The following is a 57080-nucleotide window of genomic DNA, read 5'->3' as shown; positions in this document are numbered from 1 at the left end:
GGCGCCGAACCCCGCCACCCAGGTGATCGTCAATTGCGCCGGGCGCACCCGCAGCATCATCGGCACCCAGTCGCTGGTGAATGCCGGCATTCCCAATAAGGTGGCGGCGCTGCGCAACGGCACCATCGGCTGGACCCTGGCCGGGCAAACCCTGGAGCACGGGCAGAACCGTCGCTTCGAACTGACCCCGCCCAGCCACCTCGGCGCCGCCCGTGAAGCGGCGCAGCAGGTGGCGGAAAAAGCCGGCGTCGGCGTGGTCAGCCTGGAAACCTTGCAGCAATGGCAGGCCGATAGCAGCCGCAGCACCTACCTGTTCGATGTACGCACCGCTGCCGAATATGAGGCTGGGCACCTGCCCGGCGCACGTTGGGTGGAAGGCGGCCAGTTGGTGCAGGAAACCGACCACGTCGCCAGCGTGCGCGGGGCGCGTCTGGTGCTGGTGGACAGTGAAGGCGTACGCGCACAGATGAGCGCTTCCTGGCTGGCCCAAATGGGCTGGGAAACCTGGGTGCTGGCGCCGCAACCGGCGGAGCGGTTCAGCGCCACCGGGGCCTGGCAAGCGCCATTGCCCGAGCAAGCGCAGGTTCCCGGGATCAGCGTGCACACCCTGCTCGACTGGCAACAGACGCCCGGCACCCTGGTGCTGGATTTCACCACCAGCGCCAACTACGTCAAACGCCATATCCCCGGTGCCCATTGGCTGCTACGGGCCAACCTGCGCGAAGCACTGGAGCAACTGCCAGTGGCAAAGCGTTATGTCCTCACCTGCGGCAGCAGCCTGCTCGCGCGTTTTGCCGTGACCGATTTACAGGCCTTGACCCAGGTGCCGGTGTATCTGCTGGAAGGTGGCACCGCCGCCTGGATTGCCGCCGGCCTGCCTTTGGAACAGGGTGAAACGCACCTCGCTTCGCCGCGCATCGACCGCTACCGCCGCCCCTATGAAGGCACCGACAACCCGGTGGCCGCCATGCAGGGTTACCTCGATTGGGAATATGGCCTGGTGGCGCAATTGGGCCGCGACGGCACCCATGGTTTTTACGTGATCTGAGCGCCCTTTGAGCGGCGCTGACCGGCGCCGCTCAGGGCTGTTTTCTCGCGTCGGCGCTTATTCGATAAACAGCTAACAATCTAATTTTTAGGTCTTTTAGGAAATTAAAAGGCGCTTCTATAGTGCCGGTCCCTTTTTGCTATTTTCAGGACACTGCCATGTTGCCTCGCCTGTTGTTGCCCGCCCTGGTTCTGGCCCTTGTTGGTTGCACGGCGCAACCTGCCGCGTCGGTGCACACCACCAACCCGGCCAGCTCCACCCTGCAAGGCGACGCCAGCCGCCCGGCGCAAGCCAAGTGGGTGCGCACCGAGCTGTACTTCTCCGTGGGCTTGATCGATGGCGGCCCTGGCAGCGTAAGCCCGGCCCGCTGGCGCGAGTTTCTCGACCAGGAAGTGACCGCGCGTTTCCCCGACGGCTTTACCGCCTTTGACGCCTACGGCCAGTGGCGCGACCACGGCGCCACGCAGCCGGAACGCCTGGCCACCAAAGTGATCGTGGTGCTGCATGAAGACAGCGCGCAGAACAACGCCAACATCGAAGCCATTCGCCTGGCCTACAAACGCATCACTGGCGACCTTTCCGTACTGCGCCTGTCGCAACCGGCAGATGTGTCGTTCTGATGAGCGACTATCAGGAAACCCTGTACGCCGGTTACGGCCAGCGTGTGCAGATAGACGAATTGCTCTATGAAGGGCACACCGATCAGCAGCACCTGGTGATTTTTCGCAACGCCCTGCTCGGCCGCGTGATGGCCCTGGATGGCGTGGTGCAGACCACCGAAGCGGATGAATTTATCTACCACGAGATGCTCGCCCATGTGCCGATTCTGGCCCATGGGGCGGTGCGTCGGGTGTTGGTGATTGGCGTCGGCGATGGCGGCATTCTGCGCGAGATCGTGCGCCATGCCGGTATCGAGGAGATTGTTGCGGTGGAGATCGACGCCTCGGTGATCGAGCTGTGCCGCACCCATTTGCCGCTGCATTCGGCCGGCGCCCTGGACGATCCAAGGGTGCGCCTGGTGATCGCCGATGGCCTGGATTTCGTCGCTAACAGTGCCGAGCGTTTCGACCTGATCATCAGCGACTCCACCGACCCTATCGGCCCGGCTGCCAGCTTGTTCAGCCGCGAGTTCTACCGCAACTGCCAGCGCTGTCTGAACGCCGATGGTGTGCTCGCCACCCAGAATGGCGTGCCGTTTCTGCAACCCTTAGAGCTGACCGACACCGCGCAACGCCTGGCGGCGACCTTCAGCGACTGGGGGTTTTTCCATGCAGCGGTGCCGACCTATATCGGTGGCAGCATGAGTTTTGGTTGGGCCAGCAACAGCGCCAAAGCCCGGCAGACGGAACTGGCCACGCTGCAACAGCGCTTCAAGGACAGTGGCTTGCGTACCCGCTACTACAACGCCGAAATTCACCAGGCAGCGTTTGCGTTGCCGCAGTACATGCTGGAATTGATCAACCCCTAACTCCGCCCACCCACGATCCTACGGGATTGAGGTTTGCCTTCTAGGGCGTCGGGGTCAGTTGCTGATTCCCCTCAACCCGCTCCTCGGTCCAATCCGGATCGCTGGCCTGTACCACGCTGCTTACCTGCAACACGGCCAAGCCAAACCGCTGCTTGAACAACCGACCGATATCCGCCAACGCCTGGCGGTTGCCGGGGTTGTCGGCGTGAATCAGCAGCACAATCCGCGACGGCAGTTTTTCCGGCTGGCCACTGGGCCCACGCCATTGGCCGTTGACGTCGTACCAGCTCAAACCATCGGGAAACCGTGGCGTCACTTGCTCGGCTAAAAACTGCTGCCACTGCGCCGTGTCGATGGCGCCGAAGTACAGCTCGGTGCGCTGCAGGGTGTGCTCATGCACAACCTGGTGGGTGGGACTGCTGGCATAGCTGTGCAGCACACCCGCAGCACCGCCCAAAATCACCACCAGGGCGGCGGCCGCCAGTTTGTCGGAACGCCTCATGGGCTTACCTCCACGGCAACGGCGCTGCTACTGCGCCAACTCAACAGCAGCTGCAGCACCGCGCCCAAGGCCAGCACCGCCACGCCAAGCAACGCGCCATAGCCGACATAGGCCAGGCTCGACCACAGCATGTACAGGCACAGGGCGAAAAACAGCAGCGGCAACCAGGGGTACAGCGGCACGCGCACCGGCCGTGGCACGTCCGGGTGCAGGCGGCGCAAGCGAATCAACGCCAGGCTGCTCAGGGCCAGAAAGAACCAATAGACCGGGGTCATGTACTCGACCATGGCGTTAAAACCGCTGTTGGCCAGGCTGCCGAACAGCACCAACAGCAAGGCCACGCCACCCTCGGCCAGCAGTGCCCGGCGCGGTACGCCGCGGCTGTCGTCCCACTGCCCGAGGCGGTGCAACAGCGGTACATCGCGGGCCGCGGCATAGGTGGTGCGCGCGCCGACCATCAGGGTTGAATTGATCGTCGCCACGGCCGATACCGCCACCACCAGCAGAATGATCAGCACCCCGAACGAGCCAAACGCCCGCGACAGCAATTCCACCGCCGGCGCCGCGCTGGCCGCCAGACCGTCGAAGCCCAAGCCGCGGATAAACGCCCAGTTCAGCGCCAGATAAATGGCCAGCAACAAGCCCAGGGCGCCGAGCATGGCGATAAACATGCCACGCCGCCCATCGCGCACTTCCGCCGACAGCGTGGCCGCATCGCTCCAGCCGCCAAAGGCCAGAAAGACAAAAATCATCGCCGCGGAAAAACCCGCCAGGCCGGTCTGCTCAGGTTCCGCCGGGAATACCGGCGGCGGCGCGTCGAAGCCTTGCCAGGCCAGCCAGACACCAGCGGCAACAATCGAGAAAAAGCCCAGGGTGAGCAAACTGACCAGCACCGTCTGGGTGGCAAAACCCACGCGCACCCCGAGCAAATTGACCAGCACCAGTGCCGCGATCAAACCGCCGGCATACAGGGCTGAACCGTGGCTGCCTAGGGGCAGCACGGCGTTGAAATAGTCACCAAAAAGGAACGCCGACAACGCGATCCAACCGGTGTGCAGCACGGCAAAACGCGACCAGGCGAACAGAAACCCCACCCGCTCGCCGTAGCTGCGTTGCAGAAAGTGGTAGTCGCCACCGGGGTGCGGAAAGGCCGTGGCCATCTCGGCAAAACACAGCGCGCCGACCATCGACAACAGCCCGCCGAGCACCCACACCCAATAGAAATGTTCAGGGCCGACATTCAACGCCACGGTGGGCGCGGTTTTCAGAATGTCGGTGGTGATCACCATGCCCAGGGTGACCAGCAGGGCCTGGAACACCCCGATATGGCGCTTGGGACCGGCGTGATTGTGCGCGTCCATAAATTCCTCGGTTTAGCCGCAACCGCGTATCGGCGAATATCCGCGTAGCGGATATCCGCCGTTTCCCCCAATCAGAACCCGTAAGTCGCGCGGGCGTAGTAGTAGGCGCCGTTGCTGCCAACCGGCGAGAGCACGTCATACGGCAGGTTGCCGCCGTAGTTGATCTCGTCGCTGGATTTCTCCGGGTACTTGTCGAAGATGTTGTTGCCACCCAGGGCCACGGAGAATTGCGGGGTGAATTTGTAGGCCACCTCGGTATCCACTTGCCACACGGCGTTGTAGGTCTGCTCCGGGTGGTCGCCATCACCGAAGTCGAACACGCGGGTGGTCGAGCCTTGGCGAGTAAGACGGGCCAGCAGGTTCCAGCTGTCGTTGCTCCAGGTGGTGGAGAACACGAAGCGGTCCTTGGGTGCGGCGTCGGTGAGGGTGTTGCGCTCCTCCACGCCCACCAGCGCATCGTCGCCAACGCCCAGGGCGGCCAACTGCTCCGGCGTGCCTTTGGTGCTGGTGACTTTGGTGTGGTTGTAGGTGTACGCGGTGCTCAGGCCCAGCTCGCCCGAGGCGAACGGCTGGTGGTAGTTGAGCACCAGCTCCGCGCCGTCGGTTTTGGTGTCGGCGGCGTTGGTGAAGAAGTTCACGTCGTGCACGCCGGCCTGGCCGAAGTTGTCGAGGATGTACTGCTCCATGGCGTCGCTGCCGATGCGCTGGGACAGGGTGATGCGGTCTTTGACGTCGATGCGGAATACGTCGAGCGAGGCGTCGAAGTTGTCGGTGAACTTGGCGGTCAGGCCAATGCTGAAGTTCTTCGAGGTTTCCGGGTCGAGGTCTTCGGCGCCCAGGGCTTTGGCAATCGGGTCGTTCACCGACAGCACACGGATATCGGTCAGCGTGCCGCCGGTGCCGAAGTTGCTGGTGGTGTGCTGGAAGCCCACCTGGGCCAGCGACGGCGCACGGAAGTTGTTCGATACCGCACCGCGCACGGCGAAGATTTCGGTCAGCTTGTAACGCCCGCTGAGCTTGCCGGTAAGCTTGCTGCCGGCGTCGTCATAACGTTCCCAGCGGGTGGCCAGGTCGACGAACAGACGGTCGGTGACATCCCCCGACAGCTCGGCATAAGTGCCGAACACATTGCGGTCGATATCCGACTCTTCACTCGGGCGCAGACCACTGGCGCCATCGGCACCGGTGCCGACATAGGAGGCTTCGTCGCCCGCCGTGGTGATGTAATTTTCGTAGCGGTATTCACCGCCCACCGCCAGCACGAACGAGCGCCCCGCCAGTTCCAGTTCACGGTTGAAATCGAGGTTGCCCACCGACTGGCGCAGCTCGTAGTCGCCGGTGTCAAAACGGGTTGGCGAATCAGCACCCAGCGAGGCGTTGAGGGTGCGGCGGGTGGCCGATTCGAAAATGTTGCGGCCGTGGGTCAGGCTGGCGTCGTAGTCCCACTGCTCGCCGATCATGCCTTTGAAGCCGCCGTTGAGGGAGATGTCCTGATTGTCGCCAATCGACTGCGGCAGGAAGCCATTGGGGTAGAACGCCGGCTGCTCGTAGCCGTAGCGGTAGAACTCGGCACCGGTGGTGTGGCGCTTGTTGTAGGTACCAAAGGCATAGGCCTTGGCATCGCCAATCGGCAGCTCGCTGTTGAACCAGGTATTGATGTCCTGCAGGGCGCCGTCGCCCATGACGTAGTTGCGCTGCTCCGGTGCGTCGTCAAAACCGTCATAGCCGGCGCGGTTGGTCGGGTTACGGTCTTTGTATTCGGCACCGCCACGCACAAAGCCACCGTCCTCACCGAGCTTGGTGCCAGCCTTGGCGCTGGTGAAGGTGTTCTGTCCGTCGTAGGTACGTTCGCCGATGGCGTCCTGGTGGGTGTAGTAACCGCCATAGGTGGTGGACACTTCGCCGCCTTGCGGGGCGTCGTCGAGGATGATGTTGATCACCCCGGCAATGGCGTCGGAACCGTATTGCGCACCGGCGCCGTCACGCAGCACTTCGATGCGTTTGATCGCGCTGATGGGGATCGAGTTGAAGTCGACCGGCGCAGTGCCGCGGCCGATTTTCGACGAGTCATTGACCAGCGCCGAGGTGTGCCGGCGTTTGCCGTTGACCAATACCAGCACCTGGTCCGGGCTCATGCCACGCAGTTGCGCGGCGCGCACATGGTCGGCGCCGCCGGAGTTGGATTGGCGCGGGAAGTTGAACGACGGCAACAGGGTAGCCAGGGCCTGCCCCAGTTCGCCGTTGCTGGCGCCGGTGGCTTTGATGTCGTCGGCGGTGAGCACGTCAACCGGCACGGGCGAGTCGAGCACGGTGCGATTTTTTGCGCGGGTACCGGTGACCAGCACGGTGCCCAGGCGGGTGTCCTCGGCGCTGGTGGTGGTGTCGTCGGCATACACCGGCACATGGGCAAATGCCGCAACTACAGCGACGCTAATCAATGAACGGCGAAACATGCGAACTACTCCCTAACGCACTTATGAACCAGCCGCTTGGTGACGGCTTACTTGTTCTGGCTATTGTGTTAACTGGTTTATTCGGGCCGATAAAAACCGCGACCCGTTAAACGGGCCTGATCAATAAAACGGTGAATATCGTGCAACCCTGGCAGAACGTTTCGAGTCCGGCGGGTATAGCGCTGCGGCTCGAACTCTTAGCTGATTAGACGGGCATCCATGCCCCGATAGGGTTCCTGAGTGCGATCCTAGACGAGGCCGACGAACGGGCAAAATACCAAATAACGCTTAGGTTATATCGCGATAAGAATTCGTAGAATTCGCTACAAAGTTGCTGTTGGTGCAGCAACACATGTTGCTGGAGCAACAGTTTAAAGTTGCCAAAAGTTGAATAATCGATCCTGCAAAAACAATAAAAAGCATCGCGGCTAAAGCCCCTCCCACAGAATTACTCAATTAATGTGGGAGGGGCTTTAGCCGCGAGCTTTTAAACTGGCTAACTCTATATCTTCAATCGAACGCCTTCCGCTCCCACTCATCTTCGGGAATATCCAACGCCTCGCCGGAAAACCGTTGTTCGGAAAACGGATCGGCATGCAGGTGAAAGCCATTGCGCTCCCAGAACCCTGGCGTTTCGACGTCGGTAAATTCCAGCCGCCGCAACCATTTCGCGCTCTTCCAGAAATAGCGCCCCGCCACCAACAAACGCAGTGGCCAACCATGTTGCGGGGTCAGCGGCTGCTCGTTGTATCCGAGGGCCAGCAGACTGTCGGCATGCAGCAGGTCCTGCAGGCTGATATTGGCCTGGTAGTCGTGGTCGGCATGGGCCATGACAAACCGCCCGCTCGGCTCCACCTGTAGCGCCGCCAGCACGTCGCGCAGGTGCACGCCGTACCAGTGGGTGTCGAACTTCGACCAGCGGGTGACGCAGTGAATGTCGCACTGCACCCGGGTCTGCGGCAGGCGCAGCAAGTCGTCGTAGCTCAGGCTCAGCACCTGCGGGCCCAGACCTTCGAGGCTCAGCGACCAGTTGCCCAGGTCATAAGCGGGCACCTCGCCTTCATGCAGAATCGGAAAGCGCTCGGTCAGCACCTGCCCCGGTGGCAACCGTCGGCCATGGGCCGGGTCGCTGACCACCGCCCTGCCCTTGCGCAGCCGCGCCGCCTTGTTATGCAGTTGGCTCATTTCAGTTGGCCACTGGAATCCACGGCGCCTGCGCCACGCCCGCAGCATCGCCAAAGGCCGGGACTTTCTGCGCCAGGTCACGGACGTTTTTCACATCCAGTTCCAGCAGTTGCTTGCGGGTAATCAGGGTCGGTGGCACCAGTACGTGCTCACCTGGGCTCTGCCCGGCAATCTGCAGGGCCAGGCTGCGCACGCTGATGGCGCCGGCCACTTCCGGGTTCACGGCGGCGGTGGCGACCCAGGCGCTGTCCGGCTCTTTCATGATCTGGATATCGGCGGTGGAAATGTCGGCGCTGTAGATCTTCACCTGCTTGTTCAAGCCGGCCTCGTCGACAGCGATCTTGGCGCCTTTGGCGAACTCGTCGAACGGCGCAAAAATCACTTTCAGCTCAGGGTTGGCGCGCAGCACGGCGCTGGCCTGGTCGGCCACCGAGTTGGCAATCGGCGGGTTAAGGGTGCCGAAGCGGGCCTTTTCAACGATGCCAGGGTTGGCCGCTTTCACTTCCCGCCAGATTTCGTCACGACGCTCCATGGGCGTGAAGCCGCCGATAAACACATACCCGGCCTCAAACGCGGTGCCGTTGTCTTGCAGCGCCTGGTCCAGCGCCAGGCGCGCCAGCTGGTGGTGGTCCTGCTCGATCTGGGTGACCTTGGGGTTGCCCAGGTCGATGTCGAACGCCACCACTTTGATGCCCTTGGCCACCGCTTTATCGACGGTGTCTTTCAGGGTTTCGGCCAGGCCCAGCTGCACGATGATGCCGTCGACGCCAAGGTCGATGGCCTGCTCGAGCATTTCGCGCTGGGTAGCGGCTTGCTGACGGGCATCGAACAGGCGCAGGTCGACGTCCAGGGCTTTGGCTTGCTTCTCGACGCCGCGCAGATAAGCCTCGGGGAAATCGCCGGCAAACAGGAAACCAACCAGGGCGATTTTCACCCCACCCTTATCGAACGGCGCCGGCGCACCGGTGATGCCGGCGGCCTGAACGGCGCCGGCCAGGGACAACGCCAGGGTGGCGCTCAACACGGTGCGGATTACAGCTCGCATGGACACATCCTTCTTGGAAAATACGGCCTAGCGCGCACGCGGCGCCAAACCAAAAGTGAACATCAGCGCCAGAACCAACACTGCGCCTTTGACGAAATCCTGGGCGTAATACGGCGCGTTGAGCATGGTCAGGCCGTTGAGTAAGGTGGCCACCAGCAGCGCGCCGACCAGGGTGCCGAAGGCGTTGGGCTTGCGCGCACCGAGCACGGCAAAGCCAATCAACGCGGCGCCCAGGGCGTCCAGCACCAAGCCATTGCCGGAGCTGACATCGCCACGCCCCAAACGCGCCGCCAACAGCAAACCGCCCAAGGCCGCCAGCACCGCCGACAACACATAGGCGAGAAATTTGTAGCGCTGCACCGGCGCCCCGGCCAGACGCGCAGCGCGCTCGTTGCCACCGATGGCGTACAGCACCCGGCCAAAACGGGTGCGCTCAAGAAACGCCCAGACCAGCACGGCGATCACCGCCATCACCAGCACCGGAACCGGCACCGTGTCCCACAGCCGCGCGCGGCCGAGGGCGAGAAAGGCGCTGCTGAAACTGCCGATGGCTTCGTCGCCATTGGGCAGGGTCATGCCCACCGCAATCGAGCGGCCGCCGGTGGGAATCAGCTGCACGCCGATCACCAGAAACATGCTGCCGAGGGTGGCGAGAATGTCCGGCACGCCCATACGCACAATCAGAAAGCCATTGAGCACGCCGACCAAGGCACCGGCGCCGAGGCTGATCAGCACCGCCGGTAGCGGCCCCCAACCGAGAACCACCATCACGTAGCTGGCGCACATCAGGCTCATCGCCGCCACCGCGCCAATCGACAGGTCGAGGCCGCCAACCGCCATGGTCAGCGTCACCCCCAGGGCCAGCAGCGCAACGATGGACACCGACTGCAGAATGATGAACAGGTTGCCAACCCGTAAAAACGCCGGCTCCAGTACCGCGAACAGCACCACCACCAAGGCCAGCACCAACAGCAGGCCGTAGTGAATCGCCAGGCGCAGCAGGGTCTGGCCCAGTGGCGTGTGAGCAGGGGTTGAAGCAATTGAATCAGGCACACGCAGCTCCTTGGCGTTGCGGGGTGGGCGAAGTGACGCTGAGGCCGGCGATTTGCGCCACCAGCTCGGCGCGTTGCAGGCCGGCGCGCGGGTAGTCGGCGACCACGCTGAAATCGCGCACCACCAGAATGCGGTCGGCAATTTCCAGGGCTTCGTCCGGGTCGGCGCAGATCACCAGGGTGGCGCGCTGGGCGGCACTCGCCCGCAGGCGCGCGCCGATGTCGCGGCGGGCGCGGATATCCACGCCCTGGAAGGGTTCATCGAGAATCAGCAGACGGCCTTCGCCGAGCAACCAGCGGCCGAGCACCACCTTCTGCTGGTTGCCGCCAGACAGGGTGTCCATGGCCACATCGAGGCCGGCGCATTTGATGCCCAGCTGCTCGACCTGTGTCGCGACCGCCGCCCGTTCGACACCGGCACGGATAAAGCCGCCACGGCTGAAGCGCGACAGGAACGGCAACGTCAGGGTCTGCGCCAGGGAAAAACCGGGCACCAGGGAATCGCGCCCACGGTCTTCGGCGGCCATAAATACCCCGCCGGTTATTGCCTGGCGTGGCGAGTTCGGCGCCCACGGCTGGCCATCCAATTCGAGCTGCCCGGCGTGGGGCTGACGCAGGCCAAACAACAGTTCGGCAATCTCGCTTTTGCCGGCGCCGAGCAAGCCGGTGAGCGCCACCACTTCGCCCTGGTGCAGGCGTAAATCGAATGATTTGCTGTGCGCCGACACCTGTACGTCACGGCCTTGCAGCACCACCGGGCCCTGCTCTGCGCGGCCTTCGACCACCGGCGCCAGGGCGCTGCCAAGCATGGCCAGCACGGCTGCCGGCACGTCTAAGGGCGCCGGAAATTCACCGGCCAGGCGGCCGTCGCGCAGCACGATGGCGCGGTCGGCAATACGCTGCAGGTCGGACAACCGATGGGAGATATAGACGATCGCCACGCCGCGCTGGCGCAGGCCATCGATCAGGCTGAACAGACGTTCGGCTTCGCTGACCGACAGCGCCGCAGTAGGCTCGTCCAGCACCAGCAATTTCGGCTGCAAGGCCAAGGCGCGCGCCAATACCACCAACTGCCGTTCGGCGCTGCCGAGGCTGTCGATGCTGGTGTTCAAGGGCAACTGCAGGTCCAGGCCGGCGGCAATCTGCGCGGCCCGTTGCTGCACGCGCTTACGGTCACTCCACAGCGCACCGCCGGGTTGGCACAGCTCATCCAGCACCAGGTTTTCCGCCACGCTGAAGCCGGGCACCAAGGCCTCGTCGGCATGTTGGTGAACGGCGACGATGCCCGCACGGCGCGCCGCATGGGGCGAGGCAAAGTGCACCGCCCTGCCCTCTACCCGCAACTCGCCGGCATCATGGCCGTGGCTGCCGGCGAGAATCTTCACCAGGGTGGATTTACCCGCGCCATTGGCCCCCAGCAAGGCCACCACTTCACCGGGATAGAGGTCTAGGTCGATGCCCTGCAATACCGGGCTCGCGCCAAAGGCTTTAGCCAATGAGCGGGCGCTGATCAGGGCGGTGGTGGGCAACGTCATGGAGCTCTCAGGCAGGCAAACGACACGCAGCAGGCTGCAGAAGCGATATAGCCTAAGGACCTGAAAGAATAAAAATAAATAACCGATTCGAATAACAATAGAAGCGAGCGCGTTGGGCGCCACTGCGAAGACAGTGCGCACCACGGTCGCTACCGGGTGCGCACAGGGGGATGGTTACACGCCTTTGGTCGACGGCAACAGCACGGTGAGAATGCCCAGCAGCGGCAAGTACGCGCAGAGGTGGAACACGTATTCAATGCCGTGGATGTCCGCCAGGTAACCCAGCAGCGCACCGCCGATGCCACCGAAACCGAACATCAAACCGAAGAAGATCCCGGCGATCATGCCGACGTTACCCGGCACCAGTTCCTGGGCGAACACCACAATCGCCGAGAACGCTGAGGACAGAATGAAGCCGATGATCATCGCCAGCACAGCGGTCCAGAACAGGTCGACATAGGGCAGCGCCAGGGTGAACGGTGCGGCGCCGAGGATCGAAAACCAGATCACCTTTTTGCGCCCGATGCGGTCGCCAATCGGCCCACCGAAGAAGGTCCCCGCCGCCACCGAACCCAAGAACAGGAAGAGGTACAGCTGCGAGCTGGTCACCGACAGGTCGAACTTCTCGATCAGGAAAAACGTGTAATAGCTGGTCAGGCTGGACATGTAGAAGTACTTGGAAAACACCAGCAGCGCCAACACCACCAACGCGCCGATCACCCGCTGCTTCGACAGGCCATGAGTAGCCACGCCGCCGCTTTTCAGCTTGAACAGGGTGAGGTGGTTGCGGTACCAGCGGCTCAAGCCATACAGCACCCCGATGGAAATCGTCGCAAACACCCCGAACCAGGCCACATGCCCCTGGCCATAGGGAATGACGATGGCCGCCGCCAGCAGCGGGCCGAACGCGGTGCCGGCATTACCGCCCACCTGGAAGGTCGACTGCGCCAGACCATAACGGCCACCGGAGGCCAGCCGGGCGATCCGTGAAGCCTCCGGGTGGAAGGTCGACGAGCCAATGCCCACCAGCCCCGAGGCCAGCAGAATCGCCGGGAAACTACCGACAAACGCCAGCAGCAAAATACCCACCAGGGTGCACAGCGAGCCCACCGGCAACAGCCAGGGTTTCGGGTGGCGGTCGGTGTGGTAACCGACCCAGGGTTGTAGCAAGGAAGCGGTCAGCTGGAAGGTCAGGGTAATCAGGCCGACCTGGGCGAAGGTCAGGCCGTAGTTGGCCTTGAGCATCGGGTAGATCGACGGCAGCACCGCCTGGATCAGGTCGTTGATCAGGTGCGCCAGGGCGCAGGCGCCGATCACACGCATCACCAGGGGGCTGGTCTGCTGGGCAACAGTGGCAGTAACTGACGGCGCGGCGGCCGCGGGTGGAGCGGTGGCAGAGATAGACATAGGGCAGCTTCCAGGCGAACGAAACAGTCTTCAGGCCCTGACGCAGCAACAGGCGCTGGCAATTTCAGGGCTCGGCGCTATCCTACGGGGCCATAAAAGCGCCTGTCTCGCGAAATGCAGACAACAACTATCGCAAAACAGACAACATGTTCAGACCCATCGACGAGCACGTACGGGAAATCGATGCCGCCGCCTGGCGCGTCAGCAGCAGCGCCAACGACTACCCGGCTGACTGGCATATCCCGCCCCACAGCCACAACAAACATCAGCTGATCTACGCCATTGCCGGGGTGATGGTGGTGCACGCGGCCATGCACCAATGGACGGTGCCGCCGAGTCGCGGCATCTGGATGCCCAGCGGCCAGGAGCATGCGATTCGCTGCATCGGCACGGTGAAAATGCGCAGCGTGTTCGTGCAGCCCGACGAGTCCCTCGACCTACCCGAAGAAACCCGCGCGGTGAGTATTTCGCCACTGCTCAGCGAACTGATCCAGACCTCCATCGGCATCGCCGAGCCCTACCCCGGCAACTCCCGTGAGGCACGGGTGATGAACCTCATCCTCGATGAGCTGAAGATTCTCCCCACCCTGCCCCTGCACCTGCCGCAACCGGCCGACCCGCGCCTGGCCACCATCTGCGCCACCCTGCAAGCCCGGCCTGGCGACAACTCGACCCTGGCTGACTGGAGCGCACGCCTGCACCTGGACGAAAAAACCATCCAGCGCCTGTTCCACAAAGGCACCGGCATGACCTTCGGCCAGTGGCGCCAGCAAGCCCGGCTGCTGCAGGCCCTGGAGCGGATTGCGGTGGGTGAGAAGATCATCGACGTCGCCGGCGCCCTCGGCTACGAAAGCCCGAGCGCGTTTGCCACCATGTTCAAAAAACAGTTCGGCCTTACCCCGAGCCAGTTTTTCAAATAAATCTGCCACCGCCCTGGCTGCCTGAATGAGCAATTTTGGGCACACTAGTCGGGTGGCACAGTAGCGTCATGGAGAGGCCGCTACTATGGATAAAAACAAAACCGATTTCGCACTTTCCAGCGACGTACAAGCAAGGAGCACATTGATGTTGGAGACCATTCAGGTATTCGTAGGCTGCGACCCTAACGACTGCGACCTGGAGCAGATGATGGTGCTGGACTACAGCATCCGCAGCCGCTGCTCGCAGCCGGTGAATATCCATTGGATGCAACTTTCCCGCGACCCGCAGAGCTTCTGGTACTCCAACCCACAGCAGCAACAAGGCTGGCGCACCGAAGCCTGGACCACACCGTTTTCCGGCTTTCGCTGGGGCATCCCGGCGTTCTGCGGCTACCAGGGCAAAGCCATCTACATGGACACCGACGTCATCGTCCTGTGTGACCTGGCGGAACTCTGGAACGCCACGTTCGAACCCGGCAAAGTGGTGATGGCCAAAGGCGGCGAACAGTCCTGGCGTTTCTGTGTATCGATGTGGGACTGCGCCGCAGCGCGCCACCACCTGCCCGCCATCGACGATCTGCGCGGCAAACCGGAAATCCACCAGCTGCTGAAGAAGTACTACAAGAAAAACCCCCAGGTGATTCAGCCGTTCGACACCCAGTACAACAACATCGACGGCGAGAACTCACCCGTCGAGCAGATCAAGATCCTGCATTACTCCGACATGGGCACCCAGTTCTCCCACGCCCTGTCCTTCGCCCGCCTGCAACGCGAAGGCGGCTCCCACTGGTTCGACGGCACCGTCCTGCCGCACCCGCGCCAAGACCTCCAAGCGCTGTTCGAACAGCACTACCAACAGGCCCTGAACGCCGGATACAGCCTGGACAACTACCGCATGCAGAAGGTGTTCGGACCCTTCCCGAAATACTCGCAAAAAACCTACACCGGCAATGACGTGACCCGGCCCAAGCACTGGTGGACGCGCTTGGGGTTGTTCAAGGCATTGTCCAAGCACGGTTGAGCGCCGAGCGTACTAGCGCTGTCTGCTGATCCACAGCGACATGAATTCCGCCCGGCCGTGCACGCCAAAATCGCGGTAAAGCGTTTTGACGTACTGATGAGCGCTGGCGGGCGTGATGCGCAGGCGCTCGGCAATGGATTTCTCCGGCGCGCCGGACAGCAGCTCGCTGAGCACACGCCGCCCCGCCGGTGACAGCGGGCCGCTCTCGCGGCCCAAGCCATGGCTGAGAAGCAACTGGCGGTGCCACCATTTGATGCCCCGCAGGGCCAGACCGACCAGCTGGATGTCCTGCTCATTGAAGTAACGCGCAGGGTCCAGTGAGTCGAGGTAAACCGCCGACTCGCAGGTCATGCTGACCGGAAACACCGCCCACACACGATCGACAATGCCGTGCTGTTTGTTGATGCGGTCGAGACGCGTCGCCCGTTGAAAGGTCTCTTCCCCCTCAAGCTGCAGACGCAGCGACGAAGACCGGTAGCGGCCGCTTTGCCCCACCAGGGGTTTGAGCGTCAGCACCGGGTCCAATGTGCATTGGGCTTCGAGCATGTTGCGCTGTTTGCGCCGTGTCTCGGTGCGCGGATGCAGGTGTTCAAGTGCACCGATGCGCCAGCCCAATAGCGGGTCGTTCGCCGCTCGACGGCTGCCAAGCGGGCGGGTCAGCCCTACCCAACTGGCATCCTGCGCCCCTACCCAGGCACAGATCTGCCCCAGGCAATAGCGCAACGCCGCATCGGTCTGTTGCGCGCCAAAATCATCGAGGGTGTCCCAGAGGTCCAGTAACCGCTCATCAACGGTCGCCGCCGGCGAACACCAGGCGGCGTAAGGGAAGTGATTGGTGGCTTGCAGTTGTCCAGCGCTGGCAAAAGTTCGAGTTCCGTTGTCCATGCGTTGCCCCATTCCTTGTGGCCGGTTCACAGCCACCTGGGACTGCTCCCACAACCTTGATATCCAAACTGCTGACGGTGTCAGTCCGTTGCACACGCATTGCCTTGCCCACACCTGTGTGTGTGTGCGCGGCGCCAAGTGTTCTTATTCAAACCGGTGAAAGTCAGGTGAGGCCAGGCGCAGGGCCTGGCTCACCGTGGAGGGTGTTACGAAGGTTCTGAAGTGAGGTCTAGGCTATTTGCGCTGGCCAGGTCGTAGAGTTCTTTGACCCAGTAGGCAAATTCGGGACTGTAGCCAACATTGTCAGTGCCCGTACTCAGCAAACCGCCGACGTTGGCAATCGCACCGTCAGCGAACCAGGGGGAGCCGCTGGCCCCGGCAGTGAACACATTGTGCATAGTCACGGTTCCGGCCTCGGGAGAAACCGTTCTATCGCCGAAGCAGGCCCACATCTCCCGACCATTAAACGGATGACCATGAATATTGGCTTCCCCCGGATAACCAATGTCTGCCCAGAACGCAGGTTGCTGGTTACCCGCCATGCCTTTATTACCCACGACATCGCCAATCCGCGCCACAGGCTTGGCATCGATAGGGCCAGGATGGACCACGCAAATCGCCAGATCGTAGGGATAATCATAATTTCTGACCCATGGCTCGGCCATGAAGCAGTCTTTGATTTTCCACTTGCCGAAGGGTTGCGGATTAGCCTTGTCAGCGGCATAGGCGGGTACAAAGTAGATGTTGTCGGCCTGCCCCTTGCCGCTATAGATGCAGTGACCTGCGGTCAAAATAAGTGAGCGCCCAACCACCACTGCGGAGGCCACCATGTTCGCCCCGTTCTTGGTGTAAAACAGCTTGCCAATCGATCGGTGCGCAGCGTCTGAGGCGTCGTTGACCTTTTCCAATGCCCAGACCGAGGGGTCTTTCAAACCACTGGCGTCATTGAGTAGAAACTCGCTGCCAATGCCCCCGGACACGATCCATTCGCCCTCTGGAAGCACATAGGGCGGCACATCGTAGAACGGCTCGGGAGTCGCCGAGATCATCCGTTCCGGTGTCCAGTAATCATCACCGTCGCTGGCCGCATTGGTGAACACCTGGAACTCGTCACCATGAATACCATTCGCGGCCCATGGCCCTGTCGGGTAATCGGCTGCGTCGACGGTATGCCAGCGAACGGTCCAGCTGAACCCCCGCCACCAGTCGCTCTTGACGAACACATCGCCACTGGCGCGGCCGAGGATCTGCTGCGAGACCTTTTTCCAATCGCCCCCGGTGCCATCGGTCCAGTTACAGATCACATCCCAGCCGACAATGATTCGGGACGAGTTCTGATAGCGGAACACGAACTTCTGCCACCCCGACCCCGAGGACTCGGAGCGATCCACGGTTTCGCTGGTGATGTTGACCCCCGGCAGGGTCGACTGGTTGAAGCCATAACCCCAACGCACCACGCCCTTGTCAGCATCGATCAACTCATCGGCCTTGGGTTCGCTGCTGATCGCCATCAGCACCTGACTGTAAAACGCCTGGCGATTGTTGATCTGCTCAAACACCGCCAGCACCTGCTGGGTTTTCGCGGTCAATGTGCCAATCAGTTGCGGGTCGCTTGGCAAGGCGCGCTGGGCGCTTTCCATCTCGCCCATCAGCATGATCATTTGGTCTTTGACCTGGCGCAGCCCGAACGACGGGCAATTGGTAAAGAGCACCAGCGCCTCGCGGTATTTCACCTGCAGGAACTTGAGCAGGGTGAACACCTCGGGCACCACATTGATTTCCGCGGAGAGTGCCGGGTCGATCATCCGGTAGTGGTAGAGCAGCGCCTCTATGGGTTTCATCTCGGTGTTGTCTTTGAACCACTTGAACAGCTCCGGGATGGTCTCCGGCGTCCACCCGCCTACTGGCGGCTCGGGTTGGTTCTTAGCGCCTTCGGCTGAGTACTTGACGCTGACCTTGCCATTGAACTCACTGAGGGTCTTTTTGAACTCAGTCGCCCCTTCCACGGAAAATACCAAGGGCACCCCAGCACCGAGTTTGGCGGAAAACTCCTCGCGCTCGCTGCGGCTGCTGAAGCGGCATTGGTAGACCACCGAAAGGTACGAACCCGAGCGAACCCCGGCAATAAAGTAGTCCCCATAGCTCTCACGAAAGGCACCCGCTTGGGGCGGCACCGGTACGGCGAGCTTGTAGCTGTCGGCCGTGGAGAACTCACTTTCCTCCACCGACATCTGCGCCAGCAGCGTCATGCTCAGGTCGGAAACCGTCACATCCTTCATGTACGAAGAGCTGGCCGAAAAATCCACGCCGTCGAGGTTGTAGTTGCCGCCCACCGAGGTATTGATTTCATCTTCCAGATCCTGCTTGGACGTGATCAGCGTGTAACTGAACTCCGGCGCCAGTGCCTTGCTTGGCTTCAACGTCGGCGGCTCGATGGCCTGCTTGGCCAGCTCCCCGGTCAGCGCGTTGACCCCCAGGCCGATCTTGTACTTCTTCAGCCAGGCGTTTTCGACCGTGGAATTGAGGATGGTCTTGCTTGGGTTGTTGTCCGCATCTGTTTGTATTCTGATCATGGTCATGCTCCCTGTAGGTTGGCAAATCACAGGCAAAACGCCGCCGCACGCCGCAAAAACGGGGTGTGACCAGACGCCTGATCAGGTGCCGGATGATCGTTATCCGAAGCGTGTGTTGCTGATAAACGTTGGATGCCGGGCGATCTTTTTACGCACCAGCGAGGACGATGGTATTGGCAGGGAGACGACGCAGAACAGTTCCTGAATAGGAGGGTAAAACCAAACATCAGCCCTCTACCTAGAGCGCTGACGTAGTGCTGAAACGGCGCAGACGGCACGCGTTGCCAAAGCCCCCAGCCCAACAAAAAGCCCGGCAATCGCCGGGCTCTTTGTTGGGCGTGTTCAACTCAGATCTGCGCGCGCCCAGCGACCCACAGCTCGATGCCATTCCACACGCTGCTGCCGTCCGCGGCCAGAAACAGCGCGGCCCTGGCGACCTCACGGGGCAACGTTGGTCCAAGCCGGCTGGCGGGTTGCACGGGTTTACTGGACCGGATCGGTATCCCTGATCTCATACACCGCATCCTCAGCACGCATCGGCGTGAGGTAGATCAGGTAGCTGGCCTTGGGCTGGCCGAGGTTCATTTCGTTGAGGTTGTAGCGCACATCCAGCTTCAGGTACTTCACCTCGCCGGGCTTTACCGTCACGCTTTGCTCGATGTCCCGCGGCTCCCAATCGGCCGCCTTGCTCAAGCCGGTGATACGCACACTGTGCTTGCCGGGGTTGAGGCTCACCGGAAAGTGGCTATTGAACTTCAACTGGCCGACGCTGTGGCCATCGACCTGCACATCCGGATAGGACAAACGCAGCGGCTGCATGCCGGGGTTGTCGGCCTTGGGCCGGTACAGATACAGCACACTTTGCCCCTGCTCGGGCTGCTGCGGTTCGAAGTGGCCGGGGCTGCTACAGCCCGCGATCACAAGAAAAGTGCTGAGAAACATCAACGCTGGGGTACGGGCTGGCTGCATGGTGCGGGACGTCCTTATGAGAGCTGCAGATGGGGTTCAGCTAAGCGCAGATTTGCGTTTGTACAACTGTGCTACTTTTCCAGCCGTGCCCACTTACCGCCAAGGAAGGTTCAGATGACACAACGACAAGCGCCATCAGCCCCGAAGGTCCGTAGCCAGAAGACGGCATGCCTTGTTATAGCGGCGTGCCTATTGACCGGATGCGCCGTCACCACCAAACGCTTCGCCCCGGAATACTCACGCAACTACGTGCTCGCGGCCGACACCCCGGTATGGAACAACTGCTATCTGTGGACCGGCTGGTACTCACTCAATATTGGTGGCTACGACGAGGTCAACTGCCTGGTGAGCGAGTACTACGGCAAAAGCGGCGACATACCGGAAGAGGTAAAAACACGTCACGCGCAGCACACCGTTGTCTTCAAAAAAGGCAGTCAGGTTCGCATCAAACGCATCTTCACCATCGTTCACCAAGGCAACTCCACGGCTGAACTATTGATCACCGACCCCGATACCGGTCAGAGCACAGCGGTGTATGGAGAGTACTGGCCAGCTAACAATCCAAATCTGTTACAGAGTCAGTAGCCGGCAACGAGCGAGAACACCAACGGAACACCTGCAGTTCCATCGACCAGAGGATAAAAATTGGACTCAATGTTTGACGAGCACCTCACGTTGGCCGAGGCGTGCTTTGCCCAAAACCTGCCTTATTGGTGTTCTGACTTCTCGCGCCCTACCGACAGGGAATTTGCAGCACTCCTAAAAGGCCGCGGCCACTCGCTCCAGTATTTAGTCCTTGAGATGTGGGACCAGGTCTACATCCCGGCCAGCTGCGATCTGAATGCCGTGAAGGCAACGGCCAAAGTGAGGGCGACGCTCAGGTCGGAAGGCATTGCCGAAGAACTGCTGCCCTTGTTGGTCTGACTGGAATATTGGCGTTACACGCCAACCCATAGCCGCATCAACCGAATACGGTTGCAGCCCCCTTTGTTTTCCTTCGTTTGATCAATCTCGCCGAGCATGGCCAGTCGACTGTGCAAGGCTCGCGAGAAAAGCTCGGGTCTCCCGATTAGAGCGCAGACAGACTACGCGACAGGCCAAGGGCGCCATCTCTACGAGTTGCTGCATCTTTGCTCGCGCTGATTTTTTCGTCCGCCACATGAATCTGAAAAACTCCGGCAGATTCGCCAGCAGTTCGGGGCAGTTCTCCGGCAAGTCAGGCCGAGAGCGACCGTGCTGCAACAGCGTTCTGAGCAGTACGCGCCAGAATCGAAGCGGCGCCGAACGATCAATCCATATCAACAGATCGGCGCGGGCCAGCCGATTATCCCAAGTGGCTGAATGGCCACCTTCGAATATCCAGCGCTCACCGGCCTCGACCTCGCGACAAAGCTGGGTCTTCTCGTCCCAGCTGCGTTCGACCCACCCTGGCTGCCAGTGGATGGTGTCGATATGAACCACCGGCAAACCCGTGCGCTGGCCCAGTTGACGCGCCAACGTGCTTTTGCCAGATCCAGGCTGCCCAACAATCATCACCCGTTGCATCGAAGCTCCTTCTCGCTACGCAAGCTGATTTTTTTGGGGCGGCGATTTTACGTCAACGCCCTTCCTCGTCAACAACAGGCGCTCAGCGCGACCGACTGCTAGTGGACAGGCGTGTGGAAAGTGGGCCTTTAATTCCCCGGGAGCAGCAAACGTGGGAACCGGCATCCAGCATGGACAACGCGGCGCCTTACTTCTCCACCACCGTCACCGACACCCTTGCAAACGGGCCTTGCTGGGACAACGCGGTTACCTGATGTGCGCCAACCAGCGGCAACGTGATGTTGACCGGCTCGCTACCTTGGCTGCTGGCTTGCAGGCGACCGTCCAGTAGCCATTGCACGCTGGCAGTGGTGCCCAGGGCCTGCAGGGTGATGCGCAAGGGGTTCTGGCTGTTGGGCGGTTTGCGTAGAGTGCTGCCGTCGGTAAGGCCGGCGATGCGGATGGGGTTGCTGCTGTCGAGCGAGTCGGCGGGGCAGCCGGGCTTCAGCGGCGGCACGCTGGCAGCTTGTATGTCGGTGTCGCTCAGCCACTGACTGGCCAAGGCCGGCCAACGGGCGATCGGTACCAGGCGTTCGTGGGCATCGCTACAGCCGGCGCTCAGACGTTGACCCGTGTCGTTGACGCGAAGTTTGAGCAGGCCGCTGGACCAGAGGTCGACGCCGCGTTCAGCAAAGGTCGGCGGCAGCGAGTGGTTGAGTGTCCAGGCGCTGCGGCGTTGGCGGCACAGTTCGGTGGGCGTGGCGTGGGCGGCAATGCCTAGCGGCCAGCAGATGTCGATGGCTTGTACGCTGGCCGGCTGGGTGAAGCGTGGGGTGCTGCCGGTGGTAGGCAGCATGGTGTTGACGGCAAACATTAGAGGCAGCGCAGTGAGGCTGCCGTACTGGCCTGGCGAGGGAGTGCCGTCGGGGCGGCCGACCCATACACCCATGGTCCAGCGGTCGGTGACGCCAATCGCCCAGGCATCTCGATAGCCGTAGCTGGTGCCCGTTTTCCACGCCAGTGGGGCACGTGCAGTGGCGCTGTTGTGCAACGGCATGCCAGGTACTTCGGCCGGGTTGCTGGCGAGTATCTCGCGCACGATCCACGCCGCGCCCGGTGAGAGCAGGCGGCGCTGCTGCACACTCTGCTCCGGGGTATAGCGTGGCACACCGGCCACGCCTTCATTGGCCAGAGCGCTATAGACGCCGACCAGCGCCTCCAGTTTGGCCGCCGTGCCGCCGAGGATCATCGCCAGATTCGGTTGCGCCCCCGGCGGCAGGCGCAACTGCAAACCACCGGCAGCCATCTGTGCGGCAAAACGCTCGGGGCCGATGCGGTCCAGCACGTCGACGGCCGGCACATTCAATGAGCGCTGCAAGGCCTCGGTAACGCTCACCGGACCGGCAAAGGCTTCATCGAAATTGCCCGGGCGGTAGCTGCCGAAATCCTGCGGGGCATCCACGAGCAGGCTCTGCGAATGCACCAGGCCATCGTCCAGGGCCATGCCGTAGAGGAAGGGTTTCAGGGTGGAACCGGGCGAGCGCCAGGCGCGCACCATGTCGACATGGCCCAGGCGCTGGGGGTCGGCAAAGTTGGCGGTGCCTACGTATACGCGGGCTTCTAGGCTGAGGTTGTCCATCACCAGCACGGCCGCCGAGGTGCGCGATGGCAAGCGCGCCACATAGTCAGCTACGCGCTGCTCCACCGCCCGTTGCAGCGAGGCGTCGATGGTGCTTTTAATCCGTCGCGCCTCGGGTTGCTGCTGGCGCAGGCGCTCGGCCAGCAACGCGGCGCTGAGGGGCGAACGCAGCGAGCGGGTAATGACCGGTTCCCGCGTGGCGTCCTGCACCTGGGCGGCGCTCCAGATACCCTGCTCGGCCATGCGTGCAAGCACCTTGTCACGTGCTGTCTGGGCACGGGCGGCGTGACGATCGGGGCGCAACAGGCTGGGGGCCTGCGGCAATACGGTGAGCAGCGCCGCCTCGGCGTGGGAAAGCTGACTAGCGGGCTTGCCCAGGTAAGCCCAGGACGCCGCTTCAACGCCTTCGATGGTGCCACCGAACGGCGCGTGGTTGAGGTAGAGGTCGAGGATCTCGGCCTTGGACAGATGCGCTTCCAGTTGCACGGCGCGAAACAACTGCACCAGCTTGCCGCTGTAGCTGTGGCGAATCGGCGCGATCACCCGGGCCACTTGCATGGTCAGGGTGGAGCCGCCGGAAATGATCCGGCCATGGCGCATCGACAGCAACGCGCCGCGTGCCAGGGCATAGGGATTGATGCCGGGATGCTGGTAGAACCAGCGATCTTCGTAGCCGAGCAAGGCTTGCAGGTACAGCGGCGACACCTGCTGCGCCGTGGTCTGGTAACGCCATACCCCCAAGTCATCGGCAAACGCCCGTAACGGTTTGCCATCACGGGCCAGCACCACAGTGCTACCGCTGTCGGTGCGCGGCAGTTGCAGGGGAAACAGCCAGTCGAGCAGCACCGCGCTGAGTAGCGCGGCGCCTAAGCTCAGGGCAAGAACGCGGCCGAAAAGGCGCGCTCGCTTGGCTGTCATGGGGTTTCTACCGTGAGGCTGCTCGGCGTTGAGTTACCCAGGCTGCGCAGCGCCGGGCGATACATGTCTTCCACCAGCGGCGGCGGCACCGAGTAGGTGCCCGGGGTCACAGCGCGCACCAGGTAGAACAACCGCGCGTATTCCCAACTGCGCAGTTTGACGGCGGCGGCGTAACGGTCGTCGCGGTATTCCTCGTGGACGATTTCGGCCTCGCGCTCGTAGCGCTGCATGTCGACGCCATCCACCACCACGTTGGCCCAGGCCTGCGGGCCGCTGAGGTTGAGGTTTTCCACCTCCAGGCCACCGGGCAACAGGTCGGTGACCATGGCGTCCAAAACGTCGCGTTTGGCGCGAATCTGCAGGCGCACGATCAGCGTGTCGCCCTCTTTCAGGTGGTCACCGGTCCACCGCGTGCCGTCGGTACGGTAGTAAGCGCGCTCAATCTCTATGCCATTGTCACGACGTGTCGGCGCCTGCTCACTGATGCCGGCAATATCGAAATTGACGAACACCGGAGCATCGCTCTGCGACTTCAGTTTCACCCCGCTATCGAGCTCGGCCTTGCTCAATGGGCGCGTCCAGAGTGTCGCCTTAGCCGGCGGTTGCTCAACCTTGCCACCCACTTCCAGGCTGACGGCCAACGGTACACCGTCGGTGTTGAAGGTGTGGAACACCCGGGCAATGGCAATCTGTTCCTGGGTGCTGAGGTAGTTCCAGCCCCAGCCCCAGTAGTAGCTGTCTTCATCCGCGTCGTGGATGCGGGCGGAAGCGTTACGAGCCCAGTCGGCTAGCTTGCCGTCGTAGGTCGGCGTGTTGAGGCCGTAGGTGTGCGTCAGCGCCACCATCACACCGAGGTCACGCAGTTCAGAACCGTAGTCGCCAACGTAGATCGGGCGCTGGGCGCTGAAATTGAAGGCCTCGGCAATCGCCTTCTGCCCGCGTTCGGTGTCGCCCATCAGCTTCAGAGCAATGCCCAGATGCACCAGTGGCAACGGGCTGACCAGGTCCTGACGCTGGTTGTCGTAAAGGTTGCGCATAGCGCCCAGCGAGGCACGGTTGACCCGTGCCAGCACAAAGGCGGCATAGGCCCGGTAAGCGAAGTTCAGGTGTGCACGGTAGGTGTAGTCGGTGTATTCGTCATCACCCGAAATCAGCTCATTGCTCAAGGCCTCCAGGGACTTTTGCAGCACCGCTTCCGGTATTGCGAAACCAGCATCGCGGGCATCGAGCATAAAGTCGACGACATAGGGGGTCATGTAGGGAACGATGTGCGTATCGCCGCCCCAATACGTGAAGTGGCCGTTGCCCGCCTGAAACGAGGCAATACGCGCCAGCGCCCGGCGGATGGTTTCACTGCGGGTCCAGTCGCTGTAGTCCGAGATGTTCAGACTCAGTCTGGTCTTATCATCCAGCACCAGCGCCGCATAACCGCCGCTGGTGGTTTGCTCGATACAGCCATAGGGGTAGTAACGCAGCCCCTGCAATGCCTGGCGGTAAGGCAATGGCGGCATTGTGCTCAGGCTCAGTTGGCTGTTGATGGTGCTGGCATACAGGTCGCCGGCCGCGGAGGTATCCAGCACCTGTTCCTGCTGGCCTTGCAGCGCCATCGGCACGCTGACCACGGTCTGCGGCCAGCCACTGCGAACGGCGAATTCGAAATGTCGCTGCACTTTGAAGTCGTTGATCTCGGCAACAATATCCACCTTGGCCACGTCGACCCCCGGCTGGGCCACCACCGGCATACGCAAGGTTGTGCCAGCGCCCTCCTCCAGACTGACGCTCTGCTCAGCGTCGCTGATCTCAATCAGGCCGCTGCCGCGCACGCTGACCTTGGCCACCCCGCTTTTACCGGAGAAGTTCTTCACGTCCAGGCTGATCTGCGCTTTGTCACCACCGGTCATTACCCGCGGCATGCTCGGCTCCACCAGCAACGGCGCACGCACGATCACATCAGTACTGGCGTTGCCGTAGCTCTGCTCGCCATAGGCCACAGCGGTCACCCGCAGACTGCCGTTGAAGTCCGGAATATCCAGGTGCACCATGGCCTTGCCGTGTTCGTCGAACTGCACCGGCGCGGCCAACACGTCGGCAATTTGCACACGCGGGTTCAGCCGGGTGGCTTTAGGCAGCGCCTTGTTCACCGAGTCACCGCCATAGCTCAGGCGCGCGGTGGCGCCTTCTATGGCTTCGATCACCCGGCCATACAGGTCGTAGGCTTCCACGCCCAGGGCGCGTTTACTGAACAGCCAGGTCCAGGCGTCCGGTACCGGGTAGTTGGTGATATTCAGCACACCCTGGTCGACCGCCGTCAGGCGTACATAGGCTTTCTGCCCAGCCAGACCATCGGCCTGCACGCTGACTTCCAGCGGCTCCAGCGGTTTGACTTGGGCCGGCGCAGTCAGCGTCAGGCCGATCCGCCGGTCATTGCGCTGCATGGTCACGTGCTCGATGCCGATGGCCCGCGCCGGGGTAGTGAGGTCTTTGGCGCTGCCGCCGCGGAACACCAGCACCACCACATGCACGTCTTCGCGCTCCCAGTCTTTGGTGACAGGAATGGCGAACGTGGCACCGGCCTTGGCCACGATGGGTTTGCTGTACAGCAGATGATCGGACTCCACCAGCAACAGGCCCTGGCCTTCCTGTGGAGGAGTAACGGTGACGTTCAGGGTGTCGCCGGCGCGGTAGGCGGTTTTGTCCAGCGCGACTTTGACCTTGTCCGGGCGCGCTTCCTTGCCGGCGTTTTCGTCTTCCCAGCTGTAGCCGGCGAAGAATGGAAAGGTGGTAGTGAGGTTGGTCTGTGGGTCAAACACTTGCAGGCGGTACGAACCCCAGTACACCGGGAATTCAACGTTCAGGGGTTTCCCGGCAGCTACATCAAGCTCGCGCTCTTCGAGCAGGTGCAGGTCGGCATTGTCTTGCGACTGCCAGTCATCGCCGCGGTCGCGGTACCAGTAGGAATAGCGGTCCTCTTCGAACAGGCGCACTTTCAATTTGCTGCCGGCCAGCAGCTCGCCGGCGCTGTTGGCGCGGACGATTTCGAACTTCGCCGGGTTACGCCAGCCTGGGCCTTGCTTGATGTCGAATAACGGTTTGATACCAACCAATTCGCTGGCTGGCCAGTGCACACGATTGAGGGAACGGGCAACCGCACGACCGCCGGTTTCGTACACGCTGCCCGACAACATCAATTTATAAGCGCTGTCCGCTTTCAGGCCCTCTGGCAGTGCCACGCCCTGCTCCAGCGTGCCTTCGGCGGAAAGCGGACTGTCGATGGCGTAGTCATCACTGCTGGATACCTTGGCATACGGGTCACCGAAATAGGTTCCCGGCAGCTTGGCCAGCGGGTGGCGCTCAACCTGAGCCACCAGCCTGGCGGTAAAGCGGTTGCCGGCGGCCGGGGAGCCATACAGGTAGCTGGATTTCACCTTGAGGTTGAAGGCCTGAGTCTGATCAGTGCTCGGCTGGTTGTCGCTCATTTCCAGCTTCAGGCGCTCGGGCAGAAACTCCTCGACCTGGAAATTGAACACCCCTATCGTCTGGGCGCTGGCTGGGTCCAGACGCCATTCCAGCTGCCAGGAGCCCGTCGGTGCATCGCTGGCAATCGCCTGGCTCCACTCGAACTGGTTGAGGTCTTTGGCCTCCAGTCGCACGTCGGCCAGCTTGCGCCCGTCGGGCTGCACCAGGCGGGCGAATAGTGGCTGTGCCGGCAGGGCTTTACCATCAAAATCGCGCAGCAAAGCCGAGACATTCGGCGTTTCACCGGGGCGATAAAGGTCGCGACTGGACCAGGTGAAAATCTCCACCGGCGCCTGCGGGCGGCCACTGATATCGAAGTTGGAGACATCCAGCGCCGGGCGATTGAACGGCAGCACGGAGATTTCCTTTTCACGCCGGGCGATCAGCACGTCATTGCGGTCGATCTTGTGCTTGACCAGTACATTACCGTCCTTGTCGGTCTTGCCACTGAACTGGGTGGCGCCTCGCTGGTTGTCGACGCGAACTTCGACGCCAGCCACCGGTTTACCGGTTTGCAACGAGGCCACATGCAGCAAGGCGCTGTCTTGGTACATGCGCACGTGCAGGCCCAGGTCGCTGACGTAGAAAATACTGGTGCTGTAGCCGCTGCTGTAGTTGCTGCCTTGTTTCATCACCGCAACGTATACGCCAGGCTCGGCCAACTGCGGCACGTTCTGGACAGGGATATAGCTCTGGGTGCGCACATCGGTCTTGCCGTTCAGTGCGTAGTGATTGGCGTATACCGAGGTACCCAGGTCGCTGAAGGAACTCAGCACCGAGCGCTCACCGCAAGTGATATAGCCATCGCCCAGGCCGTAGCTGATGCCGGACTTATTGTTGGGGTACAGGCAGAACAGCGAAGACAACGCGTCTTCGCGCACCCGATAGAACTCGATATCGGCGCTTTGCACATTGGTGAACACCACCGGCAAACCACGGCTGCCGCGCGCCGGCAACACACTGCCGGTAGAGGCAAATGCCAGCGACGGCAAGGCCCCACCGGCTTCTACGTCGAGCTCCACGGCGGCGCCCAGCCTGGTGCCATCGGCGGCCAACACGTCACCATCCACCCGCAGTTTGAACGTGCCTTTGGGCGCCACATTGGGGAAAATCAGGCTCTTGCCATCATCACTCACCCCCCAGTTACCGTAGAGCCCCCGGCGCTCCCCCTGAGTAATCCGGACCAACCGGGCGAACTCCTGGACCTGCTTCAGCGGCCGATTGAAGTACAGCACGATGGCCGCATTGCCACTGCGCTGCTCCCCCGCCGCCTTGGCCACGCCAAAGGGCTGCTCGGCTGCAGCTTTTTGCCCTTCCTTTATTACCGGTTGCGCTGCAGCCTCGGTGGCGCTCCCCGCTTCAACCGGCGCGGCTAGCGCCTGGCCCGCCGCAAGACCCCACGCACCCACTACTGCCAACAACGCCAAGCCCAACAAACGACCACGCACGCGACCGCCAGACGATACCTTCGCCATAGTTTTTTCCATTAAATAAGCAGCAGGGCTCACACCAACGCGCAGAGCGTCGAGTGCTAAAGGGGGGGTAGAGAAAACGGATTTACCGCAGGGTGAGACAAACAACGGGTACCGCAAACGCCTAGCCATCCATCCGTGGATCACGCACATCTTGGGGGGATTCCATTGCCAAACAGGTGCCTTTCAGCCCCCTCCATGGGGAGCGAATGCGGGGCAAATTATTGCATAACGGCATGCCGATACAACGCTGGGCAGGTGCGGCGAGTGATGAATTTAAGTAATCAGCCAGTATGTTTGCAGACGCTTTTACCGCACGCGGCAACGTGCCGCCCAACGCTTTAGCCAATCCGTTGCATCCACCGGATGAGCCCACAGCGGTTTACCGCCTTTCATCAAAAGCTGCCCCAGACCAGAAGCGGACATCTCAAGCAGAAAAAATAAATCCGCCCCCTTTGTTTTCAATCGCCGGCAACTGCTGCGCGTACCCGATCGCGAAACTGCTCGGCGTCGGGCTCGACCCAGCCCGGCTGCCAGAACAGTTTGTCCAGATGTACCACCGACAGTCCCAGGCGCGAACCGAGCGTGCGCGCGAGGGTGGATTTGCCGCTACCGGCGTTGCCCAGAATCACAATCCGTTGCATGGGGAGCTTCCTGTGGGCGAAAAAAGGCCGGCGATTTTGCCGGTTTTCGGGAGTGTGTCAACGGCCGCAACCAATGTCGCGCCCAGCCCTAAAACGTTCTGTCATCTGCACCCGGTAGCGTGGCCGCCTTCTGCGTTGAAAAGCGCAGCGCAGAGCCCCCTGGCACCAACTTTGCTTTGAAAAAATCTGACGACCTGGACAGTTGACGAAAGGATTCGTCGAAAACAACGCACGACGAACTGGCCGTTTTAACGGCCCATCACAGCAACCCATTTGGATTTCCCATGGACGTTATAAATCCTGGCCCGCAGCTGCGTTACACAATCCTTATTCTGACCTCGGTGTTGTGCTTTGCCGTGACGTTGCTCGCCGCTATGAAAGCGTCGGTTTACGGTCACCTCTACGGGCAACTTCGCTGGGTCGTCCTGCCACTGCTGAGCTTGGCGCCCCTCCTAGTCTGGCTACTGTGCAAGCCCATGCGAAATCCGGACTTCATTGATTTCAGTCGGCAGTTCTATACCGCGATGTTCACGGCCATCGTGCTTGCCCTGGTGGCGCTTATCCCAATAAACCTGCTATCCCCGCAGTTCGTTTCCGCCCGCTCCTATCGCAGTATTTCTGGCTCTTTCGTGTTTCTGCTGATTGGCGGCTGGCTGTGGCGTGTCGCCGTTTTACGGCGCTATCTGAAAAAATCTCAGCTACTGGAGCGCAGGAGCTAAACCGATCTGCGCTTGGGATGCGTTGAGAAACATTGTGGGTGGTTCAGCGTGCCACCTCGCCTCTTTTGTCCCGCCAAAACGCTGCGGCTGCATGGATGCATCGATGGCCCGTATCGGGCCGTTTTCTGCCGTCCATAAACAACGGACCCAGACCAGAAGCGGACATCTCGGGTAGGGAAAATAGACCCACCCCATTTGTTTGCCCGATAGGATCAGGCAAGACTCAAATTCAATCCGGCATAGTTCCACACCCTCCTTCGCCCTAGCATGGCCGCACCTTATTGCTTCTGGAGTGCGTCGTATGCGTGCAGAAAAAACCCTCTTTATCACCGGCGTCAGCAGCGGTTTTGGCCAAGCCTTGGCTCAAGAAGCGCTCGCCCAAGGCCATCGTGTGATCGGTACCGTTCGCAGCGAGGCCGTGCTGGCAACGTTCGAGGCGCTCTCGCCCGAACGGGCTCATGGCGTGGTGTTGGACGTTACCGATTTCGATGCCATCGACGCAGTGGTCGCCGCCGTCGAGCAACAGCACGGCCCGGTGGATGTACTGGTAAACAATGCGGGCTACGGCCATGAAGGGATTTTCGAGGAGTCTTCACTGGCGGAAATGCGCCGCCAGTTCGACGTCAATGTGTTCGGCGCCGTGGCCGTTACCAAGGCGTTTGTGCCGTATTTTCGCCAGCGTCGGGCTGGGCGCATCGTCAATATCACGTCCATGGGTGGCTCCATCACCATGCCGGGCATTGCCTTTTACTGCGGCAGCAAATTTGCCCTGGAAGGCATTTCCGACACCCTGAGCAAGGAGCTGGCGCCCTTCAATATCTGGGTCACGGCCGTGGCGCCTGGCTCGTTTCGCACCGACTGGGCGGGCCGTTCGATGCACCGTACGCCGCGCAGTGTCAGTGACTACGACGCGAGCTTCGACCCGGTGCGCAAAGCCCGTGTCGAAAAAAGCGGCCATCAACTGGGCGACCCGCAGAAAGCCGCACGCGCGATGTTGACCCTTATCGACAGCCCGACTCCGCCTGCGCATTTGCTGCTGGGCAGCGACGCGGTGGCGCTGGTGCGTGACAAGCTGCGCCACACGGCAGAGAGTATTGAGCAATGGGAGGCGCTCAGCCGTTCTACCGATGGTTGAGCTGTGATACGAAACAAGGTGCAGTCGATGACTAAAGCCAAAGACCCTTGCACGGTTCAGATGGTGCAGTTGATGGAGCAACTGGCGCCGCTGGAGGGCTACAACCTGAGCCCGCTGGATGACGTGCGCTTTCTGCGTTCCAACCGGCCGCTGACGCGCACGCCGGTGCTATACGAACCGGGCATCGTCATCCTCTGCCAGGGCCGTAAACGCGGCTACCTGGGTGATGACGTTTACATCTACGACGCCCAGCATTATCTGGTGGTATCGGTGCCCGTGCCCTTCACCATGGAGACCGACGCCAGCGCGGCAGAGCCGATGCTGGCGGTGTACCTGCGCCTGGACTTCACCCTGGCCGGCGAGTTGATTCAGCAAGTGGATGAACTGCGCGCCTTTGAGGCGGCTGAGCCAATGGGCATGTACGCCTCGCCCATGGACGAGGCACTGCGCCAGTCAACCCTGCGCTTTCTCCAGGTCATGAGCGACAGCACCGACGCACGCCTGCTCGGCCCGGCCATGGTGCGCGAACTCTACTATCGCATCCTCTCCGGCGAACAAGGCGGTACCCTGCGCGCCGCCCTCGCCCAGCAGGGCCAGTTTGGCAGAGTGACCCGCGCCATTCACAAAATCCACAGCTGTTACCACGAACACCTGGATGTCGACACCCTGGCCCAGGAAGCGCAGATGAGCGTGCCCAACTTTCATCTGCACTTTCGCAAGGTGACCGACTCCTCGCCGATGCAGTACCTCAAGTCGACACGCTTGCATCAGGCGCGCCTGTTGATGCTGCGCAACGACCTCACGGCCGCCAAGTCCGCCTTTCTGGTCGGCTATGAAAGCGCCTCGCAATTCAGCCGCGACTTCAAGCGTCTGTTCGGCCGCACACCCTTGGCGGAAGTGGCGTGGATGAAGCGCGCCTATGCCCTGCCCGCACCAACGAGCCCGTCACCGTTCGTGTCATCGCACTGACGTTTGCTCGCACTCGGCACTGTCGGCATTCGTGCGGCGGGATAAAAGCAAACCTGTGTTTTGCTTATTTCGCCCTGTAACCTGCCGGCCAAACGATCAGAGTGCAGTGTATGTACATAGGTGAACTGGCCAAGCTCGCGCGCTGCACGCCAAAGGCTATTCGGTTGTATGAGCAGATGGGGCTGATTACCCCTCAGCGTGTCGGCAGCTATCGGCGTTACAGCGCCCACCATGTGAAGCTGGTGCAAATGATCCGCCAGGCCCAGGCCGTGGGTTTCAAACTGGGGGAAATGCGCGAGCTGCTAGCCGCCAAGCAGCATCAGGCACCCTTCCCCCTGGTCCTGGCCAATCAGGGCATCGAAGCCAAACGTGTGGAGCTGCAAACCCAGATCCAGGCCCTGCAAAATCGCCAGGAGCAACTGACCCGCTTGCAGCAACAACTCTACGAGCAATTCGGCCCCGGGCCAGACGTCAGCGCGCCAACAAGTGCATGAACGCTTGCGCCAAGGCCTCCTGCGCCGGGCGTGGCTGGTAGCCGAGTTCGCCGACCGCTTTATCAATGCAGTAACGTTGCTGCACGCCATAAAACATCCGCACCTGGCTGCGCAGCAGTTCGGCGGGTTTGCCGGTGTAGGTGGCGAGCTGCTCTTGCAGCCAGGCGATCAGCAGGAGCAGCGCCTTGGGTGCCCGGGCAGGCAAACGGTAGCCGGGGCAACAGGCGTTGAGCGCCGTTATCACCTCGGCCAGAGATGACGACTGCCGATTGGCCAGAATGTAGCGTTGGCCAGGGCGACCGTTCTCAGCCGCGCGTATCAGGCCGTCGGCGACGTCACGAACATCGACAAAATTGAAATGGAAGTTCGGGTCCAGCGCCAACTTGCGCTCGAGCACCGCAGCCAGAAAGGCCATGGTGTCAGTCAGCCGCGTGGCATTCGGGCCGATGATGGCTGAAGGCAATACGGCGACCATCGACAGCTCAAGGGCTTGCGCGGTTTCCCACGCTGCGCGCTCCGAGAGAATCTTTGAGAGGTAGTACGGATTCTGCTGGTCAGTGTTCCAGTGGGTTTCATCCAACTGCTGGCCGTTGTGCCCCACGGCTGCCACCGAGCTGACATACACCACCCGCTTGACCCCAGCCTCCGCAGCAGCGCGCAGCACATTACGTGTGCCCTGCACATTGACCTCGACGATTTCAGCGTAGGGGTTTTTCGCCCAGTGTTTGAACACAGCGGCCACCTGGTACAGCACGTCCACGCCTTGCAAGGCCTGGCGCAGCGAGCCCGGATCAAGCAGCTCGGCACGCACCACATCGCAGCCGAGCGTATTCAATTGCGTGGCGTGTTGCGGATCACGAACGCCTGCCCGGACCAACTGCCCGCGGGCGAGCAGCTCCCTGACCAGGGTGTTGCCCAGATGCCCATTGGCACCGGTGACCAGCGATAACGGTTGCATAGATAGCCTTATCCACTCGGTGTGGAACTGGAAACAGATAAGGCAGCGTGAGGGTTGCCCTTAGGGGCAGAGTCAAGGGTGAGAATTAGCCGATTGCAGCCGGTCATCGCGGGCTGCAATCGACCGAAGCGGACTCTTTTCACTCAAAGTTTAAGATCAAAAGCTCGCGGCTAAAGCCCCTCCCACAATGGATCGCGACTCCCTGTGGGAGGGCTTTGGCGCGAGCTTTTTGCTTTTTTTCAACAGCACTCAACGGTCCACTCCTGGCTAGATTTCAACTGTTCACGATAGGCAGCTGTCGGCCAAAGCAGACCGTTTCCTCATTGGTAAACGGTTGAAGGACAAAATAGGTAAGCGCAGTGCAGAGGCCTGGCTTTAAAACAGGCCGCTGCTAGCGAAACGCTGCCCAGGCTAGTTAGGCACCAGGTCGATGCTGCCGCATCGGGTGCCTTTGGTGGCGATCATATCCACCCGTCTGTCCCGGTTGATCGCGACGCGCATTTCGCAGTTGCCCTGGTTAAATACGTCACCCCAGTATTCCTGATGCACCAACTGCCCATTCATGGGGCCGGTGTAGGTACCGAGGGCTTCGCGAGACGTGTACGAGGTGTCGTAGCCATACACCAGTACCACCCACTGTTTGTCGGTCATGCCGCCGATCTGCTGCGGCCCGCCAAAGTAGTCGATGACTTCAGAAACAGGCCGGTTCTTCCAGTAATTACGAGCCATTGTGTCTGGGACGTTCATCCCCGCGCAGCCACTCAGCAGCATGCCTGTCATTCCGAGCGCGATGATTCTTTTCATTTCACGTTCTCCACCGAACCACCGGTTCCCGGCTGAGGCATCAGGTCGAATGCTTCATCGATCTTCTTCAGGATGGCTTCTTTCGACTCTTGACGTGCCTGACTGATAAAAATCGCGCTCGACTGCGCTTCCAAGGTCGAAACCGGCATCTTCCCAAGATGGTGGTACGCACTGTTCGCCGAACGTTGATCAGGCTTGCAGACAAAGTCCTGGCTCTTGATCATCCAGTCTTCCGGCTTTTTGAGCCATTCACCCTGCACATCCTTGCCGGACCAGGTGTTGCCCCAGTCGTCATGCACCTGGATGTTGGTGACGCGTGCTCTTTTCTTGGCACAGTCCACTTCGATATCGAAGAAACCGATCCATGCTGCGCCTCCCTGCCGACTTTCCGCCTGGAAAACACCCGCCGTGCGAATGCCTCCAGGGCGACTGGCAGTATTCCCCGCACGATCATCGATGTAGTAAATGTGACGGTATCCAGACGCCTGTTGCTCCTGATGGACGATCCAGAAGTCGCCGCTAGGCGGGACATCCGCCTGCGCGCAAAACGAAGTGCTTAGGAGCAAGGCAGGCAGTAAATGCTTGAGAGAAGGGCACATGGCGACAATCCTTTGCTGTTGAGACCTGCGCAGGGCAAAAGCCCTACGCCCAGAGGTGCCCTGAATCTAATGGTGGGGTTGGAAATGGGTCAAGGCTGCTGTGCCGTTTCTACCAACCAGGTCAGTTTTTGGGTGTGCCGATGACGCGGATGACAGAAGTGGAAAAGGGGATGAGGGAAAAGGGGACGGATCCTTTAACCTGCTCTAAATTAGAGCAGCTAAATAAATCTGTCCCCTTTGATGTTCCACATTCGTTGAACGCACGAGCAGGTCATGCACAGGATAAAAACGGTTCTTCTCACCAGCGCGTTAACGCTCGCTTTTTTGCCCAGCGCCGCACACAGCATTGAGCCTTACAGTTGCAGAAATGGTTTTTTTCCCGCCGAGGGGAAAAACACCCAGCTGTACCGCGTGAGCAGTCAACAGCCTGTGCACTTTTTCAAGGACGACAAGGGCTGTCCCGACTCAGCGGCATGCAAACAAAAGGCGTACATCGTTGAAGGCGATAACGTTCTGATTAGCAAGGTCGACAGCAGTTGGGCGTGTGCGTGGTATCAGGGAAAGAAACGCGAAACGGTAGGCTGGATTGAGGCCGAAAAAATTCAGCCAGCCGACGACCCCTTGCCGGCAACCAGCGATTGGCTAGGTACCTGGACGGCCCCGGCAAGCTCGATAAAAATTGAACGGCAAACACAGGAGCAACTGCGCGTCACCGGCAACGCAACCTGGGGATCTGGCGCCAGCACCAATGTTGGGGAAATCGACGGAACCCTTCTGCTACAGGGCCGTTACGCCGTGACCAAGGACGGCGAAGATGCATTCGCGTGTGTGGTTGAATTCACACGGGTTGGCCGGTTTCTGATCGCCCATGACAACAACAATTGCGGGGGCATGAATGTGAGTTTTGACGGTGTGTACGTCAGAAGTCAGTAGTGCTGGTCCGTAGTGCAAAGGCCAGCTGAGAAAGAGGACGGATTTGGTTTTCCGATCTAGCTTTCTAGCTGACGGCCTTTGAAGCATGAAAAAAATCCGTCCCCATTTTGTCCCTCCTCGGCTCTTGCAAGCCTGCTTTTCGGTGAGCCGACAAAAACTCAGCACGCAAACGTGCTCTTCTCGGATTACGGATAACCACTCATGCACCTCTTCTCAAAAATCGTTGGCGTCAGCCTGCTGATGTTGGCAGGCCCACTCCAGGCCGCCGAGGCACAGCCGGCGGTAAAGGCCGCCACCGAAGACAAGGCTGAAGTTCTGGAGCAAAAAGCCGCAGAGCAGAGCAGCCTGAAAGCCTCTCCTCAAGCGACTCCGCTGAGCAAAACCGAGGTTCAGGCCGTGGACCCCGCAGGGAAAGCGCCAATGGACGACGCCATCACTTGCCTCTCCCGGACTATCTACTGGGAAGCCAAAGGCGGTGCGAGCGAAGATATGGAAGCGGTGGCGAGCGTCGTTCTGAACCGCCTAGGTCATGAAGGTTTTCCCGACACGGTGTGCGAAGTGGTCAAGCAGGGCTCAGAAAAAAGTCCTTGTCAGTTTTCTTGGTGGTGTGACGGCCGGTCCGATCAGGTTGAGGAGGAAAGCCGCTACTCCATCGCCAAAGAAATCGCGCGCAAAGCGCTCAATCAGGAACTGCCAGACAGCACCAATGGTGCGCTGTTCTTCCTCGACCGCAGCTCCTCTCTGGATTGGTCCAAGACCTACATCAAGACCAAGGAAATCGGCAGTTTCATGTTCTACAAACCCAAAAGTGTGGCAGCGCATTAGTCGCACCGTGGACGGGTTCAGAATGCGTGGCTGTTTCTGGCCAATTGTGGTCGTGCATGACAGGCGGCTAGCGGCCAGAAGCTGTCGTTTGGGTAAAGGAAATGGATCTGTCCCGCTTAAACCCGCACTGTTTTTCTTCGGCGATATCAGGCACCTTGCTCGCCAACTCTCAAGTTGCCCCACTAAGATGAAGTCCCGCGAGTCCCGCCTTTCCAATCGCATTCTTATAGCCACTGCGGTGTTGTTTGCAGCAGCGCTTTTTTGGCTGTCGGCGTCTGCCTTGATTGCCTCATTGATCACCGGAAAAGTTTGGTTAAGCTTGGTCGCGGCGAGCGTATTCATCGCCGACAAAGGATACATGTGGCTTTGTAGGCGCAACGCTAGAGAGTAGTGATCTTCTAGCGCCCCTTATCCACGCGCTGTTGGAGTTTCCCGAATGACGCTTTTTTTAGTGTTCGGCTGCTTGCTTGCAGTCTGGGTGTATTTCCAGATGAGGCAAGCGAGTCGTGAGAGAAAGGCTGACTTTGAAGCGGCGCTGGCGCTCTTGGAGGTTGGCAGTTACGAATTGCTCTTAGATAAAATGATGCCGTCAAACGGAAACTCAGCACACCAGACTTATCGAATTCTGCGTAGCTCCGACGATCGTTATTTCCTCTATCTCCACACACCGAAGTCGCCAGGTGTGCTCAAGCCGCTTACGAAGGAACGGGCGCTTCTGGCGGCAAAGCTGAATAGTTAGCCATCGGACTGTTTCCTCGCTCGAAAACCTTTGCTGTATGAGGTTGCAGCCGTTCACGGTCGAGAGTCGAAGGAGGAAACAGTCACCCGCCATTATCTGTTTACAGTCCAGACCGCGACTGGCTGGATCAGTCTGAATAAAAGGGAACGGTCATGGATGCCAGTTTTCTGAAAGGTTTCCTCTTTGCCGCGCCAATTGTTGGCGTGGTGTATTACACCGGCGCCAGCCTTGCGCTGATCGCGTTGCTGTTTTGCATCCGCAGAAATACCCCGAATCTGAAATATGACAGCTTGGCTCTTATCCTGCCGCTGCTGTTGTGGCTAGGCATCGTATGGAACCGTCCAGGTGCGGATCTGGACGGGTTATTTGTATTAGGGTGTAGCGTCTCGCTGTTGTCGTTATTCCGCGTCGGACTGGGGTTACGGGTGAAAGACGCCTCGAAGGTTTATCTTGTTCTGTCGTTACTAGCGTCCGTGGTAATCGCCGTGAAGCCTTGTTCCTCTCTCTGGTAGCAAGGCTAGGGGTTGACGACCACTCGCGTGGGAGGCGCCCTGGCCGATTATTGCCGCTCGCGACAGGCTCCTATTGGCCGATTTTAGCCAGTCCGTTGCGTCGACCGGTTGAGTCCACAGCCGATAGCAGCCAGTCGTGAACAGTTGAAATCTAGCCAGGAATAGACCTTTGACTGCTGTTGAAAGAAAGCAAAAAGTTCGCGGCTAAAGCCCCTCCCACAGGGAATCTCGATCCATCGTGGGAGGGGCTTTAGCCGCGAGCTTTTGATCTTAAACTTTGAGTGAAAAGAGTCCGCTTCGCCCGCAAGCAGACTGCTAATCCAACTATGTGTTCGCACCTGATCGGTTCGCCTCAGCAACGTTAAAAATCAAACGCCCTAGCCCCCCGCATCCAACAACCCGGTCCCATACGAGTTGTCCACCACGCACAACCAGCGCCCCTCGATCTGCCGAAACACATAGGTAGCGCGCCGGGTGATATCGCCGGCATCGGCGGTGTGCAGATGGGTTTCCATGATCACCAGCGCGGTGTCGCCGCCTTCGATCACCTGCATCTGCCCTTGGGTAACCTGGATGCTGTGGTTGAAGTGTTCGGCGATGGCGACGAAGGCGCGGCGGATGGCGGGTTTGCCGGTGGCGTTGAGGCCGGGTTTGACCACCAGGGTGGCGTCGTCGGCGTAGAAGTCCATCAGGGCGTCGAAGTCTTCGGCGGTGATTGCGCGATCAGCGGCTTCGATGGTGCGTTTGAGGGTTTGCTGGGTAGTGCTCATGGTTGCTCTCCGAAAATGCCTGGGAGGCGAGCCCATAAAAAACCCGCCTGGTTGGCGGGTTTAGCGCGCTGCGCGTTCCCACCGTCTAGTCGACGGTGGTAATAATCTGAACGGCGGCGGTTGATGGTGGGTTGTGCATGGCGCCAATGTCGTGCAATAGGCGATAAATTTCAACCCGCTGATCCCGCGCGGCTGCTGGAGATCAAGTGCATGGCAGCACAGCGCCGCAGCTGAGGCCTAAATCCCACACACCGCATTACCCAACTCCACCCGCCCAAACAGCGCCCGTTCACTCAGCGGCGTGATCGCCAATAGTTGGTCCAGGCGGATGTCGTGTTCGCCCTCGGCGCTGCGCAAGGTGAGGAATTCCTCTTTGCTGGGCGCCGTGCGGGTGGTCAGGGCCTGGGCCTGGGCCTGGAAGTCGCTGCCATCCACCAGTTCCACCCGCAATGGGTAGGCGTGCATGCAGGCGATTTCCAGGTAGTCGTGCAGGTCGCAGTCCAGTGGTTGATAGCGGTGCGTGGTCATGATGGTCTCCTAGAAGCCCTGCAAGGTGATGATGTAGTAGCCCTGCTGCGCTATCGCTTGCACCACCGGCTCGGCGGCAATTTCGCTGTGGCAGTACAGGCATTGGCTTTGCTGGATGTCGTCGGCCGCCAGGCCCTGGGCAGCCAACCAGTCGCTGGCGATCTGGCTGGCCTGGGCGTCGTCGCCACCGGCAGTGACCACATCGAAATGCAGGTAGCGGCCATCGCGGGTGCGCACATGGGTGTCGAAAATCTTCACTTTCATGGGGAGTCTCCGGGTTGCAGTGCCACACCCGCTCGGGCTGTTCGGGCGAGCGGGTGGTGGTCGATTTACTTGAGGTCGGCCAGCGCGGCGCCGAAGTTCAGGTGCAGCACCTGGCCGTCGACCACCAGGGCGGGTACCGATTTCACCCCGGCGGTTTCGGCTTCGCTGACGCGCTGAGCCTGTTCGCCCAGGTGGACGATTTCGACCTTGATGGCCGGGTCGAGCAGGCCCAGCAAGGTCTGTTCGGCTTCAATGCAAACGGGGCAACCAGCGTGGTAGTAGCGAGCGGTAGTCATGGCAGTTCTCCAGTGCTTTTTAATTTGGTATCGATTCGATACAATGCGAACGCTACGCCACTGCTGGCTTTGCCGACATAGTATTTATTCGATACCATTTATTGGCGCTTTCTATTGGCCCATTGCCGCGAGGTTCTCCAGGGTGCTTTTTGATCTGCTTGAACGCCTGTCCAGCCTTACCCGGGCCTGGTTTCGCCAGCACCCATTGCTGGCCGACCTGCAACCCATTCAGTTGAGTGCCCTGGTGTATCTGGCGCGCTGTAACCGCTATTCCAATACGCCGCTGGCGGTCACCGATTACCTGGGGCTGACCAAGGGCACGGTGTCGCAGTCGCTGAAAGCGCTGGAAGCCAAAGGCCTTATTGCCAAAACCCAGAACCCCCAGGACAAGCGCAGCGTGCATCTGGAGCTCAGCGAACAAGCGCGCAGCCTGGTCGCCGCAGTAACGCCACCCGCCTTCCTTGCCGATGCGGCGTTACGCATGGGCACCCAGGCGGTGGAGTTGGAATGGTTGCTCAGCGATCTGCTGCGCAATGTGCAGCGCAATGAAGACGTGCCCAGCTTCGGCCTGTGCAACAGCTGTTTCTACCACCAGACGGTCAATGGCCAGCCCTTCTGCGGCCTGACCCAGGAGCCGTTGGCGGCGCATGAGGTCGAGCTGATCTGCTGGGAACACCAATTCCCCCTTAGCCCGGAGGAGCTCGAATGACCCTTACCACAGTCGTCCTGGACACCCTGCTCACCGGCCGCGCCGTGCCATTCAGCCGCCCGGGCACGCTCAGCGCCATCGCCAAAAAGCCGGTTAGCGGCGCCCTGCAGATCAGCGTCAACGGCCTGCACAGCGACGAGCAAGGCGACTTGCGCGTCCACGGCGGCGTGGAAAAAGCCATCCACCACTACCCCCGCGAGCACTACGCAGCCTGGGCTGCCGAGCTGGGCGAACATCCCCTGCTGGCCGGCCCAGGCGCGTTTGGCGAGAACTTCAGCAGCAGCGGCTGGACCGAACAGGACATCTGCCTGGGCGACCGCATCCGTGCTGGCACGGCATTGCTGGAGGTGTCCCAGGGGCGTATGCCGTGCTGGAAGCTCAGCGACCGTTTTGGCGTCGCCGACATGGCCCTGCGCGTGCAGCAAAGTGGCCGCACCGGCTGGTACTACCGGGTGCTGGAACCGGGTGTAGTGCAAGCGCAACAGACCTTGCAGCTGGAAGCGCGGCCGCACCCCGAGTGGCCGCTGGCGCGGTTATCGGCGGTGCTGTTCAGTCAGGATGTGGAGCTGCAGGTACTGCGCGACTGCCTGGCCCTGCCGCTGGCCAGCTCGTGGCGCCGCACCCTGGAACGGCGCCTGGAAAAACGTCAGGTCGAGGATTGGAGCCCGCGCTTGCAGGGCCCGACTGCGGCCCTATAACGCGCCACTCATACCAACAGATGATCCCTCCACCCCATGGTCTGATGGCCCTCCGGCGCGCTTCGCCGCAGCATGGTTGCCACACCGTCCGGCAGCGCCGACGGACCATAAACCGGGAGGAATTTGTCATGCGTTACCGCATCTTCGGCAATACCGGCCTGCGGGTATCGTCACTCGCCCTGGGCACCGGCAACTTCGGCAAAGGCTGGGGTTACGGCGCCGACCAGGCAGACGCCCATGCCATCTACCGCCACTACCGTGAGGCCGGCGGCAATTTCATTGATACCGCTGACCAGTACCAGTTTGGCCAGTCGGAAGCGATGCTCGGCGAGTTCATTGCCAGCGAGCGCGACGACATTATCCTGGCCAGCAAGTACTCCCTCGGCGACTCGCCCACTGCCGGCCTGCAAGCCAGCGGCAACAGTCGCAAGGCCATGCGCCGCTCGGTGGAAGCCAGCCTGAAGCGTTTGCGCACCGACCATATCGACCTGCTGTGGGTGCACATGCCCGACGGCGTCACCCCGATCGATGAAATCGCCCGCAGCCTGGATGAGCTGATTCGCTCGGGCAAAGTGCTGTATGCCGGCCTGTCGGACTTCCCCGCCTGGCGCGTGGCCACCGCCGCCACCCTGGCCGAGCAGAAAGGCTGGGCCGGCGTCGCCGCAGTGCAGCTGGAATACAGCCTGGTGGAGCGCTCGGCCGAACGTGAGCTGCTGCCGATGGCGGCCGGCTTCAACCTGGGCCAGGTCAGTTGGTCACCCCTGGGCGGCGGCTTGCTCACTGGCAAATACCGCAACGGCGAAACCGGTCGGGCGCAAGGGCTGGGCGCAGTGATCCACGACGAGAGCGACCAGCGCAAAACCGCCACCGTCGATGCCGTGCTGAGCATTGCCGAAGAAACCGGGCACTCCCCTGGGCAGATCGCCATCGCCTGGGTATTGGCCAAGGGCACACTGCCGATCATTGGCCCGCGCACCCACGCGCAATTGGTCGACAACCTTGCTGCGCTGCAGGTACAGCTGACGCCCGCCCAGCTCCAGCGCCTGGACAGCGCCAGCGCCATTACCCTGGGTTTCCCCCACGACGTGGTGGCTGCCTCGGCGCCGGCGCTGGCCGGCGGCAAAGGCGAGCTAATAGATGCAACCCTGCGGGCGATTCGCTGACAGATAAGAGACCCACCGCCACACCGAGGCCCGATGATGGAACCCGATCAAGAGTCCACTCGCCATTTGCAGACGGTGCGCCAGTCGAGCATTTTTCGCTGGGCGCTGGCCTTGCAGTGGTTTGGTCTGGCGGTGTTTGTGCTGGCCGTGGGGCTGGCGCTGTTTACCGACCTGCATCGCACGGTCGGCGGTATCACCACCATCGCCGTGCTGGGCATGCTCGCCCTGCTCTCGCTGGTGCCGGCGCGTTTTATTCTGACCGTGCAATTGATGAACCCGAAGCCCAAAACCGAGCAGCCCACCCCGCCTGGCGATCAGCAACCACGGTAAACATTGCGTATCCACCCGCGCCAATCGCGTGTACAACCAAGAGGCAACCCGGCAACCGCGTGCAGCCCACGGCCTGCACGACCAGCGCTGTTGTGCACCACGTGGGCAGCAGCCGGCGTGGCCTTTACCAGGTGGTTGTCATGTCTGCAGCATCCCCTCCTCAACCCTCCCCGTTGAGCAATCATCTGCTAGCAGCCTTACCCGATGAGGTGCAGCAGCGCCTTTTCCCGCATCTGGAACCCATTGATCTGGCCCTCGGCGACGTGCTCTACGAGTCGGGCGGCGCCATGCGCAATGTGTATTTCCCCACCGATGCCATCGTCTCGCTGCTGTATGTGATGGAGAACGGCGCGTCGGCGGAAATCTCCATCGTCGGCAATGAGGGGCTGATCGGCGTGGCGGTGTTCATGGGCGGTGAAAGCACCCCCAGCCGGGCCATCGTGCAGAGTGCCGGGCAGGCGTTTCGCCTGGCCGGGCAACGCCTCAAGGATGAGTTCGCCCGGCATGGCGAAATGCTCCAACTGATGCTGCGTTACACCCAGGCACTGATCACCCAGATGGCGCAGACGGCGGTGTGCAACCGCCATCACTCGATTGATCAGCAACTCTGCCGCTGGCTGTTGTTGTCGCTTGATCGCCTGCCCGGCAACCAGTTGGTAATGACCCAGGAGCTGATCGCCAACATGCTCGGGGTACGCCGCGAAGGGGTCACCGATGCTGCCGGCAAGCTGCAACGCCTGGGGGTGATCGAATACAGCCGCGGGCATATCACCGTGCTCGACCGGCCCAAGCTCGAACGGTTGAGCTGTGAGTGTTATGCCGTGGTGAAGAAGGAAACCGATCGCCTGTTGCCCTACCTGCACTCACCGCGTCAGACCTGAGCCACGCCCCGCTCGGCAGGTTTGAGCAGCCTGCCGCGCCGCTATGTGCGGTAGCAGACATACAGCCCGCGCCCTCGCCGCCCACACTGAAACCCGGCCGAGCGCCACTCCATCCCCGTAGTCAGCTCCGCCGTCCCCAGGGCCTCGGCCCCTCCAGCGGTGCCCGTTGACGCCGCATGTCATCACCGCCACGCAGGCCTCAGGGCTGGCGGCCAAGGAACTGATGAACAGCCTATGGAATCGGGTGTCGGCGTTTATTCGCCCCTCACCGCCGAAGTTTGAATACGAGCCGGTGCTGCGCGCCGAGTTGTTCAGCGCCGAACAGTTGGCCAACCACGGCATGCAATTGGCCAGCAGTCACCAACTGGCCAGCGGCGCCCGCGCCGACACCCTGCTGGCACGATTGACGGAAAACGAACGGCTGCTGGCCCGCAGTTGCGCCCTGCTGACCGAAGTACCGCCCGCGACCCGCCGCGCCACCCCGGCGGCGGAATGGCTGCTGGACAACTTCTACCTGGTTGAAGAACAGATCCGCACCGCGCGTAAACACCTGCCGCGCGGCTACAGCCGCGAATTGCCGCGCCTGGCCAGTGGTGCGTCGAAGGGGTTGCCGCGGGTTTACGACATTGCCCTGCAAACCATTTCCCACGGCGATGGGCGCGTCGACAGCGACAGCCTGACCCGCTTTCTGCAGGCCTATCAGACGGTAGAACCGCTGACCCTCGGCGAGCTGTGGGCCGTGCCGATCATGTTGCGCCTGGCCCTGATCGATAACCTGCGCCGCGTGGCCTCGCGGGTGATGGCCAACTGGGACGACCGCAACCTGGCCAATGACTGGGCCGACCGGTTGAGCGAAACGGTGGAGAGTGACGCCAAAAGCGTGGTGCTGACCGTGGCCGATATGGCGCGCTCGCAGCCGCCGATGACCAGCTCCTTCGTCGCCGAATTGGCCAGGCGCCTGCAGGGGCAAAGCGCGGCGTTGATCCTGCCGCTTAATTGGATCGAGCAGATGCTCGCCGAGGCCGGTTTGAACATTGAGCGCCTGGTGCAGCTCGATGCCCAGCAGCAAGCGGCCGAGCAGGTGTCGATCAGCAACAGCATCCGCAGTTTACGGGTACTGGCGGCCACCGATTGGCAGACCTTTGTCGAACGCCTCAGCCGGGTCGAACAGGTGCTGTACGACGACCCGGCCGGGGTTTACCCGAACATGGATTTCGCCACCCGCGACCACTACCGCCATGTGATCGAGCGCCTGGCGCGCAACAGCGCCCACAGTGAGGAACAGGTCGCCCGCGCGGCACTGGCCTTGGCCGTTGCCAGCCCGGACGCTGACGCTACGCCGGGGCTGCAGACCCACGTGGGGTATTACCTGATCGACCGCGGCCGTCCGCTATTGGAACGTCAACTGGGCTGCCGTGCGCCGTTCGGCGAAGCCTGGCAGAACCTCTTGCAACAGGCGCCGCTGAGTTTCTTTCTGGCGCCGATGGCGGCCTTGAGTCTGCTGCTGGCCTGGCCCTTTGTGCACAGCGCCGCCCAGGCCGGCCTTGGGCCTGTTGGCTTGTGGCTGCTGGGCGCCGCCGCGCTGGTGATGACCAGCGGCCTGGCGCTGGGGTTGGTCAACTGGTTGGTCACCCTGACCGTGGCGCCGCATAGTTTGCCGCGCCTGGATTACAGCGAAGGCATCACCGACAACGCGCGCACTCTGGTGGTGGTGCCGACGTTGATCGCCACAGTGCGCGACGTTGAAGAACTGGTGGAAGGCCTGGAGGTGCGTTTTCTCGCCAACCGTGACGCCAATCTGCATTTCGTCTTGCTCACCGACTTTATGGACGCCGCCAGTGCCGTGCTGGCCCAGGATGCAGAACTGCTGCAGCTGGCTGAGCAGCTGATCCGCGAGTTGAACAGCAAATACCCGGCGTCCGGCGCGGCGTTCTTTTACCTGCTGCACCGCCCTCGCCGCTGGAATGCGGCGCAAGGCGTGTGGATGGGCCACGAACGCAAACGCGGCAAGCTGGCCGAGCTCAATGCCGTGTTACGCGGCCACGGGTTGGAGCGTTTTGCCCTGATTGTCGGCGATATCCAGGCCCTGGCTACGGTCGCCTATGTGATCACTCTGGACACCGATACCCAATTGCCCCGCGATGTCGCCCGGCAACTGGTCGGCGCCATCGCCCACCCACTCAACCAGGCGGTCTACGACCCGCAACAGCAACGCGTGACCCGCGGCTACGCCATTCTGCAGCCGCGTGTAGGGATCAGCCTGCCCAGCGTCGGGCGCTCGCTGTATGCGCAACTGTTTGGCAGTGATGCCGGCGTAGACCCCTACACACGCGCCGTTTCCGATGTGTACCAGGACCTGTTCCAGCAAGGCTCGTTCATCGGCAAAGGCATCTATGCCGTGGATGCCTTCGAGCTCGCCCTGGGCGCACGCTTTCCGGATAACCGCATTCTCAGCCATGACCTGATCGAGGGTTGTTATGCCCGCTCCGGTCTGCTCAGCGATGTGCAGGTGTACGAAGAATACCCGGCGCGCTACAGCGCCGACGCCAAACGCCGGCACCGTTGGATTCGCGGCGACTGGCAACTGCTGCCGTGGTTACTGCCCTGGGTGCCGAAGCTGTCTGCCGGCAGCCAGCGCTCACGGCTCGATGCCCTGGCGCGCTGGAAAATCGTCGACAACCTGCGGCGCAGCCTGGAGCCATTGGCTTTTCTCGGCATGCTGGTTTGGGGCTGGTGCTACCTGCCCTCGGGGTTGTCCTGGACCCTGGCGGTGCTGCTCTTGGTGCTCACCCAACCGCTGCTCAATGCCCTGCTGGAGTTGCTGCGCAAAGCCCATGACATTCCCCTCGGCCAACACCTGCGGGTAACCGCCTGGGCCGCCAGCCAGCACTTCAGCCGTGCCCTGCTGGCCCTGGTGTGGCTGCCCTTTGAAGCGCTGCTGAGCCTGGATGCAATCACCCGCACCCTGTGGCGCATGACGATCAGCCAGCGCCGTCTGCTGCAATGGAACCCGTCGCGGGAAGTCGAGCGCGCCAGCAGCAACAGCCTGATCGGGCTGTTCCGGCTGATGTGGGTGGCGCCAACACTGGCGACCACGCTCGGCGTGTTGTTGCTCGCACAGCCGCTGGCCTGGCTCAGCACCGCGCCGTTTTTGCTGGCCTGGTGGCTGAGCCCCTGCATCGCCTGGTGGCTGAGCCGGCCGCGGGCGCTCAGCGCGTTTGCGCCGCGGGCCGAAGACTTGCTGTTTCTGCGCGTACTGGCGCGCAAGACCTGGGCGTTTTTCGATCATTACGTCGGCCCGGCAGACAACTGGCTGCCGCCCGACAATGTGCAGGAACAGCCGCTGGCCGTGGTCGCCCACCGCACCTCGCCGACCAACATGGGCATGGCCCTGCTGTCCCATCTGGCGGCCTACGATTTCGGTTACCTGAGCGCGACGCGGCTGCTGCTGCGGGTTGAGCTGACGCTGAACAGCATGGCCAGCCTGGAGCGCCATCGTCGGCACTTCTACAACTGGTACGACACCCAGACCCTGAAACCGCTGCCGCCCCACTACGTGTCGACGGTGGACAGCGGCAACCTCGCCGGCCTGCTGCTGACCCTGCGCCCCGGCCTGCTGGAGTTGCCTGAGCAAGCACTGTTCGGCCCGCGCCTGTTCAACGGCCTGGCCGACACCGTCGCGGTGCTGCGCGCGGCCTGGCTGAGCGCCGGGCTCGACGAACAGCAGCTGACGCCGCTGGAACAAACCCTGGCGCTGAGCCACGCCAACCCGCCCGCCGATCTGGAAGCCAGTTGGCAAGCGGTCAACCAGCTGTTCAACCAGGCCGAAGCACTCTGGGCCAGCTGCGAACTGCCGCCGGACAGCGACGCCCAGCACTGGTTGCAGCTGCTGCTCAGCCACTGCAATGACCTCAGCAGCGAGCTGACGGATATCCGCCTGCCGGTAGCCAGCGACGAGCGCCTGGGGCAGATGCCGAGCACCTGGGCGCAACTGGCGCAGCTCGACAGTGAGCTGTGGCCGGCGCCACAACGCGCGCAGGTGGCCAGTGTGCGTGCCTATGCCAGGCTGCGCAGCGCCACTGCCGCGCGTCTGGCGCGCCTGGCCGGGGATCTGGCGCAGATGGATTTCAGTTTTCTCTACGAGCCCACCCGCGACCTGTTCGCCATTGGTTACAACGCCGACGAAAACCGCCTCGACCGCTCCTACTACGACCTGCTGGCCTCCGAAGCGCGGCTGACCAACTTCGTGGTAATCGCCCAGGGCCAGTTGCCGCAAGAAGGCTGGTTCACCCTCGGGCGCTTGCTGACCAGCACCGGCGGCGAACCGGTGTTGCTGTCCTGGACCGGCTCGATGTTCGAGTACCTGATGCCCCAGCTGGTGATGCCCACCTACGCCGGCACCCTGCTGGACCAGACCTGCAAAGCCGCCGTGGCGCGGCAGATCGAACATGGCAATCAGCTCGGCTTGCCCTGGGGTGTTTCCGAGTCGGGTTATTACATTCTCGATGCCCATTTCAATTACCAGTACCGCGCGTTCGGCGTGCCGGGGCTGGGGCTTAAACGCGGTTTGGGCGAAGACATTGTGGTCGCCCCCTATGCCTCGGTGCTGGCACTGATGGTGGCGCCGCAAGCGGCCTGCAAAAATCTCCAGCGCCTGGCCGGTATGGGCCTGACGGGTGCGTATGGGCTGTACGAGGCGGTCGATTTTACCCCCGCGCGCCTGCCCCGTGGCCAGAGCCAGGCGGTGGTGCAGTCGTTCATGGCCCACCACCAGGGCATGAGCCTGCTGGCACTGGCTTATGTGTTACTGGACCGGCCGATGCAGCGGCGCTTCGAGTCCGACCCGCAGTTCAAAGCCACCGCCTTGTTGCTGCAAGAGCGCGTGCCGAAAACCGCCGCCCAGTACCTGCATGCGGCCCACGCACCTGGCGCCGATGCCGCCGCGCGGAAAACCGAAACCAAGCTGCGGGTGTACACCGACCCGGACCGCAAACGCCCGGCGGTGCAGCTGTTGTCCAACGGCCGTTACCACGTGATGGTCAGCAGTGCCGGCGGTGGTTACAGCCGCTGCAACGAGTTGGCGGTGACCCGTTGGCAGGAAGACATCAGCGCCGACAACCACGGCCTGTTCTGCTACCTGCGCGATGTTGCCAGCGGCAGCTTCTGGTCCAGCGCCCATCAACCGACGCTGCAACCGGTGGCCAGCTACGAAGCGATTTTCACCGATGCCCGCGCCGAATTCCGCGTGCGTGAGCGCGAGTTCGATGTGCACACCGAAATTGTCGTCTCCCCCGAAGATGACATCGAACTGCGGCGCCTGCACATCACCAACCGCGCCCGCGTGCGGCGCACCCTGGAGCTGACCAGCTACGCCGAAGTGGTGCTCGCCAACCCGATTGCCGATGCCCTGCACCCGGCGTTCAGCAAGCTGTTTGTACAGACCGAGCTGCTGCTGCCGTTGCAAGCCATTCTGTGCAGCCGGCGGCCGCGCTCCAGCCATGAAACGGTGCCGTGGATGTGCCACCTGCTGGCCGCCCACGGGGTGGATATCGAGGCCATTTCCTATGAAACCGACCGCGCCCGTTTTATCGGCCGCGGGCGCAACCTTAGCCACCCGGCCGCCATGGACGGCGGCGCCGAACGTTTGTCCGGCAGCGCCGGTTCGGTGCTCGACCCGATTGTGGCGATCCGTTGCCGGATCAGCCTCGACCCCGGCCAGAGCGCCACCATCGACCTGGTCACCGGCGTCGGCGAAAGCCGCGAGCACTGCCTGCAACTGATCGACAAATACCGCGACCGGCACCTGGCCGACCGGGTGTTTGGCCTGGCCTGGACCCACAGCCAAGTGCTGCTGCGGCAACTCAACGCCTCGCTGTCGGATGCGCGCCTGTTCGAGCAGATGGCCGCGGCGATTGTTTACACCAATGCCGCCCTGCGCGGCGACGCGGCGCTGTTGGCTAGCAACCAGCGCAACCAGTCGGGCCTGTGGGGCCAGGCGATTTCCGGCGACTTGCCGATTGTTCTGGTGCAGATTGCCGACAGCGCCAATATCGAGCTGGTGCGGCAACTGGTGCAGGCCCACGCCTACTGGCGGCAAAAGGGCCTGGCGGTGGACCTGGTGATCTGGAACGAAGACCAGGCCGGTTACCGGCAACAGCTGCAGGATTTGATCATGGCCCTGGTGACCTCCGGCAGCGAAGCAGCGCTGGTGGATCGACCCGGCGGCATCTTTGTGCGCCCGGCCCAGCAGCTCTCCAGCGAAGACCGTTTGTTGATGCTGGCCGTCGCACGCTTGGTGCTTAGCGATGGGCGTGGCAGCCTGGCCGAGCAGGTACACAAACGCCGCGCCGAGCCACCCTTGCCGCGCTTCGACGCCGGCAAACTGCGGGTGCCCCGTCGCCAGGTGGCCGTCCCGGCACCGGCGCTGCCGCCCTTGTTGTTGGGCAATCAATACGGTGGTTTCAGCGCCGATGGCAGCGAGTACGTGATTCGCCTGGGGCAAGGCTGCAGCACCCCGGCGCCCTGGTCCAATGTGTTGGCCAACGCCGACTTCGGCACCCTGATCAGCGAAAGCGGCAGCGCCTACACCTGGGCCGAAAACGCCCACGAGTTCCGCCTGAGCCCGTGGCGCAATGACCCGGTCAGCGATGGCAGCGACGAGGCGCTGTACCTGCGCGACGAGGACAGCGGCCACTTCTGGTCACCGACGCCCCTGCCGCGGGCCGGCAACGGCGCCTACGTGACCCGCCACGGCTTTGGCTACAGCGTCTTCGAACACGAAGAAGATGGCATCCACAGTGAGTTGTGGGTGTACGTGGCGCTGGACGCCGCCGTGAAGTTTTCCCACCTGAAACTGCGCAACACCGGCAGCCAACCGCGGCGTTTGTCGGTCACCGGCTACGTCGCCTGGGTGCTCGGCGACCTGCGCGAGAAAGCCGCCATGCATGTGGTCACCGACGCCGACCCGAATGGCGTGGTGTATGCGCGCAATGCCTTCTCCATCGACTTTCCCGGCCGCGTGGCGTTCTTCGATGTGGATGGCGCAACCCGCAGCCACAGTGGTGATCGCAGCGAGTTCCTCGGCCGCAACGGCCACCTCAATGCGCCGGCAGCGATGAGCAAAACACGCCTGTCCGGACGCACCGGCGGTGGCCTGGACCCCTGCGCGGCCATTCGCGTGGAACTGCAACTGGCCGAAGGTGAAAGCCAGGCGCTGACCTTCCGCCTCGGTGCCGGCGCGGACCGCGCGAGCACCGCTGCCCTCGCCCTGCAGACGCGTGGCAACAGCGCCGCAGCCGCCGCGCTCAAACAGGTGCGTGACTACTGGCGCACCACCCTGGGTGCCGTGCAGATCCGCACGCCCGAGCCGCACATTGACGTGCTGGCCAACGGCTGGCTCTTGTACCAGACCATCGCCTGCCGCTTCTGGGCACGCAGTGGTTATTACCAGTCCGGTGGCGCCATCGGTTTTCGCGACCAACTGCAAGACAGCATGGCCATGCTGCATGCCAACCCGCAGGCGTGTCGTCAGCACCTGCTGCTGTGCGCCGCTCACCAATTCATCGAGGGCGACGTCCAGCACTGGTGGCATCCACCGCAAAACCGCGGGGTGCGCACCAGTTGCTCGGACGACTATCTGTGGCTACCGCTGGCCACCAGCCGCTACCTGCGCATTACCGGTGACCAGGCCGTACTGAACGAGCCGGTGGCCTACCTCGAAGGCCGCTTGCTGAATGCCGGCGAAGAAAGCTACTTCGACTTGCCCGGCCACAGCGGCCTGCAGGAAAGCCTCTACCAGCACTGCGTACGTGCCCTGGAACATGGCCTCAACATGGGCGCCCATGGCTTGCCATTGATGGGCGGCGGCGACTGGAATGACGGCATGAACCGGGTCGGCGAACAGGGCCGCGGCGAAAGTGTGTGGTTGGGGTTTTTCCTCTACCACGTGCTGCTGCAGTTCGCCCCGCTGGCCCGCGCCCATGGCGACCCAGCCTTCGCTCAACGCTGTGCAAGCCACGCCGCGGTGCTGCGCGAGAACCTAGAGCAACACGGTTGGGACGGCGCCTGGTACCGGCGCGCCTACTTTGACGACGGCACCCCACTGGGTTCGGCCAGCAACGAGGAATGCCGCATCGACTCCATCGCGCAAAGCTGGTCGGTGCTCTCCACAGCCGCCAGCCCGAATCGCCAGCTCAGCGCCATGAATGCGCTGGAACAGCACCTGGTGCGCCGCGACCTGGGCCTGGTGCAACTGCTCGAACCGCCCTTCGACCGCAGCGCCCTCGACCCCGGCTATATCAAAGGCTATGTGCCGGGGGTACGCGAAAACGGTGGCCAATATACCCATGCCGCGGTCTGGGCCAGCATGGCCTTCGCCGCCTTGGGCGACAGCGAACGCGCCTGGGAACTGCTGCGGCTGATCAACCCGGTGAACCATGGCAGCGACGAGGCGCTGGCGCGTTACAAAGTCGAACCCTATGTGATGGCGGCCGACGTTTACGGGGTGGCACCCCATGGCGGGCGTGGCGGCTGGACCTGGTACACCGGCTCGGCGGGCTGGATGTACCGCCTGATCGTCGAGTCGCTGCTGGGTTTGCAGCGCACCGGCACGCGTTTGCAACTGCTGCCAGTAATCCCTGCCGACTGGCCCGGCTTCAGCCTGCGCTACCGCTTCGGCAACACGCTGTACGTTATCGAGGTGGAGCAACGCGTTGGCGTCGCGGCAACCCTGCACCTGGATGGCGTGCTGCAACAAGAGGCTGTATTGGAACTGCTCGACGACGGCCGCGAGCACCAGGTTCACCTGCTTTGCCCCCCGGTCGGCACGCCGGCACTAAGTGGTGTAGCGCACGGACAGTGAGGCCACGGCCCGCCATCGTGGCAGTTGGAGCGTGCACCTTCCGCCCTCTCCTGCTTCGCCGGAGGCGCGCCCATGCTCGATACACAGGTTGTTGTCGCCCGCTCGCTGTATCAGCTCGCCATCGCCACGCCATGCAACCCGTCAGCAACGCGTGGCCGCGTCGCGCTTTACCGGGAGCTAGCGCAATGAAAAACCTGCCGCCGCGCCTGCTTAGCCAGAGCTTCGAAGCCGCCACCGACGCCATTCTGATCAGCGACGTCAACGGCGTGATCCTTTGGTGCAACCCCGCCACCAGTATTCTCTGCGGCTACACCCGGCGCGAACTGGTGGGCATGTTGGCGCTGCCAGAGTTGGCCAACCGCAAGGGCCAAGCGCAACAGCAAGCCCGGCTGCAGGCGCTGCTTGCCGGTGCTGCCTGGCACGGAGAGTTTTCCGGCCGCTGCAAAGATGGCAGCCTGTACCGGGTGCATCAGGCGGTGTCGCCAGTGTTCGACGAGAACGCCGTGGTGACACACGTCATCAGCATTCTGCACAGCGTCACTGCCATCGATAAGGAACACGCGAAAATCCGCCGATTGGCCTACCACGACAACCTCACCGGGCTGCCCAACCGCCTGCTGTTCACCGACCTGGTGCACCAGGCAATCGCCCAGGCTGCCGACCAACATCGCCTGCTGGCGCTGATGTTTATCGACCTCGACCAGTTCAAGAGCATCAACGACAGTCTTGGGCATACCTTTGGCGACAAGTTGCTGGTTGCAGTAGGCGAGCGCCTGAGCCGTGCGGTGCGTAGCTCCGATGTGGTGGCGCGGCTGTCTGGCGATGAGTTCGCCATTCTGATCACCAACCTCGACCGCCTGAGCGTCGCCAACAGCCTGGCCAAACAGCTGATCAACACCATCGACCAACCCTTTCATATCGACGAGCAGCGGATCGCCACCCATATCAGCGTGGGCATCAGTTTTTACCCACGTGACGGTCATTCGTTTGAAGGTTTGATCAACCGTGCAGACGCGGCCATGTACAGCGCCAAGGCCGCCGGCGGTGGTGAATACCGCGCCTGCGAGGCCTGAGCCTCAGGCCTTACGCTGAGGTGGTTTGAGCCCGCCAGCAGCAGGTGGCGGTGCGGGTCCGAACACGCGGATGCCCGGTTTGGGTTTTTCCGGTGGGTCACTTTCGGTGATCAGAAACCAGGTGCGTTTCAGCGCCCTCCAGCATCCGCTGATGATCCCGCCGCTGCTGGTATTCATGACTCGTCCACCCCCGCATCCTGTTCGAACAACTGGTTGGCCGCGCGCTGATCGAGCTTTTTGCAGTCCACTAGCGGCTTTTTCAACGCGCCCTGCAATACACGATTGGGCTCGGGGCTCAACACCACCCGCGGCTCACGCACGCCATCACTCCACTGATTCGGTATTTTCGGTCCCATGACGCTCTCGGCACTCACCTCCCATTGCACGATGCCGTGGGTTGCACTGGCTACAGTGACGAGCGCGATGCGCGGTTGTCTGTGCGCTAGCACACCGTGAAATTCCGGCAATGGCTTGCCAGCCCTGGCAAAGGCCTGCCGCAGCTGCGCCGAAAAAAAACCGTAAATCGTTGTTATCCATCAAAAAAATAACTGGCCTGGGTTTTGCTCTGCTCCCTCGCAACGCAATCAGGAGCAGCACCATGACAGGAATCAGCACCACCACCATCACGCAAGCGTTGGAGAGCCTCAAGCAAGGCGTTCGCGACGGCACCCTGAAGGCCGCCAGAATCGAAATACCCGGCGCGACCGCCGAGGTCAAAAGCAAACTGGAAGCCAACTACCAGGCTGACGTACAGCAGTTTGCGCAACAGCACGTCGACTACCTCACCGCCCTCAGCCGCACCCAGCTCAATGCTGCAACCAACTCTGCCACCTTGCCCGACGTCGCCAGCCTCAGCAAAACCGAAGCGAAATCGATGCTCAGCGGCCTGCAACAAGTGAAGTTCACCGGCGACCTCGACGGCAAAACCCTGAGCGCCAGCAACGGCAGCCAAAACACCGACAGCCTTGCGGTGTATATGCAGTGGCTGCAAGCGCAGGTGGGGATCGATGTATACGCCTAGTCGCAGTGACCGGTTGCAGATTGCATGTCGCTGATCCGCCGACCATGCAATCTGCAAATGCCAAGGTGATATCAGTTCAGATCAAGACGTTGATTTATAAGCAAATTAATTAAAAATTCAAGTTGGCACGGCGGCTGCTCTCCTGTTTGCATCGCAAAAACAACATGGAGCGCAACACCATGCAACTCGCCATCAACTACCTGTTCCAGTCCTTCCCCGATCAGCAGGTCGCCGTCACCCCACGCCCCGATGGCACTCTGGTGCTGTCGCTGCAATCCGGCGAACAGCGGATCACCAAGGTCATCGCCAGTGAGGCGGTGTTCAGCGAAGCGAAGATCAAGGACGTGGTGCGAGACATCCAGCGTGACATCAAGCTGGCCTCCGGCGAGCTGTGCTGGAAAGGTGCTGGCGCGCATTGGGTATGGCAACGCCTGCCCACCTACGAAGGTCCGGTGCATGTCACCAAAGCCAAGCGCCTGTCGCAGCGCCCGCTGGCCCATGTGCGCCCGCAGTTGAATGCCGCCATGTCGGCCTGACCACGATTTACCCTCCCAGCAACAGACTTGCCCGGCGACCTCAGCGGCGCCGGGATTTTTTTGCCCGTTCATCACCCCGCTAGCCTGTGCTAATTTCGCCGCACACCCCGCCGCAGCGATACGACCCATGGCCATTGCCGACAACCTGCTTGCCTTCACCCTGGCCGCCACCCTGCTGACCATTACCCCAGGCCTGGATACCGCCCTGGTGCTGCGCACCGCCACCGTAGAAGGCAAACGCCAAGGCCTGCGTGCGGCCCTGGGCATCAACGCCGGCTGCTTGCTGTGGGGCGCCGCCGTGGCGTTCGGCCTGGGCGCGCTGATTGCCGTCTCCGAGCTGGCTTTCAACCTGCTCAAATACTGCGGCGCGGCCTATCTCGCCTGGCTCGGCGTGAACATGCTGCTGCGCCCACGCGGTTCGCTGGCGCCCGTTGAGGCAACGGGCAAGCCCGACAGCAACTGGTTTCTCAAAGGCATGCTGGGCAACTTGCTCAACCCCAAAGTCGGCATCTTCTACGTGTCCTTCCTGCCGCAATTTATCCCCCAGGGCCAACCGCTGATTGCCTGGACGTTTGGCCTGGTGAGCATCCACGTGGTGCTAGGCTTGCTCTGGTCAATCCTGCTGATCAACGCGACCCAGTCCCTGGCTGGCCTGCTACGCCGCGAGCAGGTGATTCGCTGGCTGGACCGCACCACCGGGCTGGTCTTCGTCCTGTTTGCCGCGCGCCTGGCGCTGAGCAAACGTTGAGTTCAACGCGGTGTTCGACACCGCTACCCGCACCCTGATCGGATTCAACGGTGCGCTGCACATCATGGAAGCCTGAGCATGTACACCCTGCTGGAATTCAAGGACGAGGCCCTCGCCACCTACCTCAACAGCGCCCTGCGCCGCCATGGGCTGGACTCAGACGTGATCAGCCTGGGCGTCGACCCTCAGGGCCTGCCGATTTTCACAATTATCTGCCTGCGCATAAGCCAGCTGACCCTCGCCCGGCACCTGATCTACAGCAGCCGCAGTTTTATCGTCGACCTTGAAGCCGAAGCCGCCAGCAAGTTACTGGCGATACGCCGACAACACCGCCAGGCGTTACTCGGGCGGCTCACCTCACCGCCGGCATTGTGGTTCTCAGCCGTGGCGCTGACGATTGCGGCGCTGGGTTATTGGTTCGAGTGGTAAATGACAGCTCCCAATCCGCGTCGTCTGGTCACTTACCTGCCCTTGCGCTTATGATCCCGAGCGCAAAAAATACAGTTCACTCCACGGACGGAACGCGATCAATGACAAGCCCTTACACCGTATCCAATACCACCCTCAGCGCCGACCACGTCCCAGTGGACCCGCCGTCCAAACGTCCGTTGTGGAAAGCCTTCTGGCTGCTGTTTGTACCCAGCTGCATCGCTGCCAACGCCCTCAGCCTGATGGGGTTGTTGTACTTGCGCGCCAACGTCGATAGCGCGCTGTTTCAAGGGCTGACCCAGGGCTCACCGTTCAGGGTTGGTTTGCTGTCGTGGCTAACGCTGGCGGTGCCGTTTCTGCTCAGTGCGCCGCTGGGTATGTGGGCCATCTGGCACGCTGCGCCGGCCAAACGATTCCGCGCCTTGAGCTGGGCGGCGAAGCTGGTGGCGCTGGCCTATTTCGCCGGGGTGGCGTTTATTCTGACCCAGGCTTTTTTGCGGGCTTTTCGCGGCGTGTTGGTGGTGTAGCGCGCTTCGATCCCGAAGCATCTGCCACTCCATAAAATCCCAAAAACATATCCACGGTCGCCTCCACTACCTGCTTCTGCGCCGCCTCGGACAACCGCTCCTGGCCCATTGCCAACTGCGGCCAGAACGCGAAGCTCTTGACCAGCCCCTGCAGCTGCTGAGCGGCGAACGCAGGGTCCAGCGGTTTCAGGCGCTGATCGGCCATGGCCTCGCGAATCCACACCGTGACGCCCTCTTCCTTGTCGCCCAGTCGCGCCATCATTTCCCGGCCACGTTCAGGCGACAGTACGGCCTCACCCACCAGTACCCGCGCCAGGTCGAGAAAGCTGTCGTCGTTCAACATGCGCATCTTCTGCCAGGTGAGCTCGAGCAGCTGTTCGCGCAGCGGGCGCTCGCGCTGGTAGCTGAGGTCGACTTCCGCAA

General features: G+C 61.8%; 51 protein-coding genes and 1 pseudogene (2 of these 52 cut by a window edge). 27 read left to right on the top strand and 25 right to left on the bottom strand.

All coding sequences use genetic code 11. The annotated features are described in order from the left end of the window. The 3 genes from C8K61_RS03040 to speE all read left to right on the top strand — a co-directional run. A protein-coding gene (locus tag C8K61_RS03040; RefSeq protein ID WP_108094686.1) for a rhodanese homology domain-containing protein crosses the window boundary here: on the top strand, positions 1–1048 show its 3' portion. 536 nt of this gene lie to the left of the window's left edge; the window shows 1048 of its 1584 coding nt (coding positions 537–1584); its start codon lies beyond the left edge, outside the window; the stop codon is at positions 1046–1048. Between the two features lie 158 nt (positions 1049–1206). Continuing rightward, positions 1207–1668 (top strand): DUF3574 domain-containing protein, encoded by a 462-nt coding sequence (locus tag C8K61_RS03035; RefSeq protein WP_108094685.1) that lies wholly within the window; start codon positions 1207–1209, stop codon positions 1666–1668. Further along, entirely contained in the window at positions 1668–2516 is an 849-nt protein-coding gene (gene speE, locus C8K61_RS03030; protein WP_108094684.1) for a polyamine aminopropyltransferase, read from the top strand. The genes C8K61_RS03035 and speE overlap by 1 nt, the downstream gene beginning before the upstream one ends. A 40-nt stretch (positions 2517–2556) precedes the next feature. Here speE and C8K61_RS03025 read toward each other — a convergent pair whose 3' ends face one another. From C8K61_RS03025 to C8K61_RS02990, 8 genes are all read right to left on the bottom strand, one after another. Continuing rightward, the gene (locus C8K61_RS03025; RefSeq protein WP_108094683.1) at positions 2557–3018 is read right to left on the bottom strand and encodes a DUF3574 domain-containing protein; all 462 of its coding nucleotides are present in this window, start codon (positions 3016–3018) and stop codon (positions 2557–2559) included. After that, positions 3015–4379: an APC family permease gene (locus C8K61_RS03020; protein ID WP_108094682.1), complete on the bottom strand. Its 1365-nt coding sequence runs from the start codon at positions 4377–4379 to the stop codon at positions 3015–3017. Before C8K61_RS03020 ends, C8K61_RS03025 begins: the two co-directional genes overlap by 4 nt. A 71-nt stretch (positions 4380–4450) precedes the next feature. Continuing rightward, complete coding sequence (locus C8K61_RS03015; RefSeq protein WP_108094681.1) at positions 4451–6832, bottom strand: TonB-dependent siderophore receptor; 2382 nt, start codon at positions 6830–6832, stop codon at positions 4451–4453. 510 nt (positions 6833–7342) lie between these two features. Then, positions 7343–8008 (bottom strand): sulfite oxidase-like oxidoreductase, encoded by a 666-nt coding sequence (locus C8K61_RS03010; RefSeq protein WP_108094897.1) that lies wholly within the window; start codon positions 8006–8008, stop codon positions 7343–7345. 10 nt (positions 8009–8018) lie between these two features. Beyond that, positions 8019–9062 carry a substrate-binding domain-containing protein gene (locus C8K61_RS03005; RefSeq protein ID WP_108094680.1) on the bottom strand — a complete coding sequence of 348 codons (1044 nt, stop codon included), beginning with the start codon at positions 9060–9062 and terminating at the stop codon, positions 8019–8021. Between the two features lie 27 nt (positions 9063–9089). After that, positions 9090–10103 (bottom strand): ABC transporter permease, encoded by a 1014-nt coding sequence (locus C8K61_RS03000; protein WP_371919964.1) that lies wholly within the window; start codon positions 10101–10103, stop codon positions 9090–9092. Between the two features lie 4 nt (positions 10104–10107). Further along, complete coding sequence (locus tag C8K61_RS02995; RefSeq protein WP_108094678.1) at positions 10108–11649, bottom strand: sugar ABC transporter ATP-binding protein; 1542 nt, start codon at positions 11647–11649, stop codon at positions 10108–10110. A gap of 174 nt (positions 11650–11823) precedes the next feature. Next, positions 11824–13056 (bottom strand): MFS transporter, encoded by a 1233-nt coding sequence (locus C8K61_RS02990; protein WP_108094677.1) that lies wholly within the window; start codon positions 13054–13056, stop codon positions 11824–11826. A gap of 146 nt (positions 13057–13202) precedes the next feature. On the opposite strand from C8K61_RS02990, the gene C8K61_RS02985 reads away from it, so the two are divergent. Next, positions 13203–13976 (top strand): helix-turn-helix domain-containing protein, encoded by a 774-nt coding sequence (locus C8K61_RS02985; protein ID WP_108094676.1) that lies wholly within the window; start codon positions 13203–13205, stop codon positions 13974–13976. Positions 13977–14121: 145 nt separating this feature from the next. Further along, positions 14122–14997, top strand: coding sequence for a glycosyltransferase (locus C8K61_RS02980; protein ID WP_256589350.1), 876 nt, complete (start codon positions 14122–14124; stop codon positions 14995–14997). Between the two features lie 12 nt (positions 14998–15009). Here the strand turns inward: C8K61_RS02980 and C8K61_RS02975 are convergent, their stop codons facing one another. The 3 genes from C8K61_RS02975 to C8K61_RS02965 form a co-directional block, all read right to left on the bottom strand. Beyond that, positions 15010–15882 (bottom strand): LuxR C-terminal-related transcriptional regulator, encoded by an 873-nt coding sequence (locus C8K61_RS02975; protein WP_158272494.1) that lies wholly within the window; start codon positions 15880–15882, stop codon positions 15010–15012. A gap of 206 nt (positions 15883–16088) precedes the next feature. Next, positions 16089–18455, bottom strand: coding sequence for a serine protease (locus C8K61_RS02970; RefSeq protein ID WP_108094674.1), 2367 nt, complete (start codon positions 18453–18455; stop codon positions 16089–16091). 483 nt (positions 18456–18938) lie between these two features. Further along, positions 18939–19424: a DUF2846 domain-containing protein gene (locus C8K61_RS02965; protein ID WP_108094673.1), complete on the bottom strand. Its 486-nt coding sequence runs from the start codon at positions 19422–19424 to the stop codon at positions 18939–18941. Positions 19425–19538: 114 nt separating this feature from the next. Between C8K61_RS02965 and C8K61_RS02960 the strand changes: the two genes are divergently transcribed. Both C8K61_RS02960 and C8K61_RS02955 read left to right on the top strand, forming a co-directional pair. Beyond that, complete coding sequence (locus C8K61_RS02960; RefSeq protein WP_146174265.1) at positions 19539–20009, top strand: hypothetical protein; 471 nt, start codon at positions 19539–19541, stop codon at positions 20007–20009. A 69-nt stretch (positions 20010–20078) separates the two neighbouring features. Beyond that, the gene (locus tag C8K61_RS02955) at positions 20079–20348 is read left to right on the top strand and encodes a hypothetical protein (protein ID WP_256589349.1); all 270 of its coding nucleotides are present in this window, start codon (positions 20079–20081) and stop codon (positions 20346–20348) included. Between the two features lie 81 nt (positions 20349–20429). On the opposite strand, the gene C8K61_RS02950 is transcribed toward C8K61_RS02955, so the two are convergent. From C8K61_RS02950 to C8K61_RS02935, 4 genes and pseudogenes are all read right to left on the bottom strand, one after another. Beyond that, the gene (locus C8K61_RS02950; protein WP_108094670.1) at positions 20430–20969 is read right to left on the bottom strand and encodes an AAA family ATPase; all 540 of its coding nucleotides are present in this window, start codon (positions 20967–20969) and stop codon (positions 20430–20432) included. A gap of 187 nt (positions 20970–21156) precedes the next feature. Beyond that, on the bottom strand, positions 21157–23505 hold the full coding sequence (pbpC, locus tag C8K61_RS02945; protein WP_108094669.1) for a penicillin-binding protein 1C: 2349 nt from the start codon (positions 23503–23505) through the stop codon (positions 21157–21159). Further along, a complete protein-coding gene (locus tag C8K61_RS02940; RefSeq protein WP_108094668.1) occupies positions 23502–28496 on the bottom strand; it encodes an alpha-2-macroglobulin in 4995 nt (1664 codons plus the stop codon). The genes pbpC and C8K61_RS02940 overlap by 4 nt, the downstream gene beginning before the upstream one ends. 461 nt (positions 28497–28957) lie before the next feature. Beyond that, positions 28958–29137: pseudogene (locus C8K61_RS02935) on the bottom strand (AAA family ATPase); the annotation flags it as partial. Between the two features lie 284 nt (positions 29138–29421). Here C8K61_RS02935 and C8K61_RS02930 point away from each other — a divergent pair. The 4 genes from C8K61_RS02930 to C8K61_RS02915 all read left to right on the top strand — a co-directional run bounded on the left by C8K61_RS02930 (position 29422) and on the right by C8K61_RS02915 (position 32454). Continuing rightward, positions 29422–29856 (top strand): hypothetical protein, encoded by a 435-nt coding sequence (locus C8K61_RS02930; protein WP_108094667.1) that lies wholly within the window; start codon positions 29422–29424, stop codon positions 29854–29856. A 301-nt stretch (positions 29857–30157) separates the two neighbouring features. After that, entirely contained in the window at positions 30158–30991 is an 834-nt protein-coding gene (locus tag C8K61_RS02925) for an oxidoreductase (RefSeq protein WP_108094666.1), read from the top strand. A gap of 27 nt (positions 30992–31018) precedes the next feature. Then, positions 31019–31960, top strand: coding sequence for an AraC family transcriptional regulator (locus tag C8K61_RS02920; protein ID WP_108094665.1), 942 nt, complete (start codon positions 31019–31021; stop codon positions 31958–31960). Between the two features lie 110 nt (positions 31961–32070). Continuing rightward, the gene (locus C8K61_RS02915) at positions 32071–32454 is read left to right on the top strand and encodes a MerR family transcriptional regulator (RefSeq protein ID WP_108094664.1); all 384 of its coding nucleotides are present in this window, start codon (positions 32071–32073) and stop codon (positions 32452–32454) included. On the opposite strand, the gene C8K61_RS02910 is transcribed toward C8K61_RS02915, so the two are convergent. From C8K61_RS02910 to C8K61_RS02900, 3 genes are all read right to left on the bottom strand, one after another. Beyond that, the gene (locus tag C8K61_RS02910; RefSeq protein WP_178086411.1) at positions 32432–33412 is read right to left on the bottom strand and encodes an NAD-dependent epimerase/dehydratase family protein; all 981 of its coding nucleotides are present in this window, start codon (positions 33410–33412) and stop codon (positions 32432–32434) included. The genes C8K61_RS02915 and C8K61_RS02910 overlap by 23 nt on opposite strands. 411 nt (positions 33413–33823) lie before the next feature. After that, entirely contained in the window at positions 33824–34216 is a 393-nt protein-coding gene (locus C8K61_RS02905; protein ID WP_108094663.1) for a hypothetical protein, read from the bottom strand. Then, the gene (locus tag C8K61_RS02900) at positions 34213–34815 is read right to left on the bottom strand and encodes a hypothetical protein (protein WP_108094662.1); all 603 of its coding nucleotides are present in this window, start codon (positions 34813–34815) and stop codon (positions 34213–34215) included. Before C8K61_RS02900 ends, C8K61_RS02905 begins: the two co-directional genes overlap by 4 nt. Before the next feature lie 273 nt (positions 34816–35088). Here C8K61_RS02900 and C8K61_RS02895 point away from each other — a divergent pair, with 273 nt between their 5' ends. From C8K61_RS02895 to C8K61_RS02880, 4 genes are all read left to right on the top strand, one after another. Next, positions 35089–35748 carry a hypothetical protein gene (locus C8K61_RS02895; protein WP_108094661.1) on the top strand — a complete coding sequence of 220 codons (660 nt, stop codon included), beginning with the start codon at positions 35089–35091 and terminating at the stop codon, positions 35746–35748. Positions 35749–35949: 201 nt separating this feature from the next. Further along, positions 35950–36573, top strand: a complete 624-nt coding sequence (locus C8K61_RS02890; protein WP_108094660.1) for a cell wall hydrolase — start codon at positions 35950–35952, stop codon at positions 36571–36573. Between the two features lie 436 nt (positions 36574–37009). Continuing rightward, positions 37010–37312, top strand: coding sequence for a hypothetical protein (locus C8K61_RS02885; RefSeq protein WP_108094659.1), 303 nt, complete (start codon positions 37010–37012; stop codon positions 37310–37312). Positions 37313–37464: 152 nt separating this feature from the next. After that, entirely contained in the window at positions 37465–37824 is a 360-nt protein-coding gene (locus C8K61_RS02880; RefSeq protein ID WP_108094658.1) for a hypothetical protein, read from the top strand. A 377-nt stretch (positions 37825–38201) separates the two neighbouring features. Here the strand turns inward: C8K61_RS02880 and C8K61_RS02875 are convergent, their stop codons facing one another. The 4 genes from C8K61_RS02875 to C8K61_RS02860 form a co-directional block, all read right to left on the bottom strand. Next, complete coding sequence (locus C8K61_RS02875) at positions 38202–38594, bottom strand: SgcJ/EcaC family oxidoreductase (RefSeq protein ID WP_108094657.1); 393 nt, start codon at positions 38592–38594, stop codon at positions 38202–38204. Positions 38595–38831: 237 nt separating this feature from the next. Continuing rightward, positions 38832–39122, bottom strand: a complete 291-nt coding sequence (locus tag C8K61_RS02870) for a Rho-binding antiterminator (RefSeq protein WP_108094656.1) — start codon at positions 39120–39122, stop codon at positions 38832–38834. A gap of 9 nt (positions 39123–39131) precedes the next feature. Continuing rightward, positions 39132–39386: a DUF2024 family protein gene (locus C8K61_RS02865; protein ID WP_108094655.1), complete on the bottom strand. Its 255-nt coding sequence runs from the start codon at positions 39384–39386 to the stop codon at positions 39132–39134. Positions 39387–39451: 65 nt separating this feature from the next. Continuing rightward, on the bottom strand, positions 39452–39682 hold the full coding sequence (locus C8K61_RS02860; protein ID WP_108094654.1) for a glutaredoxin domain-containing protein: 231 nt from the start codon (positions 39680–39682) through the stop codon (positions 39452–39454). A gap of 142 nt (positions 39683–39824) precedes the next feature. On the opposite strand from C8K61_RS02860, the gene C8K61_RS02855 reads away from it, so the two are divergent. From C8K61_RS02855 to C8K61_RS02825, 7 genes are all read left to right on the top strand, one after another. After that, positions 39825–40391: a MarR family winged helix-turn-helix transcriptional regulator gene (locus C8K61_RS02855; RefSeq protein WP_108094653.1), complete on the top strand. Its 567-nt coding sequence runs from the start codon at positions 39825–39827 to the stop codon at positions 40389–40391. Then, positions 40388–41089, top strand: coding sequence for an MOSC domain-containing protein (locus tag C8K61_RS02850; RefSeq protein WP_108094652.1), 702 nt, complete (start codon positions 40388–40390; stop codon positions 41087–41089). Before C8K61_RS02855 ends, C8K61_RS02850 begins: the two co-directional genes overlap by 4 nt. Before the next feature lie 128 nt (positions 41090–41217). Further along, positions 41218–42252 carry an aldo/keto reductase gene (locus tag C8K61_RS02845; RefSeq protein ID WP_108094651.1) on the top strand — a complete coding sequence of 345 codons (1035 nt, stop codon included), beginning with the start codon at positions 41218–41220 and terminating at the stop codon, positions 42250–42252. Positions 42253–42288: 36 nt separating this feature from the next. Next, the gene (locus C8K61_RS02840) at positions 42289–42582 is read left to right on the top strand and encodes a hypothetical protein (RefSeq protein WP_108094650.1); all 294 of its coding nucleotides are present in this window, start codon (positions 42289–42291) and stop codon (positions 42580–42582) included. 140 nt (positions 42583–42722) lie between these two features. Next, entirely contained in the window at positions 42723–43463 is a 741-nt protein-coding gene (locus C8K61_RS02835) for a Crp/Fnr family transcriptional regulator (protein WP_108094649.1), read from the top strand. 223 nt (positions 43464–43686) lie between these two features. Continuing rightward, positions 43687–52323 (top strand): GH36-type glycosyl hydrolase domain-containing protein, encoded by an 8637-nt coding sequence (locus C8K61_RS02830; protein ID WP_108094648.1) that lies wholly within the window; start codon positions 43687–43689, stop codon positions 52321–52323. Positions 52324–52508: 185 nt separating this feature from the next. After that, positions 52509–53396, top strand: a complete 888-nt coding sequence (locus tag C8K61_RS02825) for a sensor domain-containing diguanylate cyclase (protein ID WP_108094647.1) — start codon at positions 52509–52511, stop codon at positions 53394–53396. Positions 53397–53399: 3 nt separating this feature from the next. On the opposite strand, the gene C8K61_RS26725 is transcribed toward C8K61_RS02825, so the two are convergent. Then, positions 53400–53573 carry a hypothetical protein gene (locus C8K61_RS26725; protein WP_156684112.1) on the bottom strand — a complete coding sequence of 58 codons (174 nt, stop codon included), beginning with the start codon at positions 53571–53573 and terminating at the stop codon, positions 53400–53402. Next, positions 53570–53752, bottom strand: a complete 183-nt coding sequence (locus C8K61_RS02820) for a hypothetical protein (protein ID WP_146174264.1) — start codon at positions 53750–53752, stop codon at positions 53570–53572. The genes C8K61_RS26725 and C8K61_RS02820 overlap by 4 nt, the downstream gene beginning before the upstream one ends. Positions 53753–53994: 242 nt before the next feature. Here C8K61_RS02820 and C8K61_RS02815 point away from each other — a divergent pair, with 242 nt between their 5' ends. The 5 genes from C8K61_RS02815 (at position 53995) to C8K61_RS02795 (ending at position 56657) form a co-directional block, all read left to right on the top strand. Next, a complete protein-coding gene (locus C8K61_RS02815) occupies positions 53995–54417 on the top strand; it encodes a hypothetical protein (protein ID WP_108094645.1) in 423 nt (140 codons plus the stop codon). A gap of 179 nt (positions 54418–54596) precedes the next feature. Further along, on the top strand, positions 54597–54953 hold the full coding sequence (locus C8K61_RS02810) for a DUF3509 domain-containing protein (RefSeq protein WP_158272493.1): 357 nt from the start codon (positions 54597–54599) through the stop codon (positions 54951–54953). Positions 54954–55080: 127 nt separating this feature from the next. Further along, complete coding sequence (locus C8K61_RS02805; protein ID WP_108094643.1) at positions 55081–55701, top strand: LysE family translocator; 621 nt, start codon at positions 55081–55083, stop codon at positions 55699–55701. Positions 55702–55779: 78 nt separating this feature from the next. Further along, complete coding sequence (locus C8K61_RS02800; RefSeq protein ID WP_108094642.1) at positions 55780–56130, top strand: hypothetical protein; 351 nt, start codon at positions 55780–55782, stop codon at positions 56128–56130. A 101-nt stretch (positions 56131–56231) separates the two neighbouring features. Continuing rightward, the gene (locus tag C8K61_RS02795; RefSeq protein ID WP_108094641.1) at positions 56232–56657 is read left to right on the top strand and encodes a hypothetical protein; all 426 of its coding nucleotides are present in this window, start codon (positions 56232–56234) and stop codon (positions 56655–56657) included. Here C8K61_RS02795 and C8K61_RS02790 read toward each other — a convergent pair. Further along, positions 56605–57080, bottom strand: partial view of a TetR/AcrR family transcriptional regulator gene (locus tag C8K61_RS02790; protein WP_108094640.1) — the 3' portion only. It continues 205 nt past the right edge of the window; only the last 476 of its 681 coding nucleotides appear in the window; its start codon lies beyond the right edge, outside the window; its stop codon occupies positions 56605–56607. The two genes, C8K61_RS02795 and C8K61_RS02790, sit on opposite strands and share 53 nt — an antisense overlap.

Origin of the sequence: Pseudomonas sp. GV071 (assembly GCF_003050835.1) — a bacterium.
In the GTDB taxonomy this organism is placed as follows: domain Bacteria; phylum Pseudomonadota; class Gammaproteobacteria; order Pseudomonadales; family Pseudomonadaceae; genus Aquipseudomonas.
Note: the sequence above shows the minus strand (reverse complement) of the source record. Positions and strands in the feature narration are given on the sequence as shown.

Bases quoted from the DNA above. Each gene is read 5' to 3' on its own strand.
- C8K61_RS03035 (WP_108094685.1), top strand. From the start codon at position 1,207: ATGTTGCCTCGCCTGTTGTTGCCCGCCCTGGTTCTGGCCCTTGTTGGT.
- speE (WP_108094684.1), top strand. From the start codon at position 1,668: ATGAGCGACTATCAGGAAACCCTGTACGCCGGTTACGGCCAGCGTGTG.
- C8K61_RS03025 (WP_108094683.1), bottom strand. From the start codon at position 3,018: ATGAGGCGTTCCGACAAACTGGCGGCCGCCGCCCTGGTGGTGATTTTG.
- C8K61_RS03020 (WP_108094682.1), bottom strand. From the start codon at position 4,379: ATGGACGCGCACAATCACGCCGGTCCCAAGCGCCATATCGGGGTGTTC.
- C8K61_RS03015 (WP_108094681.1), bottom strand. From the start codon at position 6,832: ATGTTTCGCCGTTCATTGATTAGCGTCGCTGTAGTTGCGGCATTTGCC.
- C8K61_RS03005 (WP_108094680.1), bottom strand. From the start codon at position 9,062: ATGCGAGCTGTAATCCGCACCGTGTTGAGCGCCACCCTGGCGTTGTCC.
- C8K61_RS02995 (WP_108094678.1), bottom strand. From the start codon at position 11,649: ATGACGTTGCCCACCACCGCCCTGATCAGCGCCCGCTCATTGGCTAAA.
- C8K61_RS02990 (WP_108094677.1), bottom strand. From the start codon at position 13,056: ATGTCTATCTCTGCCACCGCTCCACCCGCGGCCGCCGCGCCGTCAGTT.
- C8K61_RS02985 (WP_108094676.1), top strand. From the start codon at position 13,203: ATGTTCAGACCCATCGACGAGCACGTACGGGAAATCGATGCCGCCGCC.
- C8K61_RS02980 (WP_256589350.1), top strand. From the start codon at position 14,122: ATGTTGGAGACCATTCAGGTATTCGTAGGCTGCGACCCTAACGACTGC.
- C8K61_RS02975 (WP_158272494.1), bottom strand. From the start codon at position 15,882: ATGGACAACGGAACTCGAACTTTTGCCAGCGCTGGACAACTGCAAGCC.
- C8K61_RS02970 (WP_108094674.1), bottom strand. From the start codon at position 18,455: ATGATCAGAATACAAACAGATGCGGACAACAACCCAAGCAAGACCATC.
- C8K61_RS02965 (WP_108094673.1), bottom strand. From the start codon at position 19,424: ATGCAGCCAGCCCGTACCCCAGCGTTGATGTTTCTCAGCACTTTTCTT.
- C8K61_RS02960 (WP_146174265.1), top strand. From the start codon at position 19,539: ATGACACAACGACAAGCGCCATCAGCCCCGAAGGTCCGTAGCCAGAAG.
- C8K61_RS02955 (WP_256589349.1), top strand. From the start codon at position 20,079: ATGTTTGACGAGCACCTCACGTTGGCCGAGGCGTGCTTTGCCCAAAAC.
- C8K61_RS02950 (WP_108094670.1), bottom strand. From the start codon at position 20,969: ATGCAACGGGTGATGATTGTTGGGCAGCCTGGATCTGGCAAAAGCACG.
- pbpC (WP_108094669.1), bottom strand. From the start codon at position 23,505: ATGACAGCCAAGCGAGCGCGCCTTTTCGGCCGCGTTCTTGCCCTGAGC.
- C8K61_RS02940 (WP_108094668.1), bottom strand. From the start codon at position 28,496: ATGGCGAAGGTATCGTCTGGCGGTCGCGTGCGTGGTCGTTTGTTGGGC.
- C8K61_RS02930 (WP_108094667.1), top strand. From the start codon at position 29,422: ATGGACGTTATAAATCCTGGCCCGCAGCTGCGTTACACAATCCTTATT.
- C8K61_RS02925 (WP_108094666.1), top strand. From the start codon at position 30,158: ATGCGTGCAGAAAAAACCCTCTTTATCACCGGCGTCAGCAGCGGTTTT.
- C8K61_RS02920 (WP_108094665.1), top strand. From the start codon at position 31,019: ATGACTAAAGCCAAAGACCCTTGCACGGTTCAGATGGTGCAGTTGATG.
- C8K61_RS02915 (WP_108094664.1), top strand. From the start codon at position 32,071: ATGTACATAGGTGAACTGGCCAAGCTCGCGCGCTGCACGCCAAAGGCT.
- C8K61_RS02910 (WP_178086411.1), bottom strand. From the start codon at position 33,412: ATGCAACCGTTATCGCTGGTCACCGGTGCCAATGGGCATCTGGGCAAC.
- C8K61_RS02905 (WP_108094663.1), bottom strand. From the start codon at position 34,216: ATGAAAAGAATCATCGCGCTCGGAATGACAGGCATGCTGCTGAGTGGC.
- C8K61_RS02900 (WP_108094662.1), bottom strand. From the start codon at position 34,815: ATGTGCCCTTCTCTCAAGCATTTACTGCCTGCCTTGCTCCTAAGCACT.
- C8K61_RS02895 (WP_108094661.1), top strand. From the start codon at position 35,089: ATGCACAGGATAAAAACGGTTCTTCTCACCAGCGCGTTAACGCTCGCT.
- C8K61_RS02890 (WP_108094660.1), top strand. From the start codon at position 35,950: ATGCACCTCTTCTCAAAAATCGTTGGCGTCAGCCTGCTGATGTTGGCA.
- C8K61_RS02885 (WP_108094659.1), top strand. From the start codon at position 37,010: ATGACGCTTTTTTTAGTGTTCGGCTGCTTGCTTGCAGTCTGGGTGTAT.
- C8K61_RS02880 (WP_108094658.1), top strand. From the start codon at position 37,465: ATGGATGCCAGTTTTCTGAAAGGTTTCCTCTTTGCCGCGCCAATTGTT.
- C8K61_RS02875 (WP_108094657.1), bottom strand. From the start codon at position 38,594: ATGAGCACTACCCAGCAAACCCTCAAACGCACCATCGAAGCCGCTGAT.
- C8K61_RS02870 (WP_108094656.1), bottom strand. From the start codon at position 39,122: ATGACCACGCACCGCTATCAACCACTGGACTGCGACCTGCACGACTAC.
- C8K61_RS02865 (WP_108094655.1), bottom strand. From the start codon at position 39,386: ATGAAAGTGAAGATTTTCGACACCCATGTGCGCACCCGCGATGGCCGC.
- C8K61_RS02860 (WP_108094654.1), bottom strand. From the start codon at position 39,682: ATGACTACCGCTCGCTACTACCACGCTGGTTGCCCCGTTTGCATTGAA.
- C8K61_RS02850 (WP_108094652.1), top strand. From the start codon at position 40,388: ATGACCCTTACCACAGTCGTCCTGGACACCCTGCTCACCGGCCGCGCC.
- C8K61_RS02845 (WP_108094651.1), top strand. From the start codon at position 41,218: ATGCGTTACCGCATCTTCGGCAATACCGGCCTGCGGGTATCGTCACTC.
- C8K61_RS02840 (WP_108094650.1), top strand. From the start codon at position 42,289: ATGGAACCCGATCAAGAGTCCACTCGCCATTTGCAGACGGTGCGCCAG.
- C8K61_RS02835 (WP_108094649.1), top strand. From the start codon at position 42,723: ATGTCTGCAGCATCCCCTCCTCAACCCTCCCCGTTGAGCAATCATCTG.
- C8K61_RS02830 (WP_108094648.1), top strand. From the start codon at position 43,687: ATGAACAGCCTATGGAATCGGGTGTCGGCGTTTATTCGCCCCTCACCG.
- C8K61_RS02825 (WP_108094647.1), top strand. From the start codon at position 52,509: ATGAAAAACCTGCCGCCGCGCCTGCTTAGCCAGAGCTTCGAAGCCGCC.
- C8K61_RS26725 (WP_156684112.1), bottom strand. From the start codon at position 53,573: ATGAATACCAGCAGCGGCGGGATCATCAGCGGATGCTGGAGGGCGCTG.
- C8K61_RS02820 (WP_146174264.1), bottom strand. From the start codon at position 53,752: ATGGGACCGAAAATACCGAATCAGTGGAGTGATGGCGTGCGTGAGCCG.
- C8K61_RS02815 (WP_108094645.1), top strand. From the start codon at position 53,995: ATGACAGGAATCAGCACCACCACCATCACGCAAGCGTTGGAGAGCCTC.
- C8K61_RS02810 (WP_158272493.1), top strand. From the start codon at position 54,597: ATGCAACTCGCCATCAACTACCTGTTCCAGTCCTTCCCCGATCAGCAG.
- C8K61_RS02805 (WP_108094643.1), top strand. From the start codon at position 55,081: ATGGCCATTGCCGACAACCTGCTTGCCTTCACCCTGGCCGCCACCCTG.
- C8K61_RS02800 (WP_108094642.1), top strand. From the start codon at position 55,780: ATGTACACCCTGCTGGAATTCAAGGACGAGGCCCTCGCCACCTACCTC.
- C8K61_RS02795 (WP_108094641.1), top strand. From the start codon at position 56,232: ATGACAAGCCCTTACACCGTATCCAATACCACCCTCAGCGCCGACCAC.